The 57,671-nt window shown below is 60.3% G+C and carries 49 protein-coding genes, 1 tRNA gene and 1 pseudogene (1 of these 51 running past the window's edge); 33 read left to right on the top strand and 18 right to left on the bottom strand.

The genetic code is table 11. The annotated features are described in order from the left end of the window. Window positions 1–943, top strand: the 3' portion of a protein-coding gene (locus B2696_RS04690) for a VanW family protein (protein ID WP_286954221.1). The gene continues 743 nt to the left of window position 1, outside the view; the window shows 943 of its 1,686 coding nt (coding positions 744–1,686); the start codon falls outside the window, past its left edge; it ends in the stop codon at window positions 941–943. Here the strand turns inward: B2696_RS04690 and B2696_RS04685 are convergent. Beyond that, a complete protein-coding gene (locus B2696_RS04685; protein WP_286954220.1) occupies window positions 940–1,236 on the bottom strand; it encodes a hypothetical protein in 297 nt (98 codons plus the stop codon). The genes B2696_RS04690 and B2696_RS04685 overlap by 4 nt on opposite strands. Between B2696_RS04685 and B2696_RS04680 the strand changes: the two genes are divergently transcribed. Both B2696_RS04680 and B2696_RS04675 read left to right on the top strand, forming a co-directional pair. Beyond that, window positions 1,214–2,257, top strand: coding sequence for a sensor histidine kinase (locus B2696_RS04680; RefSeq protein ID WP_286954219.1), 1,044 nt, complete (start codon window positions 1,214–1,216; stop codon window positions 2,255–2,257). The two genes, B2696_RS04685 and B2696_RS04680, sit on opposite strands and share 23 nt — an antisense overlap. A 10-nt stretch (window positions 2,258–2,267) precedes the next feature. Continuing rightward, window positions 2,268–2,951, top strand: coding sequence for a response regulator (locus tag B2696_RS04675; protein WP_075730662.1), 684 nt, complete (start codon window positions 2,268–2,270; stop codon window positions 2,949–2,951). A gap of 8 nt (window positions 2,952–2,959) precedes the next feature. On the opposite strand, the gene B2696_RS04670 is transcribed toward B2696_RS04675, so the two are convergent. After that, window positions 2,960–3,033 (bottom strand) — tRNA-Gly (locus B2696_RS04670). Between the two features lie 93 nt (window positions 3,034–3,126). Between B2696_RS04670 and dcd the strand changes: the two genes are divergently transcribed. Then, window positions 3,127–3,690 (top strand): dCTP deaminase, encoded by a 564-nt coding sequence (gene dcd / locus B2696_RS04665; RefSeq protein ID WP_286954217.1) that lies wholly within the window; start codon window positions 3,127–3,129, stop codon window positions 3,688–3,690. 42 nt (window positions 3,691–3,732) lie between these two features. Beyond that, on the top strand, window positions 3,733–5,052 hold the full coding sequence (locus B2696_RS04660) for a UDP-glucose dehydrogenase family protein (protein ID WP_286954216.1): 1,320 nt from the start codon (window positions 3,733–3,735) through the stop codon (window positions 5,050–5,052). On the opposite strand, the pseudogene B2696_RS04655 reads toward B2696_RS04660, so the two are convergent. The 4 genes and pseudogenes from B2696_RS04655 to B2696_RS04640 form a co-directional block, all read right to left on the bottom strand. After that, window positions 5,035–6,095: pseudogene (locus B2696_RS04655) on the bottom strand (YibE/F family protein). The gene B2696_RS04660 and the pseudogene B2696_RS04655 overlap by 18 nt on opposite strands. 184 nt (window positions 6,096–6,279) lie before the next feature. After that, on the bottom strand, window positions 6,280–7,509 hold the full coding sequence (locus tag B2696_RS04650) for a pyridoxal phosphate-dependent aminotransferase (protein ID WP_276623280.1): 1,230 nt from the start codon (window positions 7,507–7,509) through the stop codon (window positions 6,280–6,282). A 55-nt stretch (window positions 7,510–7,564) separates the two neighbouring features. Beyond that, the gene (locus B2696_RS04645) at window positions 7,565–8,206 is read right to left on the bottom strand and encodes a DUF1707 SHOCT-like domain-containing protein (RefSeq protein ID WP_286954215.1); all 642 of its coding nucleotides are present in this window, start codon (window positions 8,204–8,206) and stop codon (window positions 7,565–7,567) included. Window positions 8,207–8,259: 53 nt separating this feature from the next. Then, the gene (locus B2696_RS04640; protein ID WP_349679251.1) at window positions 8,260–10,458 is read right to left on the bottom strand and encodes a (Fe-S)-binding protein; all 2,199 of its coding nucleotides are present in this window, start codon (window positions 10,456–10,458) and stop codon (window positions 8,260–8,262) included. Between the two features lie 254 nt (window positions 10,459–10,712). On the opposite strand from B2696_RS04640, the gene B2696_RS04635 reads away from it, so the two are divergent. Next, window positions 10,713–11,783, top strand: coding sequence for an HNH endonuclease signature motif containing protein (locus B2696_RS04635; protein WP_286954214.1), 1,071 nt, complete (start codon window positions 10,713–10,715; stop codon window positions 11,781–11,783). On the opposite strand, the gene B2696_RS04630 is transcribed toward B2696_RS04635, so the two are convergent. The 5 genes from B2696_RS04630 to B2696_RS04610 form a co-directional block, all read right to left on the bottom strand. Then, complete coding sequence (locus B2696_RS04630; protein WP_286954213.1) at window positions 11,780–13,750, bottom strand: ABC transporter ATP-binding protein; 1,971 nt, start codon at window positions 13,748–13,750, stop codon at window positions 11,780–11,782. The two genes, B2696_RS04635 and B2696_RS04630, sit on opposite strands and share 4 nt — an antisense overlap. Further along, a complete protein-coding gene (locus tag B2696_RS04625) occupies window positions 13,750–15,468 on the bottom strand; it encodes an ABC transporter ATP-binding protein (protein ID WP_286954212.1) in 1,719 nt (572 codons plus the stop codon). The genes B2696_RS04630 and B2696_RS04625 overlap by 1 nt, the downstream gene beginning before the upstream one ends. A 72-nt stretch (window positions 15,469–15,540) precedes the next feature. Beyond that, window positions 15,541–16,341 carry a family 1 encapsulin nanocompartment shell protein gene (locus tag B2696_RS04620; protein ID WP_286954211.1) on the bottom strand — a complete coding sequence of 267 codons (801 nt, stop codon included), beginning with the start codon at window positions 16,339–16,341 and terminating at the stop codon, window positions 15,541–15,543. Window position 16,342: 1 nt separating this feature from the next. After that, entirely contained in the window at window positions 16,343–17,323 is a 981-nt protein-coding gene (locus tag B2696_RS04615; protein WP_286954210.1) for a Dyp-type peroxidase, read from the bottom strand. A 60-nt stretch (window positions 17,324–17,383) separates the two neighbouring features. Then, on the bottom strand, window positions 17,384–17,773 hold the full coding sequence (locus B2696_RS04610; protein WP_075730652.1) for a methylenetetrahydrofolate--tRNA-(uracil-5-)-methyltransferase: 390 nt from the start codon (window positions 17,771–17,773) through the stop codon (window positions 17,384–17,386). Between the two features lie 182 nt (window positions 17,774–17,955). Between B2696_RS04610 and B2696_RS04605 the strand changes: the two genes are divergently transcribed. The 4 genes from B2696_RS04605 to B2696_RS04590 are packed head-to-tail and all read left to right on the top strand — an operon-like array spanning window position 17,956 to window position 21,574. Continuing rightward, entirely contained in the window at window positions 17,956–18,735 is a 780-nt protein-coding gene (locus B2696_RS04605) for a phosphoadenylyl-sulfate reductase (protein WP_286954209.1), read from the top strand. Continuing rightward, entirely contained in the window at window positions 18,732–19,664 is a 933-nt protein-coding gene (gene cysD, locus B2696_RS04600) for a sulfate adenylyltransferase subunit CysD (RefSeq protein ID WP_075730650.1), read from the top strand. The genes B2696_RS04605 and cysD overlap by 4 nt, the downstream gene beginning before the upstream one ends. Beyond that, entirely contained in the window at window positions 19,664–20,938 is a 1,275-nt protein-coding gene (locus B2696_RS04595) for a sulfate adenylyltransferase subunit 1 (protein WP_276623290.1), read from the top strand. Before cysD ends, B2696_RS04595 begins: the two co-directional genes overlap by 1 nt. A gap of 24 nt (window positions 20,939–20,962) precedes the next feature. Beyond that, complete coding sequence (locus B2696_RS04590) at window positions 20,963–21,574, top strand: nucleosidase (protein WP_276623291.1); 612 nt, start codon at window positions 20,963–20,965, stop codon at window positions 21,572–21,574. Here the strand turns inward: B2696_RS04590 and B2696_RS04585 are convergent. After that, the gene (locus tag B2696_RS04585) at window positions 21,546–22,841 is read right to left on the bottom strand and encodes an AI-2E family transporter (protein ID WP_075730647.1); all 1,296 of its coding nucleotides are present in this window, start codon (window positions 22,839–22,841) and stop codon (window positions 21,546–21,548) included. The two genes, B2696_RS04590 and B2696_RS04585, sit on opposite strands and share 29 nt — an antisense overlap. A gap of 9 nt (window positions 22,842–22,850) precedes the next feature. Then, window positions 22,851–26,285 (bottom strand): proline dehydrogenase family protein, encoded by a 3,435-nt coding sequence (locus B2696_RS04580; protein WP_286954207.1) that lies wholly within the window; start codon window positions 26,283–26,285, stop codon window positions 22,851–22,853. 532 nt (window positions 26,286–26,817) lie between these two features. On the opposite strand from B2696_RS04580, the gene dnaK reads away from it, so the two are divergent. The 5 genes from dnaK to B2696_RS04555 all read left to right on the top strand — a co-directional run bounded on the left by dnaK (window position 26,818) and on the right by B2696_RS04555 (window position 32,852). Further along, window positions 26,818–28,671 (top strand): molecular chaperone DnaK, encoded by a 1,854-nt coding sequence (gene dnaK, locus B2696_RS04575; protein ID WP_075730645.1) that lies wholly within the window; start codon window positions 26,818–26,820, stop codon window positions 28,669–28,671. Further along, the gene (gene grpE, locus B2696_RS04570; protein WP_075730644.1) at window positions 28,671–29,306 is read left to right on the top strand and encodes a nucleotide exchange factor GrpE; all 636 of its coding nucleotides are present in this window, start codon (window positions 28,671–28,673) and stop codon (window positions 29,304–29,306) included. The genes dnaK and grpE overlap by 1 nt, the downstream gene beginning before the upstream one ends. A gap of 139 nt (window positions 29,307–29,445) precedes the next feature. Beyond that, window positions 29,446–30,654, top strand: coding sequence for a molecular chaperone DnaJ (dnaJ, locus tag B2696_RS04565; protein ID WP_075730643.1), 1,209 nt, complete (start codon window positions 29,446–29,448; stop codon window positions 30,652–30,654). A gap of 24 nt (window positions 30,655–30,678) precedes the next feature. Further along, the gene (locus B2696_RS04560) at window positions 30,679–31,083 is read left to right on the top strand and encodes a heat shock protein transcriptional repressor HspR (RefSeq protein ID WP_276623293.1); all 405 of its coding nucleotides are present in this window, start codon (window positions 30,679–30,681) and stop codon (window positions 31,081–31,083) included. 248 nt (window positions 31,084–31,331) lie between these two features. Beyond that, window positions 31,332–32,852, top strand: coding sequence for an aldehyde dehydrogenase family protein (locus B2696_RS04555; RefSeq protein ID WP_286954204.1), 1,521 nt, complete (start codon window positions 31,332–31,334; stop codon window positions 32,850–32,852). A gap of 13 nt (window positions 32,853–32,865) precedes the next feature. Here the strand turns inward: B2696_RS04555 and B2696_RS04550 are convergent, their stop codons facing one another. Beyond that, complete coding sequence (locus tag B2696_RS04550) at window positions 32,866–34,032, bottom strand: alpha/beta hydrolase (protein ID WP_286954202.1); 1,167 nt, start codon at window positions 34,030–34,032, stop codon at window positions 32,866–32,868. Continuing rightward, the gene (locus tag B2696_RS04545; protein WP_150387369.1) at window positions 34,029–34,295 is read right to left on the bottom strand and encodes a hypothetical protein; all 267 of its coding nucleotides are present in this window, start codon (window positions 34,293–34,295) and stop codon (window positions 34,029–34,031) included. The genes B2696_RS04550 and B2696_RS04545 overlap by 4 nt, the downstream gene beginning before the upstream one ends. A gap of 92 nt (window positions 34,296–34,387) precedes the next feature. Here B2696_RS04545 and B2696_RS04540 point away from each other — a divergent pair, with 92 nt between their 5' ends. Next, window positions 34,388–35,197 (top strand): carbon-nitrogen hydrolase family protein, encoded by an 810-nt coding sequence (locus B2696_RS04540; protein WP_286954201.1) that lies wholly within the window; start codon window positions 34,388–34,390, stop codon window positions 35,195–35,197. A gap of 76 nt (window positions 35,198–35,273) precedes the next feature. Further along, window positions 35,274–36,020: a siderophore-interacting protein gene (locus tag B2696_RS04535; RefSeq protein ID WP_286954199.1), complete on the top strand. Its 747-nt coding sequence runs from the start codon at window positions 35,274–35,276 to the stop codon at window positions 36,018–36,020. On the opposite strand, the gene B2696_RS04530 is transcribed toward B2696_RS04535, so the two are convergent. Together B2696_RS04530 and B2696_RS04525 are read right to left on the bottom strand one after the other, a co-directional pair. Continuing rightward, on the bottom strand, window positions 36,017–37,213 hold the full coding sequence (locus B2696_RS04530) for a hypothetical protein (protein ID WP_075730636.1): 1,197 nt from the start codon (window positions 37,211–37,213) through the stop codon (window positions 36,017–36,019). The genes B2696_RS04535 and B2696_RS04530 overlap by 4 nt on opposite strands. Window positions 37,214–37,215: 2 nt before the next feature. Then, window positions 37,216–38,280: an LLM class flavin-dependent oxidoreductase gene (locus B2696_RS04525; RefSeq protein WP_286954197.1), complete on the bottom strand. Its 1,065-nt coding sequence runs from the start codon at window positions 38,278–38,280 to the stop codon at window positions 37,216–37,218. 173 nt (window positions 38,281–38,453) lie between these two features. On the opposite strand from B2696_RS04525, the gene B2696_RS04520 reads away from it, so the two are divergent. The 5 genes from B2696_RS04520 to clpB all read left to right on the top strand — a co-directional run bounded on the left by B2696_RS04520 (window position 38,454) and on the right by clpB (window position 45,290). Further along, window positions 38,454–39,830: a sodium/glutamate symporter gene (locus B2696_RS04520; protein ID WP_276623317.1), complete on the top strand. Its 1,377-nt coding sequence runs from the start codon at window positions 38,454–38,456 to the stop codon at window positions 39,828–39,830. A gap of 161 nt (window positions 39,831–39,991) precedes the next feature. After that, complete coding sequence (locus B2696_RS04515) at window positions 39,992–40,828, top strand: MetQ/NlpA family ABC transporter substrate-binding protein (protein ID WP_376778859.1); 837 nt, start codon at window positions 39,992–39,994, stop codon at window positions 40,826–40,828. A gap of 22 nt (window positions 40,829–40,850) precedes the next feature. Then, window positions 40,851–41,876, top strand: coding sequence for a methionine ABC transporter ATP-binding protein (locus tag B2696_RS04510; RefSeq protein WP_286954195.1), 1,026 nt, complete (start codon window positions 40,851–40,853; stop codon window positions 41,874–41,876). Continuing rightward, window positions 41,876–42,550, top strand: a complete 675-nt coding sequence (locus tag B2696_RS04505) for a methionine ABC transporter permease (RefSeq protein WP_075730632.1) — start codon at window positions 41,876–41,878, stop codon at window positions 42,548–42,550. Before B2696_RS04510 ends, B2696_RS04505 begins: the two co-directional genes overlap by 1 nt. A gap of 187 nt (window positions 42,551–42,737) precedes the next feature. Further along, window positions 42,738–45,290 (top strand): ATP-dependent chaperone ClpB, encoded by a 2,553-nt coding sequence (gene clpB, locus B2696_RS04500; RefSeq protein WP_286954193.1) that lies wholly within the window; start codon window positions 42,738–42,740, stop codon window positions 45,288–45,290. A 448-nt stretch (window positions 45,291–45,738) separates the two neighbouring features. On the opposite strand, the gene B2696_RS04495 is transcribed toward clpB, so the two are convergent. Continuing rightward, entirely contained in the window at window positions 45,739–46,218 is a 480-nt protein-coding gene (locus tag B2696_RS04495; protein WP_286954192.1) for a helix-turn-helix transcriptional regulator, read from the bottom strand. A gap of 61 nt (window positions 46,219–46,279) precedes the next feature. Between B2696_RS04495 and B2696_RS04490 the strand changes: the two genes are divergently transcribed. The 11 genes from B2696_RS04490 to B2696_RS04440 all read left to right on the top strand — a co-directional run bounded on the left by B2696_RS04490 (window position 46,280) and on the right by B2696_RS04440 (window position 57,488). Next, a complete protein-coding gene (locus B2696_RS04490; protein ID WP_286954191.1) occupies window positions 46,280–47,995 on the top strand; it encodes an excinuclease ABC subunit UvrA in 1,716 nt (571 codons plus the stop codon). Between the two features lie 11 nt (window positions 47,996–48,006). Beyond that, the gene (locus tag B2696_RS04485; RefSeq protein ID WP_286954190.1) at window positions 48,007–48,648 is read left to right on the top strand and encodes an ATP-binding cassette domain-containing protein; all 642 of its coding nucleotides are present in this window, start codon (window positions 48,007–48,009) and stop codon (window positions 48,646–48,648) included. 88 nt (window positions 48,649–48,736) lie between these two features. Then, window positions 48,737–49,060 (top strand): hypothetical protein, encoded by a 324-nt coding sequence (locus tag B2696_RS04480; RefSeq protein WP_286954189.1) that lies wholly within the window; start codon window positions 48,737–48,739, stop codon window positions 49,058–49,060. Window positions 49,061–49,070: 10 nt separating this feature from the next. Then, the gene (locus tag B2696_RS04475) at window positions 49,071–50,123 is read left to right on the top strand and encodes an NAD(P)H-dependent flavin oxidoreductase (RefSeq protein WP_286954188.1); all 1,053 of its coding nucleotides are present in this window, start codon (window positions 49,071–49,073) and stop codon (window positions 50,121–50,123) included. Window positions 50,124–50,147: 24 nt separating this feature from the next. After that, a complete protein-coding gene (locus tag B2696_RS04470) occupies window positions 50,148–51,014 on the top strand; it encodes a sulfurtransferase (RefSeq protein ID WP_075730628.1) in 867 nt (288 codons plus the stop codon). A 60-nt stretch (window positions 51,015–51,074) separates the two neighbouring features. Next, complete coding sequence (locus B2696_RS04465) at window positions 51,075–52,289, top strand: hypothetical protein (RefSeq protein ID WP_286954186.1); 1,215 nt, start codon at window positions 51,075–51,077, stop codon at window positions 52,287–52,289. A gap of 51 nt (window positions 52,290–52,340) precedes the next feature. Further along, on the top strand, window positions 52,341–52,910 hold the full coding sequence (gene pyrE, locus B2696_RS04460; protein WP_276623323.1) for an orotate phosphoribosyltransferase: 570 nt from the start codon (window positions 52,341–52,343) through the stop codon (window positions 52,908–52,910). Then, window positions 52,891–53,574 (top strand): TrmH family RNA methyltransferase, encoded by a 684-nt coding sequence (locus B2696_RS04455; protein ID WP_286954185.1) that lies wholly within the window; start codon window positions 52,891–52,893, stop codon window positions 53,572–53,574. Before pyrE ends, B2696_RS04455 begins: the two co-directional genes overlap by 20 nt. Window positions 53,575–53,666: 92 nt before the next feature. Next, the gene (locus B2696_RS04450) at window positions 53,667–54,845 is read left to right on the top strand and encodes a glycoside hydrolase family 76 protein (protein WP_075731335.1); all 1,179 of its coding nucleotides are present in this window, start codon (window positions 53,667–53,669) and stop codon (window positions 54,843–54,845) included. Window positions 54,846–55,074: 229 nt separating this feature from the next. After that, window positions 55,075–56,109 (top strand): class II fructose-bisphosphate aldolase, encoded by a 1,035-nt coding sequence (fbaA, locus tag B2696_RS04445; RefSeq protein WP_286954184.1) that lies wholly within the window; start codon window positions 55,075–55,077, stop codon window positions 56,107–56,109. Between the two features lie 161 nt (window positions 56,110–56,270). Beyond that, a complete protein-coding gene (locus tag B2696_RS04440; protein WP_286954183.1) occupies window positions 56,271–57,488 on the top strand; it encodes an FUSC family protein in 1,218 nt (405 codons plus the stop codon). Window positions 57,489–57,671 lie beyond the last annotated feature (183 nt).

The following is a 57,671-nucleotide window of genomic DNA, read 5'->3' as shown; positions in this document are numbered from 1 at the left end:
CTCCATCGAGGCCAAGGACGGCAAGCTGGGTCTCGTGGTCGATCGCGAGCGCGCCCGCGAGCTTTTCACCGAGCGCATGAACGGCGCCGACGTGCCAGGCGTCAACGCCAAGGTCTCCTTTGCCGGCGATTCGAAGAGCGTAACGCCTTCCAAGGACGGCGAGGTCATTGACTGGGACAAGACCCTGCACGAGCTTGATAAGCGCGTGCGCGGCGACGACCGCACCTGGGACGCCGACTACCGCCCCGACCCGGCGGAGTTCACCACGGAGGATGCGGAAAAATCCACCTTCGATCAGACCATCGGCGAGTTCAGCACCGGCGGTTTCTCCGGCCCCTCCGGCGAGAACATTCGCCTCGTGGCCGAGAAGGTCAACGGCGCTGTGGTCAACCCCGGCGAGACCTTCTCCCTCAATGGCTTCACCGGCCCGCGCGGAACCGCGCAAGGCTACGTGGAATCCGGCATCATCATCGACGGACACGCGGGCAACGCCGTCGGTGGCGGCATCTCCCAATTCGCCACCACCTTGTACAACGCCTCCTACTTCGCGGGCATGCAGGACGTGACGCACACTCCGCACTCCTATTACATCTCTCGCTACCCGGCCGGCCGTGAGGCCACGGTCTACGAGGGCGCCATCGACCTGCAGTTCAAGAACACCTCGAACTACCCGGTGCGCATTGAAACCAGCTTCGGGGGCGGAAACATCACCGTGCGTTTCAAGGGAGTAAAGACCGTCGAGGTTGAGTCCATCAGCAACGGGCGCTGGGCAAATACCGAGCCCAAGGTCATGTCCGTGACGAAGGATTGTTCGCCCTCTAGCGGCGCCCCCGGATTCACCACCTCTGATACCCGCATCATCCGGGATCTCTCCGGGCGTGAAATCTCCCGCGAGACCAACACCACCGTCTACGATCCGCAGCCCATCGTCCGTTGCGGCTAGTCACCACGGCGCCCCTCGCTCTGACACGTCTCACTCATCTGCCGTTCTAGCTGGCTGTCGAGGTCACACCGAATCTCCTGGGAGATGAACTCGCCGTTGCGGTGGGCCACCCGCAGCAGGTCATAGCCAAAATCGTGCACGCGGCAGGCGGGTTCGAAGGAGGCGGGCAGTGCCACCGGGGAGGAGCACGATCCCGTCGGGTTCTCGGGCAGACCCGCCCCGCTGGTGGGCCGGTAACTCAGCTTCGCCACCAGCTGCGGGGAGAACTCGATGCTGGTGCTACCGGCTGCCAAGGCTGCAGCGACGGGGACCTGGCCGGTTCTCACCGCGCTGCGCTGGCCCGGGCGCTCCTGGGCATTCGTTGCCCTAAGCTGCCTCGTATGTGTGCCTTTCCCCGACAACCCCGACTTTGCCCTGGGATGGCCGGTTGCCTTTCACTTGGCGCTGGCCTTTACCCTTGGCGTCGCGATAGTCAAGGCCTCGGATAAGGTCGCCGTGGCTGCGGTGCTCGGTTCGACGGCGCTGATGGCCTTCAACCCTGCAGAAGTCCGCGCCGGCTGGGTAGTCGGCGTGATTGTCTGGTCCATATTCTTCCTCCTGCTGCGCTGGCTGCTGGCCTCGCGCGCGAGTTTACGCCTCGAGTCCAGCCGGGCGAGCGAGGAATCCCAGTTGCGCGTCATGGCCGAGGAACGCAACCGGCTCAGCCGCGATCTCCACGACGTGGTTGCCCACCAGATGTCGATGATCGTGGTCCAGGCGCAGTCCGCGCCCTACCGCCTGCAGGGAGTGACCCCGGCCATCCACGCGGAGTTCGATTCCCTCTCCTCCACCGCCCGCGAGGCGCTCAACCAGGTCCGTGAGCTGCTCGGCGTGCTGCGCAGCGACGCGGAGGAGGGCGCAATGACCCCGGTGGGCGCGGATCAGATCGAACCGACGCTAGCCGCCGCCCGCCGCGCCGGGATGGACATCAGCTGGGTTATCGACGCCGATGTAGCCCACATCAACGAGACCGCCGGGGTGGTCTTGCAGCGCGTACTTCAGGAGTGCCTCTCCAATGCCTCGCGCCACGCCCCCGGGGCAAAGGTCCTCGTCGCACTGCACGGCACGCAGCATGAAGGGAAGAATTGGGCGCAGCTCAAGGTCGATAACGGCCCGGCCGCAGCAGGTTCCCTTCGCCCTCCTGAGCATGGCGGCGGCTCCGGCATTGAGGGAATGTCAGCCCGCGTGCGCACCGTGGGCGGAGCATTCAGCGCCCTGCCGGCCGCTGATGGCGGCTTCAGCGTCACCGCCGAGATCCCCCTTAACGCCAGGTAGGTTGGGAAGTATGGAATCGCGCACTTCACCCATCACCGTGGTCGTCGTCGATGATCAGGCCATGGTCAGGCAGGGATTCGCAGCCCTGCTCAACGCCCAGGAGGGCATCACCGTCGTGGGCGATGCCGCCGATGGCGCGCAGGCAGTCCAGCTCGTCACCCGCCTGCTTCCCGACGTCGTCTTCATGGACGTCCGTATGCCCATCATGGACGGCCTGGAGGCGGCACGCCGCATCCTGCACTATGGCTTGGACAAGGCCCCGCGAATCATCATGCTGACTACCTTCGATCTCGATGATTATGTCTACGAGGCCCTGCGCATCGGCTGCTCGGGCTTCCTGCTCAAAGATGCCCCCGCCGAGGAATTGGCTCGCGCAGTCCGCCTCTCGGTCTCCGGCGAGGCGCTCTTGGCTCCCACGGTGACCAAGCGCCTCATCAAGGACGCCGTATCACGAAACTCGCGTACACATTCCCGCACGGAGCGTGCCGCCGCCCGCGCCTTGAGCGCGCTAACGCCCCGTGAGCGCGAGGTCATGGAACAAATAGCCACCGGGCGCTCCAACGCAGAAATCGCCGCAGAGCTCTTCATCTCCGAGGAAACCGTCAAGTCCCATGTGCGCAAGATCCTGCAGAAGCTCTCCCTGCGCGACCGCGCCCAGGTCGTGGTATTCGCCTACGAGCACGGCGTGGTCTAGAAAAAATTTGGAGCCGACGACGGGAATCGAACCCGCGCCAGCAGCTTGGGAAGCTGCAGTTCTACCATTAAACTACGTCGGCACTGCGCCTTTTACAGCGCTGGGATAACTCTAGCACCCGACAACTTGGCGATGTTAAACGGCTCGCGTTTGTGGCACCGCGTAGAATCTAGGCGTGCTTCTTTCAGATCGTGATATTCGTGCAGCCATTGCCTCCGGAGACCTCGGCATCGATCCCTTCGATGCCGACTTGATCCAGCCTTCTTCTATCGACGTGCGCCTAGACAAGTTCTTCCGAGTTTTCAATAACTCGCGCTACACGCACATCGACCCCAAGCTGGAGATGCCTGAACTCACCAGCCTGGTCGAGGTCGAGGAAGGGGATGCCTTCGTCCTACACCCAGGAGAGTTCGTGTTGGGTGCCACCTTGGAAAAGGCCTCCTTTCCCGCGAACCTAGCCGGCCGCCTCGAGGGCAAGTCCTCCCTCGGCCGCTTGGGCCTGCTCACTCACTCGACCGCTGGGTTTATTGATCCGGGCTTTTCCGGTCACATCACCCTCGAGCTTTCCAATACCGCTAACCTGCCAATCACCCTGTGGCCGGAGATGAAGGTGGGACAGCTGGCCATCTTCCAAATGTCCTCACCCGCGGAGAATCCCTATGGCAGCGGTGCCCTGGGCTCGAAGTATCAGGGCCAGCGCGGGCCAACGCCCTCGAAGTCTTACCTGAACTTTCGCTAGCTTTAATCCCGCGTTCAACAACGCCGCCTAGGATGAGTCTTCATGCACATGACGGTTATTGGGACGGGTTATCTCGGAGCTACACACGCGGCCTGCATGGCTGAGTTGGGGCACACGGTCATGGGGGTGGACGTCGACAAGCACAAGATCGCGTCCCTAGCCCGTGGGGAGGTTCCCTTCTTTGAACCGGGACTTCCGGCCGTCCTGGAGCGTAATATCGCGGCTCAGCGCCTGAGTTTCAGCACCGACTATGCCGAGGCAGCTGCCTTTGCCAGCGTACATTTCCTGGCGGTCGGCACCCCGCAGAAGCGTGGCTCCTACGCGGCGGATCTCAGCCACGTTGAGGACGTCATCACCGAATTGGTGCCCCAGCTGCGCGGAAAGAACACGATTTTTGGCAAGTCCACCGTGCCAGTGGGCACAGCAGCACACCTCCAAGACATGGCCAATGAGCTTGTCGCGCCCGGTGCCAGTGTGGAGATTGTGTGGAATCCGGAGTTCCTACGCGAGGGTTTTGCGGTCAAAGACACCATCAGTCCGGACCGCATCGTCGTGGGGCATGCCGGCACGACAGATGTAGAAGCTATCGCCCGCGAGATATATGCCCAGCCCTTGTCCCAAGGTACGCCCTTGCTCGTCTGCGACCTGCAGACCGCGGAGCTGGTCAAGGTCGCGGCAAATGCCTTCTTGGCCACCAAAATCTCCTTCATCAACGCCGTCTCCGAGATCTGTGAAATCGCCGGGGCGGACGTGGTTCCCTTGGCCAAGGCCATTGGCATCGATGATCGCATCGGCTCTAAGTTCTTGGGGGCCGGGCTGGGCTTCGGTGGCGGCTGTCTTCCCAAAGACATTCGTGCCTTCATGGCTCGGGCGGGAGAACTCGGCGCCGACCAAGCTCTGACCTTCCTGCGGGAGGTGGATGCCATCAACATGCGGCGCCGAGATCGTTGCGTTGATATGGCCAAGGCAGCTTTCGGTGGTTCCTTGCTGGGGCGCCGCGTGACCGTCCTAGGCTGCGCCTTCAAACCCAACTCCGATGATGTGCGGGACTCGCCCGCGCTTTCCGTGGCAGGCTCCCTCTCGCTGGCTGGCGCGGCAGTAAGAGTCTATGACCCGCAGGGCATGGACAATGCCAAGAAGGTATTCCCCACGCTCGACTACGCGGAGTCTGCCCGCGCTGCACTCACGGAAGCCGAGCTGGTCATCCTGGCTACCGAGTGGCAGGAGTTCCGCGACCTTGACCCAGCAGCCACAGCAGCACTAGTCTCGCGCCCCTACCTCATCGATGGGCGCAACGTGCTCGACGTGGAAGCCTGGCAGGCCGGAGGCTGGCACATCAAGGCACTAGGCCGCAGCCTCTAGTACCTCCCGCTTTGGCACCGTTAGTGCGGCGATAAGCGTGGTGATGGGCACTGCCAGGGTCAGTGCCAGCGCGCCGACAATGGAGCGCAGGAGCTCCGTGGAGACCAAGTCTCTGGAGAGAATTTGGGCTGCCGGCCTTTGCGCTGCGGTGATGAGCAGCAAGAGAGGCAGCGAGGCACCGGTATAGGTCAAGACGATGGTGTAGACCATCGACGCGATGTGGTCGCGCCCGACTTTCATGGCGGAAATGAATAGTTGCCCTGGCGAGGCCTGCGGATCGAGCTCGCTTAACTCTGTGATGGTGGACGCTTGGGCTATAGCGATGTCGTTGAGGCCGCCCAAAGCGCCGATGACGAAGCCACAGAGGAGAACCCCCACGATGGAGACTCCCAGCAAGTAAAGCAAGAGCTTGAAGTTGTCATCTGAACTCAGGCCCTGCAGGTTCGTCGAATCGATCCCCGCATGCGCAAGGAAACCGCCAATAAGCAACGCAATGAGCAGACCACCGAGGGCCGATGCGGACTTCCAATTCACGCCGTGGACGAGCGGAACCACGCACATGATGATCGCGGAACAGGTCACTAGTGCCAGCAACAGCGGATTATGTCCCTCGACGAGCGCGGGCAGAAGATAGAAGAAGACCACGCCCAAGCTTATGGCCAAGCCGATGATGGCGCGCAGGCCGTGCCAAGCGGCTAGGGCAATGATGACGATGGTCGTGATGATGGTCCACAACACGAGGTTGCCGGTGCGCTGTTAATCCGCGAAGGAGTAGTTCATGGCGCCGTCGGGAGCGGTGCTCTCCGCGAGCAAAATCATGTCTCCCACGTGCAGTTTCGGCTCGCCCGCGACGCCGAAGTACACCAGCTGCGTCATGCGGCCCTAATTGGACCCAGAGGTGATATCGACCAAGGAACGTGAGCACTCTCCGCCGGCCTCTGCGGGGATAAGGGGAGGCTCGTCGAAGACCTTTCCGGTGACGTCGGACTGGCAAATGGCATTATCGACGGGGTAACCGTGCCCTCTACCTGCGGATGGTTCATCCCATAAGTCTGCGAGAACTCTGGGCTGGTGTGATCCGAAATAGGAGTGGTGGGGCGGAGGAAGAAGGCCCCAATAATGGTGAAAAGAAGCGCCAACCCCAGCCCGCAGGCCAAAGCAATGCGACACGGATTACGCGTAGTGACCGGCGTGTCTAGGGCCGTCGAGTGCTTTCCCTTTGTGTTTCTACTGCCTGTAGCTCGCCAGGAAGTTTCCGAGCCGCTCGATGGCGTTGCTCAGCTGGGATGCCCAGGGCAGGGTGACTACACGGAAGTGATCAGGAGCCGGCCAGTTGAAACCGGTGCCCTGTACGAGCAGGATCTTTTGCGACTTCAAAATGTCCATCATGAGCTGGGCATCATCGTGGATTTCGTAGACTTCTGGGTCTAAGCGCGGGAAGCAGTACATAGCGCCCATTGCCTTGGTCACCGAGACGCCGGGGATGGAATTGAGCTTTTCATAGGCAACATTGCGCTGTTTGAGCAGCCGGCCCTCCGCGCCCGTGAGCTCGTAGATGGATTGGTGCCCGCCGAGGGCAACTTGGATGGCGTGCTGAGCCGGAACGTTGGGACATAGACGAGTACCGGCCAATAGATCGAGTCCGTCGATGAGGCCACGGGCACGCTCGCGCGGCCCAGTGATGACCATCCATCCTGCCCGGTAACCGGCCACACGATAGGCCTTGGACAGCCCATTGAAGGTAAAAGTGAGGAGGTCCGGTGCTAGGGAAGCGATTGAGATGTGCTTCGCTCCATCGTAGAGGATGCGGTCATAGATCTCGTCCGCAAGGATGAGCAGGTTGTGCTCGCGAGCGACGTCGACGATCTGCTGCAGCACCTCACGGGAGTAGACCGCACCGGTGGGGTTATTCGGGTTGATGACCACGATGGCCTTGGTCTTTTCCGAGACCTTGGCCTTAATGTCCTCGATAGAGGGGTTCCACTCGTTCTCCTCATCGCAGAGGTAGTGCACCGCAGTCCCGCCGGCCAGGGTGGTAGCCGCAGTCCACAACGGATAATCCGGCATCGGAATGAGGATCTCATCGCCCTCGTTGAGCAGAGCCTGGGTGGTCATGGAAATGAGCTCGGATACGCCGTTGCCGAGGTAAATATCATCGACATCGAAGGCGGGGAAATCTTCCAACTCGTAGCGCGTGACGATGGCCCGCCGTGCCGAAATTATTCCCTTCGACGTGGAATAGCCTTGCGACGTCGGCAGCGAAGCAATCATATCCCGCATGATGACGTCTGGCGCCTCAAAGCCGAAGACGGCAGGGTTACCGGTGTTGAGCTTCAAGATGGAGTGCCCATCGAGCTCCATGCGCTCCGCCTCTGCCGAAACTCCACCCCGAATGTCATAGGAGACGTTCTTGAGCTTCTCGGACTTATCAAAACTGTGGTATTTCGGTGAGGTCATGGCGAATATATTGCCACCTTTCTTTAGGTGGTGAAACCTCTCCTCGCCGAAAGCGCTATTTTTTATTCCACTTATCCAGTTTTTGCCTGGCTAGTTTCAACGCCTCGTTGGTCAGTTCGCTGGCTTGTTGACGGCGCTGCGCCCACTGCTGGGACTCAATCATCTTTTGTTGTGCACGCTCATGCGCGGTGGCCGCCTGCAGCTCACGCTGCTTTTGGCGCTCCAGCTGCCTGGGCGAAGGCTGATGCCAAGAACGTGGCCCTAACTTCGCCACGTAGAGCAAGACCCACAGAATAGGAACAAGGAAAAACAGTGCCGCCCCACCGACTAAGAGCCCCGGTGCGCTGGCGACGAGACCAGATCCCACCAGTGCAAACCCGCCAAAACTCAAGCCCAAAGTTCCCACCACGCCGGTGGCAACGCGTGGCTTGCGCGAGTTTTCATAAGCGCGTTGCACGTCTTCGCGCGAGTAGATCTTGACCTCGTTTGATGCGGCGGCGGGAATGTCCGCGAAGATGGGGAGCAGCGCCCCGCGAGTATTGGCGCGCATGACATCGTCGGAGCGCTCCTCGAACTCTTCGATGCTTAGCCTTCCTTCACCGACTGCGCGAGCGAGATTGTTCATCGCCTCATTGCGCTCGGTGTCAGAAAGCCGCACAGAATTATCGCGCGGGTCGGCTCCATAGATATTCGTCACAACCCGAATACTAGCAAATCCCGAAATCTATCTGCAGGCTCTGTTCAGCGAGATCAGCTGGCCGGAGGAGCGGGAGTAGGAGGAGCTGGTGGTGCGGAGGGTGGAGTAGGAGGAGCTGGTGGTGCGGTGGGAGGAGCTGGTGATGCAGTAGGAGGCGCAACAGGCTTCGGCACAGGCTTGCTCAGACGAGTCGGCGTGCCGAGGAAGGCCTTGGGCCGCGGAGCGGGCAGGCTGCCATCCTCGAGGGAGACGGACTCGCGCAGCATGACGGCGACGTCGTTGACCTTGGTGGGAGTCTCCGGTGCGAGGGCCTTGACCCCGCCGGTGAACATGACGTTGCAGAAGGGGCAGCCGGTGGCGATTTCCTCGGCGCCGGTATCAAGGGCGTGCTCGGTACGGAACTCGTTGATGCGGCGGCCGATCTTCTCTTCTTGGAACATGCGGGCACCACCTGCACCACAGCAGAAGGCCTCGTCACGGTTCTTGGACATCTCACGCACCTCGACGCCGGTGGCCTCGAGAAGCTCGCGGGGCGGGTCGAAGACCTTATTGTGGCGCCCGAGGAAGCAAGGGTCGTGGTAGGTGATCGGGCGTCGATTAGCGGGGGTGCGGGGAATGGGCTTGAGGAGGCCCTCGCGCACGAGGCGGTTGAGCAGTTGGGTGTGGTGGAAGACGTCGAAGTGGCCGTCGAAGTCGGGGTATTCGTTGCGCAGGGTATTGAAACAGTGCGGGCAGGTGGTGATAATCTTGCGCTGGCCAGCGGGTACGCCCTCGAAGGCGGAGTTGAGGGTCTCGACGTTGTGTTGGGCCATCATCTGGAAGAGGAACTCGTTGCCGGCGCGGCGGGCAGGATCCCCGGTGCAGGATTCGCCGGTGGAGAGCACTCCAAATTTGACGCCGGCGGTATGAAGCAGCTCGACGACGGCGCGGGTAGTTGTGCGCCCCTGCTCGTCGTAGGCGCCGGCGCAACCGACCCAGAACAGGTACTCGAGGTCGGCGAAGTCGGTGGCGTCCTCGCCGATGATGGGGACCTCGATGCCTGCGGCGCGGGCCTCGTCGATCCAGGTGCGTCGCTCGGAGTTATTGCGGCCCCAGGGGTTGCCCTTGTTCTCGATATTCTTGAACAGTCCGCCAAGCTCGGAGGGGAAATCGGCCTCGGAGAGCACCTTGAAACGCCGTAGGTCGGAGATGTGATCGATGTGTTCGATATCGACTGGGCACTGATCGACGCAGGCTCCGCAATTGGTGCAGGCCCACAAGACATCGTCCTCGATGACTCCGGCCATGGATAGTACATCGACCCCGGCATGCGGGTTGTAGTTGTCGATGGCTCCTTGGCGCAGGTCCATGACGAGCTTCTTGGGGCTGAGCGGTTTATCGGTGTTCCAGGCGGGGCATAGGTCTTGGCAGCGGCCGCACTCGGTGCAGGTGGAGACGTCGAGAAGCATCTTCCAACTGGCGGGGGTGATGTCCTTTTCTAGATCTGGGGTGGGAATGGACTTGAGGGCTTTGGCCCCGTTGGCGTTGCGCTGGAAGAAGATATTGAAGAAGGCGAGGAAGCGGTGCCACATGACGCCCCACTGGAAGTAGTGGGAGATGAGTGCGATAAAGACCATGCCCGTCAGCAGTTTGAACAGGGCGAAGAAGCTGACGAGATCGGGGGAGGCGGGCAGGACCTTGGCCAAGTGAATAGAGACGAAGTCCGTCAGTGGCGAGCCCCCGCCATAGGTGGCGATCTTGGAGGCTTTGACCAGCAGCATGCCTAAGCCTTCGAAGAATACGACAGCCTCGACGATGCGGGCGGAAAGCGTTTGGGAGTTGAAGAAGCGGGAGCCGCGGTCGCTATCGCCAAGCTTGATGCGTACCCCGATGAGGAAACAGATTCCTACGACGGTGGCTATGGAAAGCACCTCTTCGAGCAGGTGATAGACCGGCCAGTGCTGGAGGAATGGCCACCCGGAACTGGGGGAAAAGGTCTGGATGTAGGCCTCGAACCACACCAAGATTCCGAAGAGGAAACCAACCATGACCAGCCAGTGAGCGGCGTTGACTAGGGGCCTGCCCTTGAAGTGCGTATGCCCGAAGACCTCGATGAGGACCCGTTGTAGGCGCTTGCCAGGACGGTTAGTGCGGGCAGAGTTGTCTGGTCCGCCTGACTTGATGACCTGGAAGAACCTGTATGCGCGGAATAGGAAATAGCCCCACACGGGAACCGAGACGATGATGGCGATCCAACCGAAGACGGTTGACATGGAGACTCCTTATAGCTTTGATGCGCGCAGTAGTCTACAGCTTAAAGGCTAAACCCGCGCAACCGTGAGTCCTGGATTTTGCGCTACTGCGACTGCGGTGTAGAAAATCTGTGCTAAACCCTTGTGGAAGAGTGATGTGGCGATTATTATGGGTGGTATAAATCGAATGTTTGTTCGCGTCTCGGGGGAGAGTAGTGATGCTAGAAGCGTGTTTCGCGCCTTGCAATAGGCACTGTGAGTTTGCTCAGGTGTTCATGGATTCCAACCGCCTTTATTGGCGCACCTGGCACAAGGTGCTGCCCGGCCCGGAAGATGATGCTGAACTGAGTTTTTCTCGCATCGGACGCGGCTTTGGGCTCAGCGCGTACAAAGCGGAAAGGGTATTCCTCGGACTAGACACCATGTCTTATCTCCCGCGTTTGACCCGCCTGCAGGAACAGGATTGGTTCCTGGATTATGACCGCCTCATCGCCATCGGACAGGCGCTGTTGGGCGTCAAGGATGAGGTATATGTGCACGTTGATGAGGCACTTGTGGAGTTGTTTACGCCCAGCCGTAGAAACCAGCATTTGCCGGATGCGGGGAGGATTCGGGCCACCATCGTGGAAGTTCTCGCGCAGTTCTATTCAGAGCCGGAAGGAAAAGAAAAGCCGGAATCCTATCGACTGCAGCGCAGGGGCAACCGCGCCCATCTAGAGCTCACGTTGGATGCGCTCACCCTAGAATCCGTGGACCGGTTGGTGCGCAAGCGCGCAGAGGCTGAGGGAATCTCCTTGGCGGCGGCACTGGCAGCTTTGGTCCTCGATCCGGTGAAGACCAAGCTTGTTATCAATACCTTTCAGCCGGTGGGGAGCTCCTTGGCCCACCTCGAAGGCTATGGCTTCCTGGAAGTTGATTCCGAGGATATGCGCGAGGTCGGGCCGGCGGAGGAATCTGCGTACCGGCCCAGCGCCGGGTTGCGCGCCTTCGTGGAGGGACGCGATGGCACCTGTCGTTGGCCAGGCTGCCGGGTACCTGCCCATCGCTGCCAGCTCGATCACCGAGTGAACTATCACGAGGGAGGCCCCACCAGTAGCGATAATCTCGCCAGCTTATGCCAGCATCACCACAACATAAAGACGGACAAGCGGGCCTTTTATCTTTTGGATCCGCTCACCGGGGACATCTACTGGCTTTTCGCAGACGGAACGTGGGAGTCAACTCTTCCCCAAGGGCCCATCGTTACTGATTCCGCCAACTGGAAACAAAGCGTCATTCAGAGAATCGATGCCGCAGCAGGAAGAAAAGAACGGATGCGAGGACCTATGGAGTTGAGTTTTAGTTAATCCTCTTCGGAGAACTGTGACTGGCTAAGCCGCCAATAGGCGCCGCGCTTAGCCAGCAATTCCTCGTGCGTACCTTGCTCGACTATGGCGCCGTTCTCCATGACGAGGATGACATCGGCATTGCGGATCGTCGAAAGGCGGTGAGCAATGACGAAGGAAGTGCGATCGGCGCGTAGCGCGCTCATTGCCTGCTGAACTAGCATCTCGGTGCGCGTATCGACAGAGGAGGTTGCCTCATCCAAGATGAGCAGCGCGGGTTGGGCCAGGAAGGCGCGCGCGATGGTGATGAGCTGGCGCTCGCCGGCAGATACCGCACCGCCATCTTGATCGATCACGGTGTTGTAGCCCTCCGGCAGCGAATGGACAAAGCGGTCGACGTAGGTGGCCTTGGCTGCGGCAATGACCTCCTCATCGCTGGCATCGAGGCGGCCGTAGCGGATGTTGTCCATGATGGTGCCGTCGAAGACCACGGCGTCTTGAAGCACCATGCCAACTTGGGAGCGCAGCTCGTGGCGCGGCATTTGGGCGGTGTCTATACCGTCGAGGTGGATGTGCCCGCCGTCGATGTCGTAGAAACGCATGATGAGGTTGACCAGGGTGGTCTTACCCGCACCAGTGGGGCCGACAATAGCGGCCGTCTCGCCCGGCTCGACGCGGAGGTCGAGATCCTGAATAAGGGGCGAGTCCTTCTCATATGAGAAGTCGACGCCACAAAACTCCACCAGCCCGCGGGCGCGGCCAGTTAAGTGCTGGGAATCCTTCTCGGCAGTCTCATCCGGCGAGTCGAGGAACTCGAAGACCCGCTCGGCAGAGGCGACCCCGGACTGAATCTGCTGCATCATTCCGCCGAGCTGACCCAGGGGTTGATTGAATTCGCGGGAGTATTGGATGAATGCGGTGGCGTCGCCAAGCGTCATATTGCCACTGGCCACCCGTAACCCACCGAAGACGGCGATGGCAACGTAGGAAAGGTAGGAGATGAACTGCATGATCGGCATCATCATGCCGGAGAGGAACTGGGCCATGGCCGCGGAACGGAATAGCTCCTCGTTGCGGCTATCGAATTCTTCGGACATGGCGTCGGTGCGGCCAAAAACCAGAGCCAGTTCATGGCCGGAGAAAGACTCTTCGACATGGCCGTTGAGCTGACCGGTTGAGCGCCATTGGGTGGTGAACTGCTTCTGGGAGCGAGAGCCGATAACGCCGATGACGAGGCCGGTCAGCGGCAGTGATAACAGCGCGATGAGTGCCAATTGCCAGGAAACCGAAAACATCATCACGGTAATGCCCGCGACCAACAAGATGTTATAGAAGATCTGCGAGAGGGCCTGTTGGAGAGCCTGCTGTACGTTGTCGATGTCGTTAGTCGTGCGCGAAAGGACGTCGCCACGCTGGTTGCTATCGAAGTAGTTGAGAGGCACCGAGTGGATCTTTGCTTCGACGTCGGCGCGCAGTTGATAGACGCTGTCCATCACCAGACGGTTGAGGATGCGTCCCTGCCAGAGCTGGAAAGCAGAGGAAACGATATACATGCCGATGACGATGGTGATAAGCCTGCCCAGGTGCCCGAAATCAATGCCTTGGCCGGGCATGAGATCCATGGCGGAGGCCATGTCTGCGAAGCGATCCTGGCCTTGGGCGCGCAAACCCGCTATGACCTCGTCCTTGCTGGCGCCGGAGGGAAGTTGGGCGGAGATGACGCCGGAAAAGATGACATCCATCGCCCGCCCCATCACTTTCGGAGCATAAACGGCGAGGAAAACGCAGATGATATTCATGGCGGCGACCAGTATCAACAGCGTTTTAAACGGCGAAAGGAGACCAACGAGCCTCTTGGCAGAGGGCCAGAAGGCTTTGGCGCGCCGTGGGGCAGAACCGGACCACTCATCACCGGCCGTCTGCTCCTGGAGCTGCAGAGTCTCTTCCTCCGAAAGGGCGCCGTGTGCTGGTTTCTTGGAATTCGCCATTAGTTGGCCTCCACGGTTTTCTGGGATTCGACGATTTCTCGGTAGGTCTGGGAGCCGGCTAGGAGCTCGCTGTGGGTACCGCGGGCGACGATGCTTCCGGCCTCGAGAACGAGAATCTGGTCGGCATCGGTGATAGAGGCGACGCGCTGGGCCACGATGATCGTGGTGGCCTCGGCGGTATATTTGCGCATGGCGGCGCGCACCTTGGCATCGGTGATGAGATCGAGGGCGCTGAAGGAATCGTCGAAAAGATAGACCTTCGGGCGTGCTATTAGCATTCGCGCGATGGACAGGCGCTGGCGTTGTCCACCGGAGACGTTGGTCCCGCCCTGCGCGATGGGCATATCGAGCGTGTCGACGAAGTCGGCTTGGGCGGTGTGCAGTGCTTCCCACAACTGATCGTCGGTGGCATCTGGTGCCCCGAGCCGCAGGTTGGAAGCCACCGTTCCGCTGAAGAGATAAGGCTTCTGCGGCACGAGGGATACGCGCTGGGCGATGTCGGCGCGGTCCATCTGGGAGATATCGGCGCCGTCGAGAAGCACTTGGCCCTCAGTGGGCACATAGAGCCGGGGAATCAGCGACAGCAAGGTGGTCTTGCCCGAGCCTGTGGAACCGATGATTGCGGTGGTCTTACCCGGGCTGGCCTGGAAGGAGAGCGAGTGTAAAACCGGCTCGTCGGCGCCGGTATAAGTAAAGGTGACGTCGTGGAATTCCACCTCGCCGCGGTTACTGGGCGGGGTAACGGGTGCGGACGGCTCTTGAATGGAGGGCTCATGCTGGAGGACGGAGGTGATGCGCCGGGCGCAGATGATGGCGCGGGGGAGCATCATAGCCATGAACGTGCCGATCATCACCGCGGCGAGAATCTGCAGGAGATACTGCAGGAATGCGGTGAGGGAACCGACGTCGACCTGTCCGGCATCGACGCGCTTGCCACCAAACCACAACACGGCGCCAGTAGCGACATTGAGGATGACGGTAATGAGAGGAAAAAGCAGCACGAAGAGCTGGCCGATGCGCAGCGAAAGGTTCGTGATGTCCTTGTTTGCCGCGGTGAAGCGCTCGGTTTCGTGGCGCTCGCGCACAAAGGCTCGCACCACTCGAATGCCGGTGATCTGCTCGCGGAGGACGCCGTTGATTTTATCCAGCTTGTCCTGCATGACGCGGAAGAGCGGCATGAGGCGCGAGATGATCAAAGCGATGGCCGCCAGTAGCACGGTCACGGAAACCCATACTAGCCAGGACATGCCGGCATCCTCGCGCATGGCCATGATGATCCCGCCGACGGACATGATCGGTGCAGTCACCATGAAGTTGAGCATCATCATGTACACCATTTGGATCTGCTGCACGTCGTTGGTACCGCGCGTGATCAGCGTCGCTGCACCGAAGTGATGCATGTCTTCCGCCGAGAAACGCGAGACGCGGCGGAAAATTTGTGCGCGTAAATCGCGACCCAATCCCATCGCCGTCCGGGAACCAAACCATACTGCGGCAACCGCCGTTAAGACTTGGACGAAAGCGACGGCCAGCATTATGACGCCGACATGCCAGATGTAGTCGACGTCGCCCTTCGACACGCCTTCATCGATGATATCGGCGTTGAGGGAAGGCAGGTAAAGGGTAGCGATCGTTGACGCTGTCTGGAGGACTAGCACCGCAATGACGAACCAGAAGTAGGGTCGCGAACGGCTAAATAGGATCTTTATGAGTTCCATTAGTGCACACCTTGCTCTTGAGTGACCGTGTAACCCTACACGCTCTGCAAAAGATGCGCATGCTACGCGTGGCTAGATAATGGCGATGGCCGCCTCCGTTGTCACCGTGCGGAAGCTAAAGCTTTCCTGCAGGTAGAGCCGAACGTTTTCGGCGTCATGGTGAGCATAGCCGACGGAAAGATCCTGGCCGCTCTCGAAGAGGAAATCGCCACCGCGGGTGCTCAGCACCACAGCGGAGGAAATCCCCGGAGCCCAGACGATGGGTCCGTCGATGATGCGCTTGAGGTGGGTGAGCAGCGGTGCGCCACCGCGATCGCTGCCACCTTGGACGTTAATCCACGCATCCTCGCCGAGGGCGATGCCATAAGGGCCGTCGATGCCCGCTTCGCGCAGCTTGGCGACGGCGGCCGCAGCGCGCAGCGCGAAATCGCGGGGGTCATCACCGAGCACAATAGGATCATGGGGGCTGGACTGGAGGATTCCGGTGATGCCGGCTTCCTCCCAGCCATCGACGATGGCGGAGTTTTCAACGCGGGCGAGATCCAGCGCCGCCTGGTCGAGGGTGTCATAGTTGACGTCCTGCGCACCACGGGTTCCGGTTTCTAATTCCTCGCGAGAAAGTGCGAAATCAGCCCGCAGCTCGGCGAGCGGCAGTACCTGGCGTGTGCGTGCCGTAACTTCAGCCACCTGGGAAGGGATGCCCCCTCCGACTCGGCCGAGCGAAGTAGCGGAGTATTCCCAGCCGAAGGGGCCAGCGAAATCGAGGAGCTTGCGCACTCCGAGCGCAGCCGCCGAACGCGAGGTGGCCTCCTCGTCGACCTCCTGCCAGATTTCGGGGGTAATTGGGGCATGATTGCGAAGTAGATGGCTCATTTTATTTGCCTTTCTGGTTGTTTCGGATGCCGAGGGATTCGTCGGCCTCGCCCAGACTGCTCAAGAGCTCCAGGCTGGGCGCGAAGAACGTGATTCCGGTTTCGGGCGTAGAGAAATCGAGGATGCGATCGTGGAAGCCGGGTGGATCTCCGATGAACATGCGCTCGAGCATCTTTTCGATGACCCACAGACGCCGTGAATAACCGATAAAGTAGGTGCCGAACTCTCCCTTGCCAGGGGTACCAAAAGGCATATTATCGCGGACTATTTCCAGCTCTTGCCCATCTTGGGTAATTGTATTGAGGGTCTTGTGGGATTTTTGCCCCTCGGTGGCGTCTGCTAGTTCGACGTTGTCTGCTTTGCGGCGCCCGATGATGGCCTCCTGATCTTCAGTGCTCAGGGCATCCCACTTTTCCATCGGGTGCAGATACTTTTGGACAACGACGTAGCTGCCGCCACTGAATTGGGGATCTTCCTCGCCGACGAGGGCAGCTGCGGGCAGCGCGGGGCCGACGGGATTGGCGGTGCCGTCGACGAAACCCAATAGGTCACGGGCATCGAAGTAGCGAAAGCCAGTCACCTCGTCTACGGTGTCCACGCTCCCATCCAAGGCCTCAAGCAGGAGCTTCTCAAACTCGAAGCAGATATCGGGGCGTTCCGCGCGGATATGGAAGAGGAGATCACCTGGCGTGGAGATTGCGCTATGAGCCTCACCGTGGAATTCCTTGAAAGGGTGGAGCTCCTTCGGCCGAGGCAATAAAGTAAGAGCTGGCCAGACGTCACTGCCAATTCCGACGATGCATGATAATTTGCTTTGCGCATCTCGGAAACTCACGGTCTTGACCAGATCTTCCAATCCGGATAGCACCTCGCGGACGGTGTCGATGCCATCCGGCCTTACAGTAACGACCAAGAAACAAGCCGAGCGAGTAAGCGGTGCCGCTACTGCCTGTACCGATGTGCTGGGACCCACCTTGTCCATTTTCCGTGTCCTCCTTGAAAAGTGTCTTTCACTAGGAAATGGTACGCGGAATTCCCAGGCTTAGAAGCAAACAGGTGCCAACTTGGCCCGGGCGGTGAGTGCGGTCCAATCAGTCAACTCGGAAACTGGATGGCATAAGCCTTCCCAGGTAGTAAAGGCCACTCCCCGGGCAGCAAGTTCTAGGAGTACGAGCGCACGATCCTGTCGGGCGGCGAGGCGGTGGATTTCGCTCGGGGATATATCGTCGTCCGGTGCGTCTCCCACGCGGACGTTGCCGATGAGTCGCAGCCGTGGGACTGTTCCCGCTGAGCAGAGGCCTGAGAAGCGTCGTAGGAAACCAAAGGGAGCGGGGTACCTCGAGATGAGGTCCACGCACATGCCCGCGCAGATGAGTCTCTCCGCGGTAGAAAGCGCTGCTGGTCCTTCGCCGACGATGGCTACGCGCTGCATGAATCCTCCTTGTTTCGAGATGCATAGACCGTTTAGTCTAATAAACTAGTCCGAGTGGTGCAGACCGGTCAATTAATATTCTTAAGGGATTTATCGTTTGACCCAAGCTCAGCGTGGTGGAAGCCGTTTGCGGCGTGGCTCGCAGCTGCGGAAGATGCTCCTCTTGCTTAAGGTGAATCGATATGAGCCGATCTATCAATCTATTGGGCGGCGGTTACCGCGACCCAAGCATCAGCCCAGAAGGCACGCGGGATACCGCGGCCCTGGAACCGGGCATCGCTAAGCAAAACCAGCGCCTCGTCGAGGACTGGGCGGAGAAGCTGTACGCAGAATCCGCCGAGAATATTCTCCAGTGGGCCGCAGAACACGCCCCGGGGCGTCTGGCGGTGACCATGTCTATGGAAAACACTGTGCTGGCAGAGTTGGCGCATCGCGCTGGCCTCGACGCAGATCTACTTTTTATCGATACTGGCTTCCACTTCCCGGAGACTCTTGAAGTAGCAGATCGAGTGGAGGAGCGCTACCCGGATCTCCCGCTTATTCGGGTGCTTCCATTGCTTAGACCTGCGGAGCAGGATGCGGTGTACGGCCCGCGGCTCTACGCCACCGACACTGCTGCCTATAACCGTATGCGGAAAGTGGAGCCGCTGAATATGGCCATGGATCCCTATGCCGGCTGGGTTACGGGATTGCGGCGCGCCGATTCCGAGCACCGCGTCCAAGCCCCAGCCTTGAGCCTGGATCAGCATGGGCGTTTGAAGATCTCCCCGCTGGTGACCTGGAGCTTAGAGGATACCGATGCCTATATCGCAGACAGGGATCTCATCATCCACCCACTCACGCTGCAGGGCTATCGATCGATCGGCTGTGCCCCGCTGACTTTCCCGGTCTCCGAGGGCGAGGATGCACGCGCTGGGCGGGTATTTGCAGATGGCAAGACAGAATGCGGGTTACACGAATGACACAGGCTACACGGATTAAACAGGACACACATCAGGTACTTTCTCCTCACCTTAGGGACTTGGAGAACGAATCCATTCATATTCTGCGCGAGGTAGCGGGCCAGTTCGATAAGGTCGGTCTGCTCTTTTCTGGAGGCAAGGACTCGGTCGTGGTCTTTGAGCTCGCCCGCCGCGCGTTTGCACCGGCTGCGGTGCCCTTCGAGCTTCTGCACGTCGATACCGGGCACAACTTTCCGGAGGTAATCGAGTTTCGAGATCGGCTCGTTGCGGAAACCGGGGCGCGCCTGCACGTGGCCAAGGTGCAGGACTGGATAGATAGTGGGGCGCTGCAAGAGCGTCCCGACGGAACTCGCAACCCCTTGCAGTCCGTCCCGCTGGTCGAAACCATCGCCCAGCGGCAATACGACGCCGTGCTCGGCGGTGCCCGTCGCGACGAAGAGCGCGCCCGGGCGAAGGAACGCATCTTTTCCATCCGCGATTCCTTTGGCGGCTGGGATCCGCGTCGCCAGCGCCCGGAACTGTGGGACCTTTATAACGGGGGCAAGATGGCCGGGGAAAACGTGCGCGTATTCCCGATCTCGAATTGGACTGAGTCCGATATCTGGGAGTACATCGGGGCCCGCGAGCTCGAGCTTCCCAGCATCTACTTCTCTCACGAGCGTGAGCTCTTTCAACGACAGGGCATGTGGCTCTGCCCTGGAGAGTGGGGCGGGCCCAAGGAAGGCGAGGAGCTCATCCGCAAGACGGTGCGCTATCGCACGGTAGGGGATATGTCCTGCACCGGAGCAGTGGAGTCTACGGCTTCGACGCCGGATGAAATCCTGGCAGAAATCTCCATCTCTACTCTCTCTGAGCGCGGTGCCACCCGCGCCGATGACAAACTCTCCGAATCTGCAATGGAAGACCGCAAGAAGGAAGGCTACTTCTGATGAGCACCAACACCGTCGCGGCCTTGAAAGAACGCGAGTCCCTCCGCTTGTGCACAGCAGGCTCAGTGGACGATGGAAAGTCCACCTTTGTCGGGCGCCTGCTTTATGATACCAAGTCCGTGCTCGCGGATCAGGTCGAGTCGATGGAGCGCTCCTCCGCTGACCGCGGCTTCGACGGCATGGATCTTAGCCTGCTGGTAGACGGCCTGCGTGCCGAGCGCGAGCAGGGCATTACCATCGACGTGGCCTACCGCTACTTTGCCACCGACAAGCGCACCTTCATCTTGGCCGATACCCCTGGCCACGTGCAGTACACCCGCAACACTGTGACTGGCATTTCGACCTCGCAGGTGGTCGTGCTGTTGGTTGACGCGCGGCACGGCGTGGTCGAGCAAACCCGCCGCCACCTCAACGTAGCGGCACTTTTGGGAGTCCGTCACGTCATCTTGGCGGTCAATAAGATCGACCTCGTCGACTTCGACGAGCAGGTATTCTCTTCGATCGCGGAGGAATTTCACTCGGTAGCCGAGCGCCTCGGCATCACCGAAAGCGTAGTGGTGCCGATTTCCGCCCTGCGCGGGGACAACGTGGTAGAAAAGTCCGCGTCTATGCCGTGGTACTCCGGCCCGACCATCCTCGAGGTGCTCGAGTCTATCCCGGTGGTGGGCGGTCGCGACGAAGCCCTAGATTTCCGTTTCCCCATCCAGTACGTTATCCGCGAGCACGCCACCGACTATCGCGGTTATGCCGGGCGAGTTAAGGCCGGCGTGCTCAACGTTGGGGAAGAGATCACAGCCCCGCAGGGCCGCACCACCACGGTCACGCATATCGACACCACTGATGGCGAGCAGCCCCGGGCCGTGGCGGGGGATTCCGTCGTGCTGCGCTTGGCTGATGACATCGACCTCGCGCGCGGAGATCTTCTCGCCGGATCAGACCGCCCCGGTGCTGTGCGCGAGTTCGCCTCCACCGTCGTGGTCTTGACGGACAAGGCTTTGGTACCCGGTCAGATGCTGCAGCTGCGTTATGGCACATCGCTGATCAAGGCGCGGGTGGAGACAATCGAGCGCATCCTCGATCTCGACGGGCTGGTAGATGAAATCGACCCCGGCCAGGCAGGGCTTAATGATATCGCCCACGTGAAAATCCAGACTGCCCAAGAGCTGGAGATCGAAGACTATAGCGCTCGTGGCGCCGTCGGCAACTTCCTACTCATCGATCCCAACACCGGAAATACTTTGGCTGCTGGGTTCGTAGGACGGCGCCTGCGCTAGGAGCCAGGTACTAAGATTGCAGGCATGGAAAATCTATCTGGACGTACCCTTTTTGTCGCTGCCGTCGATGCTGAGGCCGCGCAGATTCCCGCCGATGAACCAGTGCTTATTACAGGTATCGGCACTCTGCCTGCCGCCATCGCCTTGACGGAGGTCTTGACCGCCGCACGCCTTGGGGATGGGCTGCCCGATCGGGTAGTCAATGTCGGCACTGCTGGAGCTTTGGCGGATGGTATGACTGGCGTTTTCGAGATCTCGCAGGTGCTCAAGCATGACTTCCACTTGGAGATACTCAGCGATATCCACCGTTATCTCTTGCCCGATGTCATTGAATTGGAGACATCTGGGCGCTTGCCCACTTGCGGGCTCGCCACCGGAGACGCTTTCATCTCCGACTCGGTCACACGTGCGGCGTTGTCAGGCAGGGCCTCGTTGTGCGACATGGAAGGCTACGCCATCGCCGCAGTCTGCCAGCGCTTTGGGGTCCCCGTCACCTTGCTCAAGCAGGTCTCGGACTCGGCGAATGAGGAGGCCATAGGGACATGGGCCAACGTCCTCGAGCGGGCGGCGCGCCAGATAGCTTCCGCCGCCACGGACCTAGGGGTGCTTAGCTCGAGTGCGGAGAAAGAGAACTAAATAGCCCACGCACGTTGGCGCGCGCCTTCTGCTTTTCTGGATCGGTGGAATCGGCGCCGGTAGAAATGTCGATATCGTCCAGATTGATCTCGCCCGCGCGCAGCGAGGCCATCTGCTGGTGGTACTTGAAGAGCACCGCGAAGGAAGCCGCGGCGGGAACAGCTAGGAACGCGCCGACGATGCCGGCCAGGGTCGAACCCACGGTGACCGAAAGCAGCACGACGGCCGCGTGCAGTCCCATGGCCTTGGACTGGAGCATGGGCTGCAATACGTTGCCCTCGATTTGCTGGACCAAGATGATAAGACCCAGGGCGAGCAGCGCAGTAGTCAAACCATGCGAGACCAAGGCGATAACTACGGCGAGAGCACCAGCCGTCACAGCGCCGATGATCGGGATAAAGCTGGCAAAGAATGTCACTACCGCTAGGACAAAGGCGAGCGGAACCTGCAGCGCCCAGAGGCCGAGACCGATGAAGACGGCGTCAACAAAAGCAACGGCGGCCTGGGCTTGAATAAACCCGGAGAGAGTATTCCACACGCGGGTGAGCAGCTCGGTGAGGTGCCAGCCGGCTGAGTAGCCAGTGTACTTGCGCAGCCAGGGCAGGAAACGGTCGCCGTCCTTGATGATGAAGAACGTGACAAAAAGCATGATGACCACCGCTACCACGATGGAGCTCGCCGTGGATACGCCGGTGAGTACTCCGGTGGCGATATTCGAGGCCTGATCCTGGATGAAGTTCAGCGCGTCATCGGCCACGGATTCGACCTGCTCTTTTTGAATACCGAAGGGCAAGTTATCCATCAAGTCGGTGAGCTGGCCTATGCCGTCTTCGGCCTGCTGAATGAGATCGCCGCCCTGCTTGGTCACCACCGGCGCCATCGCCGTGAAGATGCCGACGATGATAGTGAAGGCTCCGAAGAGAATAGTCACCGCTGCCAGCGCGCGGGGAAAGCGCTTGGAACGCAACCATGCGGCGACGGGGAAGAGCACGGTGCTCACCAAGATCGCCAGGATGACCGGGAGCAGCCCGACCCAGATAAAGCGCAGGAGGTATCCGGCTAAAGCCAAGCCTGCGATGATGACGATGAAGACCAGCGAGGTCTTTGCGAGCGCGACTGCATCGCGCCCGAGGATGCGGGACTTGTCGTCATCCTCGGAGTGCGGGATCTCGACCGCCGAGTCCTCGGCACTGCTCTTATCACCGTGGTCCTTGCCTTGATTGTCGCTGTCGCCGATCTTTAGTTTGGGATTGTCCTCGCTAGTCATAGGCCACCATCATGCCACAGCCGGGTGTGGGCGGATGACGCCAAAGCGGTGTGTGGTGATCGATAGTGCTTGCTCGAGGAGGAAGGGAAGGAGCTCCCGTCGGCCGTCGGCAAGCACTGGCTGGTCTTCGATGACGGAATTGGAGGAAACCGCAGCCTCATAGAGCTGCGGATCCACGGCACCCAGAGCGCGTACACGGCAAGACTCAGCGCCCGAGATTTCTGCGGCGAAGTCCTCATCTGAGACCGCGTGAACGCCGAAGCCCGCAAGTTCCCGCGCCACGGCGGGAACGGCGCTGAACTCGGCTGCGGCACCGGTTATTTCCTGCGCCAGCTTGAGCCGGAGAACCTCGCGCAGCGGGACATCGCCACCGATGCGGACCTGCAAGGGCTGTACGAGGGGTCGGTAGCGGAAGATATTGGCCTCCGACACCAGACCGGTGCGATCATGGGTGCGACCAAACTCTTCTTGCCAGGCTTTTTCATCGAGCTCCGCGGCGCGCCAGAGCCACGTGATATCTTCCTCGCTGAGCTGTTTATTCAGCTGCGGATCGCGCAAAAGAGCGGCGACGTGGGGCCGAATCGCGACGTCGAGGGGGCGCAGTGAGCTGTCCTCCCACGTGCCCAATTGCGCAACATAGTTTGGCCCACCAGCCTTGGCGCCCGGACCGATGACGGACTTTTTCCAACCGCCGAAGGATTGGCGTTGGACGATGGCACCGGTGATTCCGCGATTGACGTAGGCATTTCCCACTTCGACCTTATCCATCCAGTAGCTCAACTCACGCTCATCGAGAGAGTGGATGCCTCCGGTGAGGCCAAACCCAGTCGAGTTTTGCCATTCGATGGCCTGCTCGAGCGTGTCGGCGTACATGATTCCGAGGACCGGTCCGAAGCACTCGTTGAGGTGATACCACGAGCCCGGCGCGACATTGTCCCGGATACCAGGGGACCACAAAGTGCCCTCAGCATTGAGTTTCTTCGGCTTGAGGAGCCATGACTCGCCCGCCTCAAGCTCGGTGAGTCCGCGCAGCAGCTTCTCGCTCGGGGGCTCGCACAGACCATTCATGGTGGTTGTGATGTCGTAGCCGGGGCCGACTTTGAGGGTTCGGACGGCGTCGATCAACTGGGTACGCAGCCGCTCCGAGCGCCCGGCGGCTCCGACGAGTATCACTAAGGAAGCCGCGGAGCACTTCTGTCCGGAGTGTCCGAAGGCTGAGTTATAAAGATCGGCGATGGCCAAGTCCGGATCGGCCGCGGGAGTGATGACGAGAGCGTTCTTGCCGGAGGTCTCCGCGAAGAGCTTCATCTCGGGACGCCAAGAGCGAAAGAGCGCGCCGGTCTCGGAGGCGCCGGTGAGGATGACCGCGTCTACTTTGTCCGAGGAGATGAGGGCTTTGCCGGCCTCACCCTCGTCCGTAAAGAGCAGCTGCACTAGGTCGGGGTCCTGGCCGTTGGCGTCCAAACCGGACCGAAAGGCGTCGACCACGACGGAGGCGCAATGCACCACCTGCGGCGCTGGCTTGATTATGACGGCGGAGCCGGCCGCCAGCGCCGCCGCGATGCCGCCCGTGGGAATGGCCACGGGGAAGTTCCAGGGCGGGGTGATAACGGTGACGCGATGGGGCTGAAAGCTGGCAGAATACTCGGCCAGCTGGCGGGCGGATTGGGCGTAATAGGTACAGAAATCAATTGCTTCAGACACCTCCGGATCGGTCTGGGAGACCGTCTTATTGGCCTCATAGGCCGCCACGGAAACAAACTGGCCGCGGCGAAGAGCGAGCTCATCAGCGATGGACTCGAGGACTGCTGCGCGGTCTGTGTGTTGCGCCCACGACTCTTGCAACTCACGGGCCCGGTCGAGAGCACTGTCGACTTCGGCCGGGTCGCTCACTTCGGAGATGGAGGGCCGAGCAGGCTCTTCGGCGAGATTCTCGTAAGCCCAGCGCCGATTATTCGCCAGTGCTGGATCAGTGTCCGGCTCATTGCAAAAGCGCCCGTACCCAGTGGCTTGACGCCCGGACTCCGCGAGGCGGTTTTGCTGGCGACGAGCACCGGCGAAGGTATCCCAGCGCACGGCGACGGCAGCGCGGAATGCTGCCTCCTGCCGCTCCAGTGGGGTGTGCTCATCAGAGCCAGGAACATCCGGGGCAAACAAGGAATGCAGGAAGTTCTGGGGAGCGGAGTTTTCCTCAAGGCGACGCACCAGGTAAGAGACTGCGACGTCGAAGTCTTCCATGTGCACCACTGGCGTGTATAGGATTTGGCGCCCGCCGAAGGCCTGGCTTACGGCCGCTTGCTGAGCGGGCGACATGCCTTGGAGCATTTCCGAGTCCATCATTGCCAGGACCCCACGCCGCCGCCCCAGCTCAGAGGCCAGCGCCGCAGTGTAGAGGTTGTGGGTAGCCACGCCGATCCGGATGCAGTCGGCGTATTCTTCGCGCAGGATGAAGTCAAGCAGGCGATAATAGTTGGCGTCGACCTCTGACTTGTCTGAGTACGGCGCCAGCGTCCAGCCGTGGATTTCGCTTTCCACGTGCTCCATCGACAGGTTGGCACCTTTAACAATGCGTACCTTGATCTTCGCTCCACCTGCTTTGACTCTTTCCTGAGCAAACTCGGCCAGCTCCTCAAGGGCCGCGAAGGAATCGGGAAGGTATGCCTGCAGAACAATGCCCGTTTCTAGGCTGAGGAATTCCGGCTCGCTGAGCAGCTCTTTATACAGGCGAAGGGTCAGCTCGAGGTCGTGGTACTCCTCCATGTCGAGGTTAATAAAGACAGGCGGTGTGCGCTGTGCGGCCTCCGCGTATAGAGGGCGCAACCTGTCCTTGAGGCGCGCGAGGGAACCTTCGATATCCCAGGGGTTGAGCTGGGCGACGATGGATGAGGCCTTGACCGACACATAGGTCACGCGAGGATTACGGATGAGGTTGAGCGTGCGTTGTGCCCGGGAATAAGCCTCATCTTCGCCGAGGACGGCCTCGCCCAACAGGTTGAGGTTTAGCTCCTCGCCGGACTCGGCGGCGCGATCAAGAGTCTTGTTGAGAGCGTCTGACTCCGCGTCGAGGACGAGGTGGCCCACCATTTGGCGCATACGCATTCGCGCCAAAGGCATGACGAGGTTCGGGAGGATTGGCCCGAAGTAGCCACCAAGCCCAATGAGGAGCCCGTTGAAACGGCCAAGGAACGCCGGATCGTGGTGTTCAGTGATGGATTTCAGGGCGCGGGCGGCGACAGCGTTATCTTCAGGACGCATCACTCGGTCAACGAATTCCATGGTGAAGGTGACTCCCTCGGAGTCGCGGAGCAGATCTGCGAGCTGCTCGGTCGCCTTGTCTTTCTCTTCGGCGGTAATTTTCAGCCAGGTACGTGCGCAATCGATGGCGGAAGCGAGAACCACCTCGACGTCAACAGAATCGAGCAGCGGAGAATATGCGTTGTTCATGGGAATCGTCCGTCCTTCTTAAAGCCTACTCGGCCAAGTGCCGTGGGAGGTGCTAATGCCGTGTGGCAACGTTATGGGGCAGTGCGGTGAGGGGGTTTAAGAAGGGGAGACGGGCGGACGGTCGCCCGCGCGGCGCTGAAGGCACAACTGCAAATTCATCGAGCGACGCCTTTCATGGATGGGAGTGTTTGTAGATCTTGGCCACACATGGAGTTCCGACAGTCTAAGCCTCTGCGGCGATTCAGGGAAGAGTGGGGTGAGTGCAGGAGAATTATTTACCCCCGTTAAGCAGTGCGTTTGAAAAAACTTATGAGAAAATTGAGCGTAGCGGGAACAACTTTGGGTGCCGTCTGGTTGTACAGATTGAGTGATTCACGCTCAGGTTTGTGGAGGTTCAGTTGAGAGTTCTGTTAGAGTGGGCCGAGCAAGCAGCTTGAAGTTGAGTCACCAACAGTCAAGTAAATCGCGTCAGCGACCATCACGTCGCTGTCATACAACTAAAAGCACTATGTAACTCAAAGGAGAAAATATTATGGGACGCGCAGTAGGCATCGACCTTGGCACCACCAACTCGGTTGTGGCCGTACTAGAAGGTGGCGAGCCCACCGTTATCGCCAACTCGGAGGGCGCACGCACTACCCCTTCCGTCGTGGCATTTGCTAAGAATGGCGAGATCTTGGTTGGTCAGTCCGCCAAGAACCAGGCGGTGACCAACGTCGACCGCACCATCCGCTCCGTCAAGCGCCACATCGGCACCGACTGGACCGTAGACATTGATGGCAAGAAGTACACCCCGCAGGAGATCTCGGCTCGTACGCTTATGAAGTTAAAGCGAGACGCCGAGTCCTACCTCGGTGAGGACGTCACCGATGCTGTTATTACCGTCCCCGCTTACTTCGAGGATGCGCAGCGCCAGGCCACCAAGGAAGCTGGCGAGATTGCCGGCCTTAACGTCCTGCGTATTGTTAATGAGCCCACCGCTGCGGCCTTGGCTTATGGTCTGGAAAAGGGCGAGCAGGAGCAGACCATCTTGGTCTTCGACTTGGGTGGCGGTACCTTCGACGTTTCCTTGCTGGAGATCGGTGACGGCGTCGTCGAGGTTCGCGCTACTGCTGGTGACAACCAGCTCGGTGGCGATGACTGGGATCAGCGCGTCGTCGATTGGCTGGTAGGCAAGTTCAAGGCAGCACACAGCATTGACCTGACCAAGGACCGCATGGCTCTCCAGCGTCTGCGTGAGGCCGCCGAGAAGGCGAAGATTGAGCTTTCTTCTTCGCAGTCCGCGAATATTAACCTGCCTTATATCACCGTTGACAGCGACAAGAACCCGCTGTTTTTGGATGAGACCCTGTCGCGCACTGAGTTCCAGAAGATCACTCAGGATCTGCTCGACCGCACCAAGGCTCCTTTCAACCAGGTCATCAAGGATGCTGGGCTTTCGCTTTCCGAGGTCGACCACGTCGTTCTCGTGGGTGGCTCCACCCGTATGCCGGCCGTCTCTGACCTTGTAAAGGAAATGACCGGTCGCGAGCCGAACAAGTCCGTTAACCCGGACGAGGTTGTGGCCGTCGGTGCTGCACTGCAGGCTGGCGTTCTGCGCGGAGAGGTCAAGGACGTTCTGTTGCTTGACGTCACCCCGCTGTCCCTGGGCATTGAGACCAAGGGTGGCATGATGACCAAGCTCATCGAGCGCAACACCACCATTCCGACCAAGAAGTCCGAGACCTTCACCACTGCTGAAGACAACCAGCCTTCTGTGCAGATTCAGGTCTTCCAGGGCGAGCGCGAGATGGCTTCTGCCAACAAGCTGCTCGGCTCTTTCGAGCTGGGCGGAATCGCACCGGCACCGCGTGGTGTTCCGCAGATCGAGGTTACCTTCGACATCGACGCTAACGGCATCGTCTCCGTATCCGCTAAGGATAAGGGCACGGGCAAGGAAAACACCATCAAGATCCAGGAAGGTTCCGGCCTGTCCCAGGAAGAGATCGACCGCATGATTAAGGACGCGGAGCAGCACGCTGAAGAGGACAAGAAGCGCCGTGAGGAGCAGGAGACGCGCAACACCGCAGAATCCACTTCTTATCAGACGCGTAAGTTCTTGGAGGAGAACTCCGACAAGGTCTCCGAGGATGTCAAGACCAAGGTCACCGAGGCCGCTGACGCCTTGGATGAGGCGCTCAAGGGCGATGACATCGAGGCAATCAAGTCCGCGGTAGAGAAGCTGTCCACCGAGTCTCAGGAGATGGGCAAGGAAATCTACGAGGCACAGGCCGCTGAAGCCGGTGCTGCGGATGCTGGCTCGAATGGCACCACCAACGAAGACCCCAACGTCGTAGACGCCGAGGTAGTCGATGATGACTCTGCAGATGAGGATGGCAACAAGTAATGACTCAGCCCAGCGGAATGCCGCACAACCCAGGCGACCCGGTCAACACTGACCCGGAGGCCACCTCGGCGGACCGCGCTGAGGCAGCCGCGGAGGAGGCCAAGGCTGCACAGGATGCGCAGGCTGATGCCTCCAGTGAGGCTGAGGTCGATCCAACCTTGGACGCAGGTTTGACGGAAGAAGCCCTTCCGGAGACCCCCGATGTGGAAGCGGAGTTGGCAGAGCGTACTGAGGATCTACAGCGCCTCAACGCCGAGTACACCAACTACCGCCGCCGCACCGAGCGCGAGCGTCAGGCCATTGTCGAGAACGCGAAAGCAAAGGTCGTGGGAGAGTTCCTACCGGTCCTCGATGATATTGAGCTCGCCCGCCAACACGGGGACTTGGAAGAAGGACCTTTCAAGTCCGTTGCGGATAAGGTGACCAAGATTCTGCAGTCGCAGAACTTGCAGCCTTTCGGCGAGGAGGGAGATCCTTTCAACCCTGAGATCCACGAGGCTGTACAGGATCTGTCCACCGGCGGTGAGCAGGTCGTCGGCACCGTATTGCGCCGCGGTTATCGCGTAGGAGACAAACTCGTACGCAACGCGATGGTCATCATCGCGGATCCGGCACAGTCCGATACAGCCGAATAAATAGCACTAAGCAAAAGGTGGCGTCGAGGGCACGTTGATGTGAGCCTTCGGCGTCATTTTTATCGGCACCATTTTTAGTAGACAATAATTTTAGAAACAGTTTCAGAAAAAACTTAAGTACGAAAGGAGGAGATGCCCAGTGAGCGCTAAACCCGAATGGGCAGACAAAGACTATTACGCGGATCTGGGAGTCTCTTCGTCCGCAAGCAAGGATGAAATCAAGCGCAGCTACCGCAAACTAGCGCGTGAGAATCACCCAGATGCCAATCCCGATAACCCGGAGGCGGCGGAGCGTTTCAAGCGCGTGGCAGAAGCCTATGACGTGCTTTCCGACGACGCTGAGCGCAAGGAATATGACCAGTTCAAGGCCATGATCCGCAACGGCGGCGGTTTCGGTCGGGGAGGAGGAGCCGGATTCCCCGGCGGGTTTCGGACGACGTCTTCGGGACCGAATACGGCGGACTTCGACCTCTCGGACCTCTCCGACATGTTCGGATCCCGATCCTCTCGAGGAGCGTCTCAAGGCGGTGGCCTGGGGGATATCTTCGGCAGCGTTTTCAACCGCGGCGGTAGTGCTGGCCACTCAGCTCGGCCGTCGCGGGGGGCCGACGTCGAAACGGAAATAAGCCTCGAGTTCCGCGAGGCTGCCAAAGGCACCACCATCCCGCTGCAACTAAGCGGTGAGGCACCATGCACCACCTGTCATGGCTCCGGCTCTAAGTCGGGCAAGGTTAGCCAGTGTCCGCGGTGTAAAGGCAGCGGCTTTATCTCCGAGAACCGAGGAAGCTTCGCCTTTTCCTCGCCGTGCCCGGATTGCGGCGGCACAGGTCAGAAGATTACTGATCCCTGCGATGATTGCCACGGCACCGGAACGGTGCATCGCACGCGGCATATCACCGTGCGCATCCCGGCCGGAGTCATCGACGGCCAAAAGGTCCGGCTCGCCGGTCAAGGTGAGGCCGGCCCCAATGGCACCCCGTCCGGAGATCTCTTCGTGACGGTGCGGGTCAAGCCAGACAAGATTTTCACCCGCGAGGGCGACGATCTGCACATCACCGTCCCGGTTTCCTTCGCAGAGTTGGCCTTGGGTGGCACCATCTCGGTGCCCACCTTGGACTCCACCGTGCGCGTCAAGGTTCCCGCCGGCACTCCGGAGGGAAGGACGCTGCGGGTGCGAGGACGCGGCATCGCCAAGCGCGGTGGCAAGTCCGGGGACCTTTTGGTCCGCGTGCAGGTGACCGTGCCGAGCAAGTTGGATGCTGCGGCGACGAGTGCTCTGCGGAGCTACGCCCAAGCCGAGAAAGACTCCGGGTTCGATCCGCGTGCGGGTTGGGCCGGGAAGGCCTAGTTCGGGGAGGAGGTGAAGCTAGCTATGAGAAAACAGGATGAAGAAAAGCTGCAGGCCAGCTACGTTATTTCCGTGGCGGCGGAGCTCTCCGGAATGCATGCGCAGACGCTGCGGACCTACGACCGAATGGGGCTTGTCACCACCGCGCGTACGCGTGGCGGGGGGCGGCGATATTCCGACCGAGACATCGCTATGCTCCGCAAGATCCGTTCGCTCTCCCAAGAAGATGGCGTTAATCTCGCCGGGATCAAGGCGATTATCGCCCTGACCGAGGAGCGGGATCGCCTCGCCGCCGAGCGGGATGCGCTCCTGGAGCAGGTTCAGCACATGAGCCGCCACTCTCGCGGTGGGGAACTGGTGCACGTTCCGCGTTCCACCTCAGTTGTCATGTGGTCACCGCGGCGTGAGCGCCGATCTAAGTCCAGCTAAGCCCGCGAACCGGGGAAAGTTAGCAGGCAGTAATTGAAAGCCGCCTACTTGGAAATTCCAGGTAGGCGGCTTTTTATGTTCCGGGTGTGAACTTTTGCCAAGGTTTTACCCCCGAGTAGTGCGCATTGCTAAGTGTTGTATATATCATTGTCCGCAATGCCGGTGATGAAGGTCACTTGAGGTATAGGCCTGTGCAATCCGTCATGTCAAGATATAAAACTCATGCAAGCGTTGAAAGGACTTCATCGATGACTCACTACGCTAACCCTGGTACCGAAGGCGCCATCGTCAACTACCGCGACCGCTACGATAACTACATCGGCGGCAAGTGGATGGCTCCCGTGGACGGGGAGTACATGGATAACATCACCCCGGTCACGGGTGAAGTATTCTGCCAGGTGGCCCGCAGCAAGGAGGCCGATATCAATCTGGCTATCGATGCGGCAGAAAAGGCTTTCGAGACCTGGGGCAAGACCACCCCGGCCGAGCGTGCCCTGTTGCTCAACCGGATTGCGGATCGCATCGAAGAGCACCTGGAGCAAATCGCAGTCGCCGAGACCTGGGAGAATGGCAAGGCGGTGCGTGAGACCCTCGCGGCCGATATTCCGCTCGCAGTGGACCACTTCCGCTACTTCGCGGGAGCCATTCGCGCCCAAGAAGGCCGCCTTTCCCAAATCAACCAGGACACGGTGGCCTATCACTTCTACGAGCCGCTCGGCGTAGTCGGGCAGATCATTCCGTGGAACTTCCCGCTGCTCATGGCCGCATGGAAGATCGCTCCCGCGCTGGCAGCCGGCAACACCATCGTGCTCAAGCCCGCGGAGCAGACTCCTGCCTCGATCCTCTTGCTCGCAGACATCATCGGTGACCTCCTGCCGCCGGGCATCCTCAACATTGTCAACGGCATTGGTGAGGAGGCAGGTGCCGCGCTCTCTGGCTCGGATCGCATTGCGAAGATCGCCTTCACCGGCTCAACCCCGGTGGGCAAGATCATCAACAAGCTCGCCGCGGACAAGGTCATCCCGGTGACCCTGGAGCTCGGTGGCAAATCCCCCTCCATCTTCTTCGCCGACATCATGGATCAGGATGATGCCTACCTGGAAAAGTGCGTCGAGGGCTTTGTGATGTTCGCGCTCAACCAGGGCGAGGTGTGTACCTGTCCTTCCCGCGCGCTGGTGCATGAGGACATCGCCGACCGCTTCCTGGAACTCGCGCTTGAGCGGGTCAAGAAGATCAAGATTGGTCACCCGCTTGATACGGAGACCATGATGGGTGCCCAGGCTTCCCAGGAGCAGATGGATAAGATCTCGCAGTACCTGGAGATTGGTCCAAGTGAGGGCGCAGAGGTCCTTACCGGCGGACACATCAACAAGATCGAGGGCCTGGAGAATGGCTACTACATCGAGCCCACGGTGTTTAAGGGCACGAATGATATGCGCATCTTCCGCGAGGAGATTTTCGGCCCGGTGCTCTCAGTGGCCACGTTCCGGGACTTCGAGGAGGCTATTGAGATTGCTAATGACACCAACTTCGGCCTCGGCGCTGGTGTCTGGTCGCGCCAGCAGAACATCTGCTACCGCGCCGGACGCGAGATTCAGGCCGGACGCGTGTGGATCAACCACTATCACGACTACCCCGCACACAGCGCCTTCGGCGGATACAAGGAGTCCGGCATCGGCCGTGAGAACCATCTCATGATGCTGGCTCACTACCAGGAGACCAAGAACATGCTGGTCTCCTACTCCGAGAAGCGCGCCGGACTGTTCTAGGCCCTGCGCCAGATTAGTTTTTCATACGCGTAACCTCGCCCAAGCCCCGCAGAAATGCAGGGCTTTCCCAATAGGAGGAGTGATCTCCGGGTAGCCTACCCGCGCCAGGGAGAGGCCGAGCGCCGAAGAATGGGTAGCTCGGGTCGGGCCCATGCACGCCACCCAGGGGCCCGGTCACTATGCCTATGGGATCGGCGGAATTGGTGGTGGCCCAGACTCTGGCCTGCAGGCTGCTGGCGCTTGCTACTCCGGCGCCGGGGCTGGCGACGAGTACCAGGTCATCAGCTATGGCGGCATCCTGTGCGGCATGGCCGGCGACCACGGAACCGTAGGAGTAGCCGATGAGCATCCGGTGGCTGTGGGGGAAGCGCTCGTGGAGGCTGCGTTGAAAGCGGGCTAGCTCTTTGCCTGCCTGCCGTGCCGGATCCGCATGCACTGCGCCGGTGAAGTCTGCGGGGGCGCGGTAGCCAATCCATGCTACGGTGGGCGCGCCCGTTGCCTGCGCCACAGAGCGGGCCCTGTCGATGCTGCGCTGCCAGCTACTCTCCTCGGCAGAGCCCACGCCTTCCACCACCGTAGCCACGTAGGCCGGGGTGGTGGATAGTTCCGTGGGCGTGACCAGCGCAACGAGACGGCCGGGATCGGCCTCGAGGATGGTCAGGTCGGGGTTGTTTTCTGCGAGCAGGCGCACCGAGGCTGGGGCGGTGGAGAGATGTATTTCATGGAGCGCGTCTAGCTCTAGCTTGGAGAAGTCCGCGAGGCGGGAAGTTGGCGGCGGAGACTCGGGCGTGCACAGGGCGTCTATCTCCCTGGCACACATCCAATCGAGGCCATCGCCGAGGTGGCGAATCTTCTGCAAAAGCAGCGAGGCCACTACCGCCTGGGGGCTGGATTCATCGAGCCGGGCGAGCCAAGCGATAATGCCGTCCTCGGCCTGCTCGCGTCTGGCGCTAAGGTTGGCATAAACCTGAAGAAGCGCAGACACGGCGGCTATCTGCGCGGGCGAGCCCTGCGACCACTGGACTGCCGCAGCGGCAACCTGGCGTGCGGCTGAGATGGCGGGGCCGTCGATCTCGAGGTTCTCCCACTGCGGGCCTAAAGCCTTGAGGAACAGGTCGAGCCGGGTGGCAACGGAGCTGTGATCGGCGGCGGCGTGGGCTAAGGATTGCGAGGGCCTCATGCGGATCCTCCCAGGGCCTGGGAAAGTGCGGCATCGGCAGCAAAACACGTGCCAAGAAGCGAGTGCATGCGTTCTGCTTGCTCGGCATTGCGCGAAGCCGTGTGGGCGAGTCTTTCTCGCCAGTGCTCTTGAGCACGCGCCAGGGCACGAGCGGTATGCGGGAGTTGGCTTAAGGAGGCGGCCAGCGCGGGCGGGGTCTGCTGGGCAAGGTCCGCTAGTTCTTGCAGGGCGTGTGGGTTGGCATAAAAATTATCATTGTGCATTGCCTTAGCCTGCGCGATAATGAGGCGCCGGAAAAGGGACAATTGCCCGAAACTGTGGATAACTTGTTGAAGCTTCACTATTTTGGGGAAATATGAAGATAGCAGCAGTCCAATTGACCTCGACCGCCGATACCGCCACCAACCTCGCGCTGGCGAGTGAGAGAATCCGGGAAGCCGCGGCGCAGGGAGCGCAGCTCATCGTGTTGCCGGAGGCCACCTCCCAGAACTTCGGTTCCGGCCGCCTCGACGGGCAGGCTCAAGAGCTTGACGGGGACTTCGCCACAACGCTTCAGGCCCTAGCAAAAGAGTTGGGCGTCACGGTCGTGGTGGGAATGTTCCGCCCGGCCGATACCGTGGAGCGTGAGGGCAAGAAGATAAACCGCGTGTTCAATACGGCGCTGATAGTGGGGCCGGATGTCCGCAGAGGATACGACAAGATTCATACCTATGATGCCTTCAACTACCGCGAGTCAGACACCGTGGTGCCGGGAACGCAGCTGGTCACCTTCCCGGTGGGAGACCTCACCGTGGGGGTGTCTACCTGCTACGATATCCGCTTCCCCGAGCAGTTTAAGGCGCTCGCGCGCAGCGGAGCCGACATTGTAGTTGTGCCCACGAGCTGGGCGGATGGCGCGGGGAAGTTGGAACAGTGGCGCCTTTTGACCGCGGCACGCGCGCTTGATTCCACCAGTTATATCGTGGCGGCCGGCCAGGCAAGGCCTGGGGGCAGCGCGGAGGCGGGCAAAGAGTCCGGCCCAACCGGCATCGGGCATTCCGTGATCGTGGCACCTGATGGAAAACGCTTGGTCGAGGCGGGATATGAGGAGGAGATCATTTACGCGGAGGTAGACGGTGATACCGTCCGGAAGATCCGCAAGGCCATCCCCGTGCTTAAGAATTAGGAAAACCTATCCAAACTAGTGGCTCTTTGGGGCTTTGACTGGGAGAATAAACCTAGGTGAAAGAACGGGTAGGACCATGGGCCGTGGAATAACCGGTGCGGTGATGAAGCTGCTGCACGCGCAGGACTATTGCTGCGAGGTAGTACGCACGTGGATGCATTCCGCCACCATGAAGGCCGTGCGCGTTAGCGCACCGGAACTATGTGCACAGGTCGACCCGCAGGAGGGCGAGTACCTGCGCTGCTGGTTCCCGGATCCGCAGCGTGGCGGCAAGGAGGCGATGCGCGGGTACACGGTGGTGGACGTCGACAAGCAAGCCGGCGAGTTCACCTTGCTTTTCCTCTTGCACGAGCCCGCCGGTCCCGCCTCCCACTGGGCCGCCTCCGCACAGGTAGGGGCGGTATTTGAGGCCTCCTATTATGGTTCCGCTCCTTTTATGGTGCCCGAACCCGCGCCACGCGGATTCGTATTCATGGCCGATGCGGCAGGGATTCCCTATGTCAATGCGCTTATTGAGCAGCTCGGGGAGGACTATCCCCTCAAGGTGTGGCTGGTGGAATGGCACGCCAGCGACCGTGACATCGAGCTGGGCAATGCCCCGCGCCTAGAAGTGGAATGGATACAATCCACCGAGGCCGCCCTCCTCGAGCACGTTAAGGGGTTTGAGTGGCAGGGCTGGTTCCCGCACCTTGTTTGCGAGGCCGCAATCCTGCTGCCCGCGCGTCGCTATCTGCAAAAGGAACGCGGGCTGGGGAAGAAAGACATGCACGTGCATGCCTATTGGGCACAGGGAAAATGCATGGGGAAGAACCGCGACGCTTAAGGCTGCGTCCACGTGCGCGTCCACGCGCGCCAGGCTTCCCACTCCTCGCGGAATTGAGGATCCCACTCGCGGCCGTCGCTCCAACCGTGCGTCTCGATGTCGGACTCGGACACCCCGCCTGCCACCAGGCGCTCTTTGGCCCCGTCCACCTCGGCGCCTGGGCCCACCACGACGATGGTGTGTGGATTGTGCGGGCGCTGCGCGAGCAGGACGTCGACGGGGTCAGCGGCTAGTTCGAAGTGCGTGGCCTCGGCTGCAGGCTGGGCTCCCAGTAGCCAGGGATCATCTTTCTCGCGCACGAGGAGGCGCAGGTTGATCCACGGTGCCAGGGCGCGGAGATTGGCCTGGAACTCGGTGTCATAGTGCTCCCCGGGGCTATCGGCCACGGCGAAGACCGTGCACGGCACCTTGTTTCCAGCCTCGACGAGGGAGAGCAGGAAAGCACGGACCGCCGCCCAACCGGTGCCGAAGCAGAGGAATACCACGCGCTGCGGATGATGGGGGAGGAAGTCGCCTTGAGGATTGCCCAAGGTCCAAAAGTCCCCCGGCTGGGAACCAGCGAGGCTGCGTGAGGCATCACCGCACACGCTGAGGTGGAAGATCAATTGGCCGGTGGGATCTGCCGGGATAGCCGGGGTGAGCAGGCGCCACACCCCGGGTAGATAGGCGGAATTGACGGAATAGCTTTGGCCTGGCTTATAGTGCAGCGCCTCGCTCGATTCGAGCCGGATGACTGCGGTGTGGCGGTTGGGCCTGGCAACGGCGACGACCCGTGCAGCGTGTGCTGCGGGAATGCCCTTAGAATCGGCGCTGGCGGCGGACTCGGCCATGGTCTGGCAGATGGTGGTGATGACGCGCTGGGCGATGTCGTGCTGATAGGAAGTCAGCGCCAAGACCTCTAGGCCGTCGATGAGGCAGTCCTGGAACTCGGAGTATATCTCCGGCGGGAAGCCAAAACGGCGGTGTTGGCGGCCCAAAAGGCTCAGGCGCTCGAGGACATCCGGGGGCACGGTGCCTTGCCCGTCAGACTTTTCTAGTACCCAGGCTATGGCAGGTGCCAGGTCGAGGTGAGTCTGGGCGGAGGAGAGGGCGAAGACCTGGCGGGACTGCCAGACCCTTTCGAAGAGGCGCTGCTGTACTGCCGCGCGGTAGTCCTCAGTGTGATTTCTTAGGTGTTCGCCCAGTTCCCTCATGCCTAGACATCGTAGCCGGTAACAGGACCTTCGGTGTTGGGCTGCCAGCCTAAAGCCGGTGCGACGTGAGTTGCGAAGTTCTCTAGGATGCGGGTGTTGACGTCGAGTCCCATAGTAGTGGGGACGGTAATAAGGAGGGTGTCAGCGGCCATGACCGCAGGGTCGGCCCGCAATTGCTCGATGAGTTTGTCTGGTTCTGCAGCATAGGTGCGGCCGAAGATGCTGGCCCCTACGTCGGGCAAATAGCCAACTTGATCACTGTCACTACCTTGCATGCCGAAGAGACGCTGATCGGTGCCGTCGATGATGGGGAAGATAGAGCGCGAGACAGAGATACGTGGCGTCCAATCGTGCCCCGCCTCACGCCATGCCTGCCGGTAATGGTTTATCTGTTGGAGCTGTACCTCGCCGAGGGTGTCCGAGGAAGTCTCAGATACCAGCGTAGAAGACATCAGATTTACTCCATCCTGTGCAGCTTGTGCTGCGCTGCTGTGGGTACCTGAACCCCAGAAGACCTTCCTTGACAAGCCAGGAGAATGGGGAAATGTCGGCAGAGCGGAACCCGGCTGATACATGTTGGGGTACTGATCTTCCAAGGGGGCAGCGGTGGCCTGACCGTGGCCCGCGATGGCACCCATGAACTTTTCGAAGTTTGCACGGGCTAAATCGGCCCCATTGGGGGCCTTGGCCTTGTATCCGAAGGCTTCCCAGCCGCGCAGCGCGACTTCCGGGGCGCCCCGGGAGACACCGAGCGCGACGCGCCCACCGGAGATGTCATAGAGAGAGGCCGCTTCCTCTGCCAGGTAGAGCGGGTTTTCATAGCGCATGTCAATGACGCCCGTACCCACCTCGATATGGGAGGTGCTGCCGGCGATGGCGCCGAGCAGGGGCATTGGCGCGGAGGCCTGTGGCACAAAGTGATGTACGCGTAGGGAGGCATTGTTGACACCAATCTCGTCCGCCGCTTGCGCGAGGTCGAGGTGGAGCTTGGCGATGTCCTGGGCGTTGGGCCCGCGCTGCCCCCCGAAGGCGTAGTGACCGAAGCTTAAGAATCCGAATGCTTTCATGATTACCCTTCGCAATAATGGTGATGCAACAACAAAAAGCATATCACTTTCTGCTTGAAGTGTTAAGGGCCAAGGCAGGGGTCGTTGCTATGCGTGGCGGGGGCGGTGTGGAAAGTTAGAGAAGTCAAAATCTTATAAGCCATATTTGAAACCCCAGGATTGAAAAGACAACGATGGAGAATTTCTCCGCCTTTAGCCTCATGCTCGACGTGGGGTGGATCTCGTTGCTGATGGTTATTGGCAACGTGTTGCGCCAGCGCATTAAGTTCATCTTTCAGGATCTCCTCCTCCCGGCCCCGATCACGGCCGGTCTGCTCGGCCTACTCCTGGGGCCCAACGGGCTAGGAATCATCCACTTCTCCGATAGCTTGGGTGATTACACCACCATCCTTATCGCCGTGGTCTTTGCCTCTATGGCATATTCCATGGAGATCGGCGGCAGCGTGGGCAAGGGTGCCCGCAATATGTGGGGCTACTCCGTCGTCATGTTCTTGGGCCAATGGGGCCTGTTCGTCCTCCTTGGCATCTTCATGTTTATGCCGCTTTTCGGTACCCCGAATTGGTTCGGCATGATGCTACCCGTCGGTTTTACCGGCGGTTTCGGCACCGCGGCCGCAGTCGGCGGAGCCTTGGAGGCTGCCGGTGCCGAATCGGCGGCCTCCCTGGGCTTTACCTCGGCCACCGTAGGTACACTCGCGGCCATCGTGGGCGGCGTCATCGCCGGCAACTGGGCCATCCGCAAGGGGAAGGTCTCTCACGTGCCGCGCCAGCTCTCTAAGGAGATGCGCAGTGGCTACATCGCCAAGGTTGAGGATCGCCCCTCGCTGGGCAAGGCCACGACCAACCCCTCTGCCATTGAGCCGCTGGCGCTGCACATAGGCTTCATTGTCCTCACAGTCATGCTCGCTTACCTCATTAACGAGGGTATCTCTGCTCTCTGGCCACAGGTCCAAGTCCCGCTTTTTGCCATGTCCTTGATGGTTGGACTCCTCATCCGGGCGCTCATGAACGCAATGGGGGCGCGGGACTATCTCGACCGCGATTCCATCGGCTCGGTCGCCGGCGCGGCCACGGACTACCTCATCGCATTCGGTGTGGCTGCCATCGTGCCCGCTGCCATCGCCTCTTATTGGCAGGCGCTGGTGCTGCTTTTTGTCCTCGGCACCATCTTCTGTGTGTTCTTCCTACTTTGGTTTCCGGCGGAGTTCTTCGGTGAGCGCTGGATTGAGCGCGCCATCTTTGGCTGGGGCTGGGCCACGGCAAGCGTGGCGACCGGCATCGCCATCTTGAAGATCGTTGATCCCAAACTGGAGTCTCGCACGCTCTCGGAGTACGGCATGGCCTATATCGGCTTTGGCCCCTTCGAGATTGGTTGGACGATCCTCGCGCCGCTGGCCGTTATCTACGGATTTACCACCGGCTTCGGCTTCCTTTCGTTGGGCTTGGCCGTAGCCATCTACGCGATGTTTAAGTTCAGTGGGTGGATGCCACCGCGGGGGACCATATTCTCCCCGGGGATCGGGCATGTGGGGCAGAAGCAAAGGAAATAGATTCATGCCGCCTGTGGTGGTGAGAATACCCACTTTAGCGGGGAAAAGCGTAGGGCGAGCGAAGCTTTGGTACCAAGCGGTCTACTTTGAACGGAATGATAGGTCTAGGGTAGAGGGCTGTACACATTCAGCTCTCTTTTCCAAAGGTGGTAGTGATGGTTATGACCATTTCTTCCAAGGTTTTCTTCTCCGTTGCGGCGGCTGCAACCGTCTTTTCTTTGGCTGCTTGCGCCGGAAATAGCTCGGAGGATTCCGATGCGACGAAGATTCGCGTCGGCGCCTCACCGGGTCCCTATACGGAGCTCTTCAAGGAAGGGGTGGATCCGGTCCTCACTGCAGCCGGGTACACGATCGATTACCAGGACTTCTCCGATTTGCGCCAGGCCGACGTGGCTCTCTCAGAGGGCAGCGTCGACCTCAACGTGGATCAGCACACCGCCTATATGAACGTCTTCAATGAGGAGACAGGTTCGGATTTGGCCAGTATTACCGATATTCCCACGGTCAAGACCAAGGTCTATTCGGAAAAGCATAAGTCTATCGATGATGTCGCGGAAGGACAGACCGTGGGCATTCCGCAGGATGGCTCGAATCAGACGCGAGCCTTCCGCATCCTCATCAAACTGGGATGGATCACTGTCAAGGAAGATGCCGACCAAAAGCTGTTGACCGTCGCCGATATCAAGGATAACCCGCATAATGTGCGGATTGAGGCAATGGATTCCGCGACCATTCCCCGCGCGCTGGGGGACCTAGACTGGGGTGTCATTCCCGGCTCCATCTCTTATTCGTCTGGGGTAGATCCCGCACTGGCGGTAGCGGAGGAAGACCTCGGTGAGGACCTGATCCTGCAAGCGGTTACTACTCAGGACAAAGTTGATTCTGAATGGGCCAAGGCCGTGCACGATGCCTATCGTTCTGAAGATTTCCTGAATTACCTGAAAGAGAACAATGACGATAGCTATTGGTTCGTCCCCGATTCCCTGAGCGCCTCCTAAAGCGGGTAGTCGGACTTAGACAATGTCAGCCATAACAATCCATGATCTCAGCAAGCGTTTCGCCAGTACGTCGGGCGAAGTGCTGGCTTTAGACTCCATCAACTTGGAGATCTCCCTCGGCGCGATCTTCGGCATCGTGGGCACCAGCGGGGCCGGCAAGTCAACTCTCCTACGCACCATCAACGGCCTCGAGTCGCCGAGCTCCGGGGAAGTAGTGGTCTTGGGGCAAGAGGTTTCCACGCTGAAGAGTGCGCGCCTGCGCTCTTTGCGCCGAGATGTCTCTATGGTTTTTCAGCATTTCAATCTGCTGGCAACCCAGACCGTGGCTCAGAATGTGGCCATGCCACTGATGCTGGCCAAGTACAAGAAAGGGGACATCGCCAAGCGCGTACAGGAGGTGCTGGGCCTCGTTGGTTTGGCGGATCGTGCGGATTACCTGCCCAAGCAGCTATCCGGGGGGCAGCGCCAACGAGTCGGCATCGCACGTGCATTGGTGACCGATCCGAAGGTGCTGCTGTGCGATGAGCCGACGAGCGCGTTGGATCCTCTGACAACGAACCAGATCCTCGATCTGATTACAAAGGTTAACGAGGAGCTGGGAATTACGGTGGTCATCATTACCCACGAGATTAGTGTGGTCTCCCGTATAGCCGATGAAGTGGCGGTGATGGAAGGCGGCCGCATCATAGAACAAGGTGAGGTGGCAGAGGTGTTCAGCCATCCCCGCGCGGCTCTGAGCCGACGCTTTGTAGAAACCGTTGTCCCGCAGCGCTTGCCACTCGCGGTGGCACACGAGGTCTCCGAGGGGCGGTATTCGACGGTCGTTCGAGTGGTTCACCGCGGAGGTTCCGCACGGGGACTCATCAGCGACCTCACCCGGTGCGGGGTCGATGTTTTCTTGCTGCACGCCGCCGATGCGGTCTTACGCCGAGAGACTGTGGGAACAATGGTTCTCGGGCTCAACCCTGGCGGGGGCAAGGGAGCCGAAACCAAGGCCCTCGGGCTACTGCATGCCCGGCCGGGCATTGATGTGGAGGTGTTGAACTAATGGATATCACGCAGATTCTTGATACCAAGGTCGGGCTCGACCAGTACGCAACGGCGGGCTGGCAGACGCTGTACATGGTGGGCATTTCGCTCTTTTTAGGAACCCTCGGCGGGATCCCGTTGGGGGTGATCTTGGTCTTGGCGCGGCCCAGCGGCCTGCGCCCTAGCCCCGTGCTTTTTCACGTGGTCAATTTCTTCGTCAACACCGTGCGTTCCCTGCCCTTTATCATCCTGATGGTTGCCATCGTGCCTTTTACCCGGCTAGTGGTGGGGACCTCGATCGGCACGACAGCGGCTTTGGTGCCCCTGACCATCTTTATCGCCCCGTTTATGGCCCGGCTCATCGAGCAGGCGGTGCTTGAGGTGGATGATGGAATCCTCGAGGCTGCCGAGTCGATGGGGGCGACGTTAATACAGACAATCCGCTACTTCTTGCTACCGGAGGCTAGGGGATCCATTATTCTCGCGCTGACCACCTCGACAGTCACGCTGATCTCTGCAACCGCGATGGCCGGAACTATCGGCGGAGGGGGAGTAGGCGATCTAGCCGTCTCCTATGGCTATCAGCAATTCGACACCGTCGCGATTGTGGCCACTGTGGTCATCTTGATCGTGGTTGTGCAGGGTATTCAGGCCGTGGGAACCCATCTGGCACGTAAGGCCCGCAACGACTAAGTCCTCAACTAAGTCCTCAGCAGTGGGGTGTCCAAAACCTGATAGTCCTGCGCTAAAGAAAGTTGTGATTTTTTACTACCTGAGCGGAATACGCTCAAGTTTTAGTGCGTTATAACCAGTGAAGCCCCTAGAGTGGGAAGGAGGGAATCCAACCCACTCCCAGGGAGACACAAAAGGAGTTATAAACATGAACGCATTTAATCCCACAACCAAAACCCAAGAAGCTCTGCAGGACGCCCTGCAGACCGCTTCAGCTAATGGCAATCCCGATATTCGGCCGACCCACTTGCTGGTCGCTATCTTGAGCCAGAAAGACGGCATCGCCGCACCGGTGCTCAAAGCCACCGGAGTCGATCCCGATACCGTCTTGGCCGAGGCTCGTAAATTAGTCGAGGCCTACCCCAAGGCCGAGGGTTCCAACATGGCCAATCCCAACTTCAACCGGGATGGTCTCAACGTGCTCACCCGCGCCCAAGAGCTGGCCGGGGAACTGGGGGACGAGTATGTCTCCACCGAGGTGCTCTTGGCAGCTATTGCCGGTTCCAAGACGGATGCCGCAGAGCTATTAACCAGCCGCGGGGCTACGTATGATGCCCTCAAGGGCGCCTTCCCCTCGGTGCGTGGTGCCGCGAAGGTCACCAGCGAAAACCCCGAGGATCAGTTCCAGGCCTTGGAGAAGTACTCCACCGACCTCACCGCCCGCGCCCGCGAAGGCAAGATCGATCCGGTCATAGGCCGTGATCAGGAAATCCGCCGCGTGGTGCAGGTTCTTAGCCGTCGTACCAAGAATAACCCGGTGCTCATCGGTGAGCCTGGCGTTGGTAAAACCGCCATCGTCGAGGGGCTGGCCCGCCGCATCGTGGCGGGCGACGTCCCGGAGTCACTGAAGGGCAAGACGCTCATTAGCCTGGACCTGGGTTCAATGGTCGCGGGTGCAAAGTACCGTGGTGAGTTCGAGGAACGCCTCAAGGCTGTTCTCGATGAGATCAAGGCCTCCGATGGCCAGATCATTACCTTCATCGATGAGCTGCACACTATCGTCGGCGCCGGTGCCACGGGCGAGGGTTCGATGGATGCCGGAAACATGATTAAGCCCATGCTGGCCCGCGGCGAGCTGCGCCTCGTCGGTGCTACCACCTTGGACGAGTACCGCAAGTACATCGAAAAGGATGCCGCCTTGGAGCGGCGTTTCCAGCAGGTCTACGCAGCCGAGCCTTCCGTGGAGGACACGGTGGCCATTCTGCGTGGGCTCAAGGAGCGTTACGAGGTGCACCACGGTGTACGCATCATGGATTCGGCACTGGTGGCGGCAGCGGAGCTGTCGAATCGCTACATCACCAACCGCTTCCTGCCGGACAAGGCTATCGACTTGGTCGATGAGGCTGGCTCGCGCCTGCGCATGGAGATTGACTCCTCGCCGCAGGAGATCGACGAGCTCGAGCGCACCGTGCGCCGGATGGAGATCGAGGAGCTGGCGCTGAAGAAAGAATCGGACGCCGCCTCCCAGGAACGCCTCTCCAAGCTCCAGCAGGAGCTGGCGGATGAGCGTGAGAAGCTCGGCGAGCTCAAGGCACGCTGGGCTAACGAGAAGCAGGCCATCGACAAGGTGCAGCAGGCCAAAGAGGAATTGGAGGATCTGCGGCGCCAGGCGGAGATCGCCGAGCGCGACGGGGACTATGAAAAGACCTCTGAGCTGCGCTATGGACGTATCCCCGAGCTGGAGAAGGAATTGTCTGAGGCAGAGGAAGCAGCCAATGCCAAGGATAATTCCATGCTGACGGAGGAGGTCACCCCCGATACCATCGCTGAGGTGGTCTCGGCATGGACCGGCATTCCGGCTGGCAAGATGCTGCAGGGTGAGACCCAGAAACTGCTGCACATGGAAGACGAGCTGGGCAAGCGCGTCGTGGGGCAAAAGGAAGCCGTCAAGGCGGTCTCCGATGCCGTGCGTCGCGCCCGGGCCGGGGTTTCTGCTCCCAATCGCCCGACTGGTTCCTTCCTCTTCCTAGGTCCTACCGGCGTGGGCAAGACTGAGCTGGCCAAGGCCTTGGCGGACTTCCTCTTCGATGATGAATCCGCCATGGTGCGCATCGATATGTCCGAGTATGGGGAGAAGCACTCCGTGGCCCGCCTCGTCGGTGCTCCTCCGGGATACGTTGGTTACGATGCCGGCGGGCAGCTCACCGAGGCAGTACGGCGTCGCCCGTACACGCTGGTGCTTTTCGACGAGGTTGAAAAGGCTCACCCCGACGTCTTCGACGTCTTGCTGCAGGTCCTTGATGAGGGCCGCCTGACCGACGGCCAGGGCCGCACGGTGGACTTCCGCAACACGGTGATCATCTTGACCTCGAACCTGGGTGCCGGTGGTACCCACGATGAGATCATGGACGCCGTCAAGCGCAACTTCAAGCCCGAGTTCATCAACCGTCTCGATGACGTGGTCATCTTCGAGCCGCTCTCCGAGCAGCTCTTGGAAGGCATCGTCGACATCCAGCTCGGCGAGCTGGGCAAGCGCCTGACCGGACGCCGCCTCACCTTGGACGTCACCAAGGCAGCCAAGGCATGGCTGGCAGAGCGCGGATACGATCCCGCCTATGGTGCCCGTCCGTTGCGCCGGCTCATCCAGAAGGCCATCGGCGATACACTCGCCCGCAAGCTGCTGGCCGGCGACATCGTAGACGGCGATACCGTCCACGTGGATGTAGCTGCTGACTCCGAGTCTTTGGAGCTTAGCGCCTAGGTTTCTGGGACAGCGCGCGAGGCGCAGGTCTTTTAAGGTCTGCGCCTCGTTTACTGTTTTAAATAGACTGTTCTCTTCATCCAGTGAGAAAAGCTATCTGCGAGCGCTCTAAGCTCTAACATTGCGTAGTGACTAGAATCCCATGAGGCAAACAGTGGAATGGTCACAGTGGAACCCTCCGTGACTAGAGTGCGGCTTTCCAGTTCAAAGTCCGGTTCTTCGGTAACTAAGGCAATGCCGTGCCCATTCGAAGCAAGCGCTTGAGCGATTCTTCCTCCACCCACGACCGTGACGGCCTTAGTCCCACGAACCTTTGATTAGAGCTCCAGAATTACTGAGTGAATGCCAGTCCTTGGGGCAAGAACTGTATGAGGCCTCAGTTCCTCAATCTCAACCGTGGTGCGGGTACCGAAGAGTTACTGCAAAACTAGTGGTGGTGCCTGCACCTTTAGAGGCAACGATGCGACCTTCTGATAGCTCCGGTGCGGGGGTCGGGCCCGTCCGCGTTGGTGCCGGATACTTCCACAGCTGCGAGGACTTGCTCCGTTCTGCGCCGCAGCTTAGGCGGCAAAAGGCGTCGAATCTTTTCCTCGGTGCGTGCGGCGGCCGCTGCTGTGTCTCCGTTTCCTGCCTCCCCGGCCGCGCTAAGGCGAAGCCCGAGCACCGTGGCGAGGGCTTCGTCATCTTCGAGGATGAGCGGCGGCAGCGAACGGCCGGCGAGAAGTTGATAAAAGCCACTGGGGCCGCGGGTGCTGCTAACTGGGTAGCCCAACTCGCGCAGGAACTCGATGTCTCGGCGCAGTGTTCGCAGTGTACTATCGCTCGCCTCTGCCAAGGCGGATGCCGTCCAGCGGCGGCCGGTCTGTAAGAGCGAGAGCAAGCGCAGCATGCGCTTGCGCGGGGAATCCATCGCCTTGGCTCCCTCCACTACAACAACGCATCCTAATTGTGGTCATTATCTGTCCACAATACATATTAGCGTGGTGAGAATGGCGGAATTACAGGATAAAAAGGTCCAGAGGTACGCGAAGAGCGCAAAGGAAATACCGGACCAGGAACGAGCTTGCTGGATCACAGTCGAGGGCGCGCGGACCAATAACCTGCGGGGAGTCTCAGTTAAGGTACCCAAGTACCAACTGACGGTGTTCACCGGCGTCTCCGGTTCCGGGAAGTCCTCCCTGGCCTTTGGCACCATCGCGGCCGAGACGCAGCGCCTCGTTGCTGATTCCTATCCCTTGTTTGTTCGCAACCGCCTGCCATCTTCCGGGAACGCGGATGTCGAGCACATTGACGGCCTGACGTTTAGCACCGTGGTCGATCAAAAGCCTTTCACCGGAAATGCCCGTTCCACCGTCGGCACCGCCAGCGATATCGCTCCCTTGCTGCGGATGCTTTTCTCTCGCTGCGGCGAGCCCTCTGCGGGCTACTCGCCGGCATATTCCTTCAATGACGTCTCTGGTATGTGTCCTGCCTGCGAGGGATTAGGAGTGGATAACGGTATCGATGTAGCGGAATTGATAGATACCTCGCGCAGCCTTAATGACGGGGCAATCTGCTTCCCCACGTTTAGGCCCGGGACGTACCGTTGGAAGCGCATGGTCACCGCAGGGCTTTTCGATGCCGCCTTGCCCTTGGAACAGTGGTCGGCGGAAGAGCTGCGCACTTTGCTCTACGCGCGGGATATCCCGCTTAACAATCCTGATCCCGAATATCCCAAGTCGGCCTGTTTTGATGGGGTGATTCCCCGCCTGCAGGACAGCTACTTGCGCAAGAAACCCTCGCGGCTTACTCAAGACGAGCGCGCCGGGCTCGATAGGATTATTCGGCGCGCGCCCTGCCGCGAGTGCGGTGGCACTCGCTTGAATGCCGCCGCCCGGGCCAGCCTCATCGACGGGCGCTCCATCGCGGACTGGAACGCTATGTCCATCAGTGAGCTGCGTGACCTCGTGGCGGGCTTGCACAATGAGCGGGTACAGCCTCTGCTTCACGCCATCCGTGACAGGCTCGATACCCTAGTTTCTGTGGGCCTGGGCTACCTCAGCCTGGATCGCCCCTCTGGCACGCTGTCCGGCGGCGAGGCTCAGCGAGTCAAGATTCTGCGTCATCTTGGCAGCGCTTTGAGCGATGCTTGCTATATCTTCGATGAGCCCAGCGCCGGGCTGCATCCTCACGATATTCATCGCCTTTTGCGCCTGCTCACGCAGCTTCGCGACGCCCATAACACCGTTCTTCTAGTAGAGCATCACCCCGTTCTCATTGCCCATGCCGACCACGTTATTGACTTAGGCCCCGGTGCCGGATCCGCTGGTGGGCGAGTGTGTTTCGAAGGCTCGCCAGCGGAGCTCATTCGCAGCGAGACGAATACGGGACAGGCGCTGCGCCAGCCCATCATCCTCAAAGCTCAGCCACGCCCAGGGCTAAGTTCCATCAGCATTAAGAACGCTCGAACTCATAACTTGCGCGACTTAAGCGTTGAGATTCCTCTCGGCGTCCTCACCGCGGTGACCGGAGTAGCTGGTTCTGGGAAAAGCAGTCTCGCCGCCGCAGAGCTGCCACGGCAGCACCCGGAGTTTGTCGTCATCGGCCAAGAGTCGCTGCACGGCGGAATTAGGTCGACGCCGGCGACGGTGCTTGGCATTGCCGAGCCGATTCGGCGCGCCTTCGCCGCGGGTACCGGATTGCCGGAATCGTGGTTTATGGTTTAGCGCCAACGCGCGTGGCGCTTGTCCCGAGTGTAAAGGCAAGGGGCGTCATTGTCACCGACTTGCCCTTCCTCGAGGATGTGAGCAGCACCTGTGAGGCCTGCGGCGGAACCCGCTTCAACGATAAAACGCTGGCGGCCACACTCAGCGGGCACACCATCGCCGAAATCCTCGGCATGAATCTTGCGCAAGCCAGGCGCATCTTTGAGTCTTACCCTGACATCACTGACCGGCTAGCTTGGCTTGACGATGTCGGCTTGACCTATCTCGCACTAGGCCAAGGCCTCGACACCCTCTCGGGTGGGGAGAAGCAACGCTTGATGCTGGCCAAGCATCTCGCGCAGGCCGGTGAACTCAGCGATCTGCATATCGTGCTCGATGAACCTACCGCCGGGCTACACGTTCGCGATACCGACAAACTCCTGAATCTCTTTGATCGACTCGTTGATGGTGGCGCGACCGTGGTTGTCATTGAGCACAATCAACGCGTCATCGCGCACGCCGATCAAGTCATCGACATCGGGCCCGGAGCTGGAATTGAAGGCGGCAACCTTCTCTACCAAGGCCCACCGGCCGGGCTACTAGCGTGCGCTTCCTCGCTCACCGCCAAGTACCTCCGCGAGGAGGAAGAATCCTCAACGAGCTCGCTTCCCTAGACCTGTAAAGAATTACCGGCCTGAAGACCCATCGACGCTGCAGTGTTTGAAGAGAGTAAGTCTGCTCTCTTTGCGTAAGCTCCCAACTATGGAGGAGAGAAAGCTTAGTTCATTATTCTTCGGCAACGTTGTACTTGAATCTCATATTTTGGGAACAAGTCCCCGAGTGTATTCCCCTGACATGCGGTCTTATTCTTTTCGCCCGAGCCCCCACGTCACCCTTTCTGTCCCATTGGACGAACTAAAAGGGACACTTACTCCTGAGCATGCTGGCGCTCTTGCCAAGAAGGTATTCCATTCCGTAGCTGGGGAACTAGACGGGAACTACCCAGGGGGTTGTGAACATGCAGAAGAAGAATTGAAGAATTGGCTTATGAAAAGTGACGAGGTACCTGGAGGGCCACGTGCGTGAGACTAGACCTATGAATAATGCACAGGAGATCGAGAAGCTTCTGCGCCCCCTGGTGCTTGCACCGATGGCGGGGGGTCCCTCCACGCCGCGGCTTGCTGCTGCTGTTGCCGGGGCCGGTGGTCTTCCTTTCCTGGCGGCGGGGTATCTCAGCCCTGAATCTTTGCGGGCGGATATCGCAGATTTGCAGGGCTACCTGGAGAAGTCTTTCGAGTTGCCTTTTGGAGTGAATCTCTTTGTTCCAGATCCGCAGGGCTCAAGGTGCGATGTGGAGGCATATTCTGACTATCGTGCCCGGGTGTTGGAGGTCAGCGGGGTGAGCCCGGAGCTAGTGCCAGCGGAACCCATCTGGTCCGATGATGCCTTTGAGGAGAAGCTCGAGATTGTATGTGCGTCCGCGGCGAGTATCGTGTCTTTTACTTTTGCTCATCCCGCACCCGCGGTTGTTGAGCGTGTGCACGCCGCGGGCAAGCTCGTTATCTTCTACGCCACGAGTAGGCCTGGTATTGATGCCATCGTGGACTCGGGTGCGGATGTCATAGGCATTCAAGGGCCGAACGCGGGCGGACACCGCGCGACGGTGTTCGGGGTCGATGATGACTCGAATGAGTCTGTGCTTGAGCTTGTCGAATACGCCCGAGGAATCTCCCGCAAGCCGATTATCGCGGGCGGTGGCGTGAGCGGCGCAGCCGATGTGCGCAACCTGTTGCGCGCCGGGGCCACCGGCGTCCAGGTTGGGACGCTGTTCCTGAATGCACAGGAGGCAGGGACCAAAAAGACGCACCGGCGTGCACTGGAGGAGTTTGGCGGGCGTGAGACTGTTATCACCAGGGCCTTTAGTGGACGCCCGGCACGCGCGATTGAGAATAGTTTCAGCGCAGCTCTGTCGGATTCGCCCCCGGCTTTCTACCCGCAGCTGCACTTCTTGACGGCAGGTTTGCGCAAGGAAGCCAACGAGCGCGGCGATGCGGAGAACCTCAATCTGTGGGCCGGGACCGGCTTTGTGCATGCGAAAGAGGAGCCCGCAGCCGACATCGCGCGCAGGCTTCTGGCCGCGCACGATTGAGCATTCGTCTCTACTATGTAGGGCATGAGCATTTTGGTCTCCCCGCAGGAGTTGCAACAGTCCATCCACCACGGCGACCGCCTGACGCTTTTGGCTTCCCTTTGGCAGCCAGTAGAGGGCGAAAGCTACAACCAGTTTTCCTCAATGCACATCCCCACGGCGCAATACAGTGACGCCGCCCAAGCCTTCGTCGGCCTGCCTGGTTCCAAGGTAGGCCGCAACCCTTTGCCCGATCCGGACAAGCTTCAAAACTGGTTCGAAAAGTGGGGGCTGCGCAGCAACCGCCCGGTAGTGGTCTATGACGAGGGTCGAGGCGTATTCGCCGGCCGCGCCTGGTGGACCTTGCGCTGGGCCGGTGTCGAGGATGTTCGCATCCTCAACGGCGGGCTCAAGTACTGGGCACATCTTGGGTTTGAAACCCTCACTGGCCCGGGCAACCTCGTGGTCAATACGGACGCCGAGGTCCGCCCCGGTTCCATGCCCACTGCCACCCTGGAGGAGGCCCGCGAGTACAGCGAGAATGGCGGGCTCCTCATCGATACCCGCACCCGGAATCGCTTCTCCGGGCGGCGTGAGAACCTCGACCTGAAGGCCGGTCACATTCCCGGCGCGGTCAACGTCCCCGAGCGGTTCTTCCACCACGACGGGATTCGCACCTTGAAATCCCGCGAGGAGAATCTGCAGGTCTTGGCGGATGCAGGCCTTACCCCGGAAAACGTCAAGGACGCCATCATCTACTCCGGTTCCGGCAACCACTCCGCGCTGGCTTTGGCCGTCTTGGAGGATGCCGGTTTCCACGGCCTGCGCCACTTCGTGGGCGGCTGGTCGCAGTGGTCAGCTGACCCCGCAAACCCCGTTGAGCGTGGGGATCGCTTCCGCGTGGGGGAGTAATTGTCCCCAAAACGCCGTGTAGGCAGTGCATACGGGCGTCCTGCTTACTAATGTTGGGGAATGATGGCTTCTCTAATTCTTATCCTCGCGCTCATTGTCGGTGTGGCCGGCGTAGGTCTGCTCTATGTAGACACCAAGCGCCGCAAGGCAGGCGCTGAGGAAGCACTCCCTGCTCCGAGCTCGGCACCTGTGGCCGAGTCCGAGGCTGAGTTCGCGGTTAAGCCTGAAGCTGTACCGGAATCAGAGCCAGCGCTAGAGGTAGAGCCGGAGCCACATCCTGAATTAATTGAGCAACCTAAGTCCCAGGATGAGGTTCCTCCCGAGCCTTCGACAGAACCTGAATCCGAGCCCGAGCCCGAGCGCTCGCGCCCGCATCCGCACCTGCCCAGCCTGCCCGGTGCGGTGCGCCGTGAGAAGAAAAAGTGGGCAGAGCACAAGGGCTTCGAGTTCTTCAAGGAAGATAGCTACCTCGCGGAGGAATGGACGCGGGGTGCTGCCGCTAGTGGAGCTACACCGCGCGATATTGTCGTGGGCCATGCTTTTGGCCACGAGATTGTGCTGACGGATCTCGGAGGGGTGGGTGTCATGGCAGCACGCACGGGGGCTGCCTCCGATACGGTGGTGGACTTTCGGCGTGTGGAGATTGCAGAGGATTCTGGGAACTCAGGAAATGAGCCCTCTGCGGACTTGCTTCCGGTGCGCGAGTTGGCGGGCTTTGAGGTCTTTTCCACTGAGGTCGCGGTGGCGCAGCGCATGATTGATCAGCGCGTGCCCGTGGCCCTAGAGATGCTCCCCGCCGAGGTCACCGCGGTGTGGATGGAATCCGAGTGGGTGCTTGCGCAGACCACGAAGGCGGCGCGCAGCCCGCAGTGGGAGCAGATGTTGGCGCCTTTGGCCCTGCTTGGCGATGTCGCCCGCGTCCTCCCCCCGCGTTCTACCGCAGGCCACATCCTGCACGTCGATGACATGGATCCCACCCGCCTTATCCCGCCGCCGCCCGCCCCAGAGCCCACTGGCCCACGGCTGGTAGCTCCGCGCGGTGAGGAAGTATCGCAGCCGCCCATCCTGCGTCCGGAAGAGCCGCTGGAGCTGCCTAGTAGGGTGCGCAGTGATGCTCGGGGGGACATCGCCAAGCACACTGCCTTAGGCGCTGACGAGGTTGATGCCATTGCGGATGGGCGCGAGCATCCCCGGCCCGATGGATCCCGGGCGCGGCTGCCGCGCAAGCTGCCTAAGGGTTCCTCTATTTTCGGGGATGGCCGGCCGGAAGAATAGAATGCTATAAGGCAACGGTTTAGGACAATCACTTTCAAGGAGCGCATCACCATGAGTCTGGAACAGGGCAAGCAAGACCCGCAGGATCTGCAAGACAAGGCCCGGCTCGCGGAGCTGGTCAAGGAACTCGCCGTGGTTTATGGCAAGGTCACCTTGTCCTCCGGCAAGGAGGCGGACTACTACGTGGACCTGCGTCGCGCCACCTTGCAGCATGAGGCTTCGCGCCTTATCGGGCGCCTTTTGCGCAAGCTCACCGCCGATTGGGATTATGTCAGCGTTGGCGGACTGACCTTGGGCGCTGACCCGGTGGCAACCTCCGTCATGCATGCTGACGGGCGCCCTATCGATGCCTTTGTGGTGCGCAAAGAGGCCAAGAAGCACGGCATGCAGCGCCGTATCGAGGGCCCCAACGTGGTGGGTCAGAAGGTGCTGGTGGTCGAAGATACAACCACCACCGGCAATTCCCCGCTGACCGCGGTGGCTGCGTTGCGTGAGGCAGGCGCTGAGGTCGTGGGAGTGGCCACCGTGGTGGATCGTGCCACCGGCGCGGCTGATGTCATCGCGGCCGAGGGTCTGGAATACCGCTACCTGTTGGGGCTGGATGATCTTGGACTCGCCTAGGCAATCTGCCGGCGAACCGGATCCTGGCAAGGGCCCTACGGAGTGGAATGAGGGCAGGCACGGCGTCGGCCCTTGGGAGGGGCCGTGGCCGGATGACGAGCGCTTGGATCCGGAACTGCTCGAGCACGGCGATCATCGCAACGTGGTGGATGCCTACCGTTACTGGAAGCGCGAGGCTGTCACCCAGGACATCGACAAGCGCAGGCACCCGCTGCACATCGCCATCGAGAACTTCGAGAACGATTCCAACATTGGAACCGTGGTGCGCACGGCGAATGCCTTCGCCGTCGATACCGTCCACATCGTGGGCAGGCGGAGGTGGAATCGGCGCGGCGCGATGGTTACGGACCGCTATCAGCACCTGCGCCACCACGACACCGTGGCCGAGCTCATCGAGTGGGCGCAGGAGGAAGGGCTGACGGTGGTGGCGATTGACAATACCCCTGGAAGTGTTCCCCTGGAGACGGCGCAGCTGCCTAAGCGCTGCCTCTTGCTTTTTGGCCAGGAGGGCCCAGGCGTGACGCAGCAGGCGCAGGATGCGGCGCGAATGACCTGTTCAATTGCGCAATTTGGTTCGACGCGTTCCATCAATGCCGGGGTGGCCGCGGGCATTGCCATGCATGCGTGGATACGCCAGCATGCGGATCTTTCTCGTGCGTGGTGAATCCGCCTGCGGGCCTGATTACTATCCCTATAGGATATAGAAAAGATTCGCCGGGAAGAGTGATAATGACCTTGCAAAGTGGGGGAAGCACAGTGGAAGAAAAATGGGCACACCGCGCTGACCTTGCAGAGACGGCGATCAATGATCGCCACGCACGCGCGCTGTGGTCCCTGCCGCGTACCAACTTGGCAGTGGTGAGCTGGCCGCCCACGGGCAAGGAGAAGATCTTCGTGCACTGGCACTACTGGTGGCAGGCGCATTACCTGGATTGCCAGATTGATGCGGCGCTGCGCAACAACACCAAGCTGCGGCGACAGCGCATCAATGACACGGTTCGCGGTATCCGCATACGCAACTTGGGCAAGCTGAGCAATAATCGCTATTACGACGATAAGGCCTGGCTGGCTCTGGCGCTGGGCCGCATCAGGGGGCTGAAAAAGATCGCCCCGCCGAAGCGGCTGGCCTCGCTTGAGCGCAATATCTCCGAGGGCCGGGACGCGCAGCTGGGCGTGCTGCCCTGGCGCGAGGGCGAGACCTTCTTCAACGTGCCCTCCAACGGTCCCGGTGCCATCATGCTGGCGCGGGAGGGCAAGATTTCCCAGGCAAGGCACATCGTGGACTGGATCTATGATCACCTCCTCGATGATGAGGGCTTCATCATGGACGGCGTGCGCATGCGTATGAACGGCCCCGAGTTGGTCAAGAACATTCATCCCTATTGCCAGGGCGTGGTGCTCGGTGCCTGCCTGGAGATCGCGCTGGCCCTGCGGGAATCTGCAGGTCTGGGAGATCTCGAACGCATTGATACCGTCCAAGCCGCGGAGATGGCTACGGATACCATGCGCTACATCACCAATATCCGGGGTTTGGTACAGGCCATCGCCTCGGGCATGGCTACTCCTGCCGGGGTCATCAACTGGCCCACCGGGGACGGGGATGGTGGCTTGTTCAAGGGCATCCTCGTGCGCTACTTGGCGGATGTCGCGGTGCGCCTTCCCGCGGATTCGCCGGCGAACCGTGCCACGCGCAAGCTCGCCGCGCGGATGGTGGTGGCATCGGCGGAGTCGGTATGGGCCCACCGCCTTGAGGTGGATGGCCTGCCCATCTTCGGCTCGGATTGGACCACGGATGCCCGCCTGCCGCATAACTATGGCTTCGGGCCCACCACCATCGGGGAGAAGGTCGGCATCATCCGCGTTGCCGAGCGGGACCTCTCAGTGCAGCTTTCGGGCTGGATGTTGCTGGAGGCCTGTGCCCGCGTGGTCAAATAGGGTGCACCCGCGGTACTGCAGCAGCCTTGTCCGAGTGTGTTTGTTTCTGTCTGTATTTGTGGGATTAGACACGCCCTTTTTCAGCGCCACCCGCGCTACCGGCGCATATGGTTTCCGGCGAGTTTGTGAATAATCAAGTTCACAAAAATTGCCCGGCATGTTTGGCATAACACGGGCATACTGGGGACTTGGAAGCTTTTCCGCGCTACTCGCAAAGGACTTAAATCTCATGCCAATTGCAACCCCTGAGGTCTATAACCACATGCTCGATACCGCCAAGAAGGGCGGCTTCGCATTCCCAGCCATTAACTGTACTTCCTCCGAAACCATCAACGCCGCGCTGCGCGGTTTCGCCGAGGCCGAGTCCGATGGAATTATCCAGTTCTCCACCGGTGGCGCTGAGTTCGGCTCCGGTCTCTCGGTCAAGAACAAGGTTTATGGCGCCCAGGCGCTCGCGGCCTTCGCCTACGAGGCAGCTAAGCACTACGGCATCAACGTGGCCCTGCACACCGACCACTGCCAGAAGGAAGTTCTGGATGAGTACGTGCGCCCGCTGATCGCCATCTCCCAGGAGCGCGTTGACCGCGGCGAGCTCCCGCTGTTTCAGTCCCACATGTGGGACGGCTCGGCCATCCCGATCGACGAGAACCTCGTCATTGCCCAGGAGCTTTTGGAAAAGGCACATAACGCCAACATCATCCTCGAGGTCGAAATCGGCGTCGTCGGCGGCGAAGAGGACGGCGTTGAGGCCAAGCACGGCGCTAACCTCTATACCTCTGCTGAGGACTTTGAGAAGACCATCGATGCCCTGGGCACCGGCGAGAAGGGCCGCTACCTGCTGGCCGCCACCTTCGGCAACGTCCACGGCGTGTACAAGCCAGGCAACGTGCAGCTGCGCCCCGAGGTCCTCGATGAAGGCCAGAAGGTTGCCGCCAAGAAGTTGGGCCTCGAGCCCGGCTCCGAGCCCTTCGACTTTGTCTTCCACGGTGGCTCCGGCTCCGAGAAGGAAAAGATCGAGCAGGCTCTGCAGTACGGCGTGGTCAAGATGAACGTTGACACCGACACCCAGTACGCATTTACCAACCCCATCGCCCGCCACATGTTTGTTAACTATGACGGCGTGCTGAAGATTGACGGCGAGGTGGGCAACAAGAAGGCCTACGATCCTCGCTCCTACATGAAGAAGGCCGAGCAGTCCATGGCTGACCGCGTGGTCGAGGCCTGCAACGACCTGCACTCCGTGGGCAAGACCGTATCCAAGTAGAACTCGCCCTCCCGCGCAGCTTCATAGCCGTGCTGTCATGTCATCGAGACGTGGCGGTGCGGCTATCATTGTTTCTAAAAGCAGATACGGGAGGCTTCCGCGATTCAAAGGAAGTCCTTAAGCCAGCCAGTTTCCATTGAGGGCACCAGAAAAACATGAGCATGACTGATAAACCGCAGAGAATATCCACGCGCGAGCGCCTGCGAGTAGTAGATCAATCAGTCATGGCCCGGGTTAACCGGCTGCGTTCGCGCTCGGTTTATATCATCCAGGCCACCGTGGGTGCCGGCCTTGCTTACTGGGTGGCCCACGTGCTCTTTGGCCACTCCCAGCCCTTCTTTGCGCCCATCTCCGCGGTCATCATCCTGGGGCTCTCCGGCGGCGACCGCATGAAGAAGGCCCTGGAGATGTCTATCGGTGGCATCATCGGCGTCGCGGTGGGGGACATCCTCTTCGAGTTCGTGGGCCAAGGCCCCTTCCAAATCACGCTCATTGTGCTCGCGGGGCTCATCGTCGGCTCTTTCATCACCAAATCCCCGCTGGTTGCCAATCAGATTGTCTTTGGCTCCATCCTCATCGCCACCATCTTCCCGCCCACTGAGGGCATGGGTGGCTTGGACCGCGCGGTCGATGCCATGATCGGCTCGGCCATTGGAATTGTCACCATCGCCCTTATCCCCAATTCCCCCCTGAGCCAGGCGCGCAGGGAGATCTGCAAAGTCTTAGGCATGGCCTCCAGCGTGCTTTCCGACGTCTCCTATGGCCTCAGGAACGACGACCCCGAACTCATCGAGGACGCCCGGGATGCCGTGCGCGGGACCCAGAGCAACATCAACAGCATGCTCGATGCGGCGAAGTCCGGACGCGAGGCCGCCGAGGTCTCGCCCATCATGTGGGCCTCCAGGCGCAATATCCGCTCCCTAGAGCGCATCCTCGAACCCGTGGATAATGCGGTGCGCGGGGTAAGAGTGCTCTCGCGCCGCGCGATGGTCTTAAGCGAGGACCACGACGAAGTATCGAAGGCTCAGCTCGAGCTCATCGATTCCCTCTCGGACATCCTCCAAGAGCTCTCCGAGCTCTATAACCACAAGAACAAGGCCGACGTGGCGCACGAGATCCCCGAGATAGTGTCCAAGCTGCGCAAAGTCGGCGCGCGTGCCTCCATGGGAGTAGTCGAGGAACAAAGCCTCTCCGCCTACGCGATTTTGGCGCAGACGCGCTCCATCGTGGTGGACCTGCTCATGGTCTGCGGCATGTCGCGCGAGTCCGCCGTGGCCAGCCTCGTGCCAACTTCTGCGCACCCGGCCTTCCCCTCCGAGGTGTGGAGGCAACAAGAAGAACGCGAGGAGCGCTCCGAGCGCGAGTCGGGCGAAGGATAGAGACCTAACTTGCCCGATCATTCAGGATAGGCCGGGTGGCCGTGCTAGCGCACGGGGTAATTCTGGCTAGGCGGCCCGGCTGTGGATAACCGGGGTGGTGCGGGTGGGTTATCCACAGTTTCCTTACTGGGTGCGGGTTGGGGATTGTCGCGGCGGTGGGTGGTGGCTTAGCGTGGCGGTCAT

It is taken from the genome of Corynebacterium sp. UBA4397 (assembly GCF_002390965.1).
Classification (GTDB): domain Bacteria; phylum Actinomycetota; class Actinomycetes; order Mycobacteriales; family Mycobacteriaceae; genus Corynebacterium; species Corynebacterium flavescens.
The sequence above is the reverse complement of the archived record's forward strand: the minus strand, read 5'-3'. Positions and strand labels throughout refer to the sequence as shown.

Coding starts and splice junctions, on each gene's coding strand:
- cysD (WP_075730650.1), top strand. CDS start 18,732: ATGACACAGGCTACACGGATTAAACAGGACACACATCAGGTACTTTCT.
- B2696_RS04640 (WP_349679251.1), bottom strand. CDS start 10,458: ATGTCAACCGTCTTCGGTTGGATCGCCATCATCGTCTCGGTTCCCGTG.
- grpE (WP_075730644.1), top strand. CDS start 28,671: ATGACTCAGCCCAGCGGAATGCCGCACAACCCAGGCGACCCGGTCAAC.
- fbaA (WP_286954184.1), top strand. CDS start 55,075: ATGCCAATTGCAACCCCTGAGGTCTATAACCACATGCTCGATACCGCC.
- B2696_RS04635 (WP_286954214.1), top strand. CDS start 10,713: ATGGATTCCAACCGCCTTTATTGGCGCACCTGGCACAAGGTGCTGCCC.
- B2696_RS04530 (WP_075730636.1), bottom strand. CDS start 37,213: ATGAGGGAACTGGGCGAACACCTAAGAAATCACACTGAGGACTACCGC.
- B2696_RS04650 (WP_276623280.1), bottom strand. CDS start 7,509: ATGACCTCACCGAAATACCACAGTTTTGATAAGTCCGAGAAGCTCAAG.
- pyrE (WP_276623323.1), top strand. CDS start 52,341: ATGAGTCTGGAACAGGGCAAGCAAGACCCGCAGGATCTGCAAGACAAG.
- B2696_RS04580 (WP_286954207.1), bottom strand. CDS start 26,285: ATGAACAACGCATATTCTCCGCTGCTCGATTCTGTTGACGTCGAGGTG.
- B2696_RS04590 (WP_276623291.1), top strand. CDS start 20,963: ATGGAAAATCTATCTGGACGTACCCTTTTTGTCGCTGCCGTCGATGCT.
- B2696_RS04535 (WP_286954199.1), top strand. CDS start 35,274: ATGGGCCGTGGAATAACCGGTGCGGTGATGAAGCTGCTGCACGCGCAG.
- B2696_RS04630 (WP_286954213.1), bottom strand. CDS start 13,750: ATGGCGAATTCCAAGAAACCAGCACACGGCGCCCTTTCGGAGGAAGAG.
- B2696_RS04455 (WP_286954185.1), top strand. CDS start 52,891: ATGATCTTGGACTCGCCTAGGCAATCTGCCGGCGAACCGGATCCTGGC.
- B2696_RS04555 (WP_286954204.1), top strand. CDS start 31,332: ATGACTCACTACGCTAACCCTGGTACCGAAGGCGCCATCGTCAACTAC.
- B2696_RS04515 (WP_376778859.1), top strand. CDS start 39,992: ATGACCATTTCTTCCAAGGTTTTCTTCTCCGTTGCGGCGGCTGCAACC.
- B2696_RS04680 (WP_286954219.1), top strand. CDS start 1,214: ATGCTGGTGCTACCGGCTGCCAAGGCTGCAGCGACGGGGACCTGGCCG.
- B2696_RS04615 (WP_286954210.1), bottom strand. CDS start 17,323: ATGGACAAGGTGGGTCCCAGCACATCGGTACAGGCAGTAGCGGCACCG.
- B2696_RS04595 (WP_276623290.1), top strand. CDS start 19,664: ATGAGCACCAACACCGTCGCGGCCTTGAAAGAACGCGAGTCCCTCCGC.
- B2696_RS04550 (WP_286954202.1), bottom strand. CDS start 34,032: ATGAGGCCCTCGCAATCCTTAGCCCACGCCGCCGCCGATCACAGCTCC.
- B2696_RS04540 (WP_286954201.1), top strand. CDS start 34,388: ATGAAGATAGCAGCAGTCCAATTGACCTCGACCGCCGATACCGCCACC.
- B2696_RS04490 (WP_286954191.1), top strand. CDS start 46,280: ATGGCGGAATTACAGGATAAAAAGGTCCAGAGGTACGCGAAGAGCGCA.
- B2696_RS04585 (WP_075730647.1), bottom strand. CDS start 22,841: ATGACTAGCGAGGACAATCCCAAACTAAAGATCGGCGACAGCGACAAT.
- B2696_RS04525 (WP_286954197.1), bottom strand. CDS start 38,280: ATGAAAGCATTCGGATTCTTAAGCTTCGGTCACTACGCCTTCGGGGGG.
- B2696_RS04505 (WP_075730632.1), top strand. CDS start 41,876: ATGGATATCACGCAGATTCTTGATACCAAGGTCGGGCTCGACCAGTAC.
- dnaK (WP_075730645.1), top strand. CDS start 26,818: ATGGGACGCGCAGTAGGCATCGACCTTGGCACCACCAACTCGGTTGTG.
- B2696_RS04510 (WP_286954195.1), top strand. CDS start 40,851: ATGTCAGCCATAACAATCCATGATCTCAGCAAGCGTTTCGCCAGTACG.
- B2696_RS04610 (WP_075730652.1), bottom strand. CDS start 17,773: ATGCAGCGCGTAGCCATCGTCGGCGAAGGACCAGCAGCGCTTTCTACC.
- clpB (WP_286954193.1), top strand. CDS start 42,738: ATGAACGCATTTAATCCCACAACCAAAACCCAAGAAGCTCTGCAGGAC.
- B2696_RS04520 (WP_276623317.1), top strand. CDS start 38,454: ATGGAGAATTTCTCCGCCTTTAGCCTCATGCTCGACGTGGGGTGGATC.
- B2696_RS04660 (WP_286954216.1), top strand. CDS start 3,733: ATGCACATGACGGTTATTGGGACGGGTTATCTCGGAGCTACACACGCG.
- B2696_RS04605 (WP_286954209.1), top strand. CDS start 17,956: ATGAGCCGATCTATCAATCTATTGGGCGGCGGTTACCGCGACCCAAGC.
- B2696_RS04620 (WP_286954211.1), bottom strand. CDS start 16,341: ATGAGCCATCTACTTCGCAATCATGCCCCAATTACCCCCGAAATCTGG.
- B2696_RS04545 (WP_150387369.1), bottom strand. CDS start 34,295: ATGCACAATGATAATTTTTATGCCAACCCACACGCCCTGCAAGAACTA.
- B2696_RS04675 (WP_075730662.1), top strand. CDS start 2,268: ATGGAATCGCGCACTTCACCCATCACCGTGGTCGTCGTCGATGATCAG.
- B2696_RS04440 (WP_286954183.1), top strand. CDS start 56,271: ATGACTGATAAACCGCAGAGAATATCCACGCGCGAGCGCCTGCGAGTA.
- B2696_RS04475 (WP_286954188.1), top strand. CDS start 49,071: ATGAATAATGCACAGGAGATCGAGAAGCTTCTGCGCCCCCTGGTGCTT.
- B2696_RS04465 (WP_286954186.1), top strand. CDS start 51,075: ATGATGGCTTCTCTAATTCTTATCCTCGCGCTCATTGTCGGTGTGGCC.
- B2696_RS04625 (WP_286954212.1), bottom strand. CDS start 15,468: ATGGAACTCATAAAGATCCTATTTAGCCGTTCGCGACCCTACTTCTGG.
- B2696_RS04480 (WP_286954189.1), top strand. CDS start 48,737: ATGGAGGAGAGAAAGCTTAGTTCATTATTCTTCGGCAACGTTGTACTT.
- B2696_RS04470 (WP_075730628.1), top strand. CDS start 50,148: ATGAGCATTTTGGTCTCCCCGCAGGAGTTGCAACAGTCCATCCACCAC.
- B2696_RS04560 (WP_276623293.1), top strand. CDS start 30,679: ATGAGAAAACAGGATGAAGAAAAGCTGCAGGCCAGCTACGTTATTTCC.